Here is a 55,647-nt window from a genome sequence, read left to right on the forward strand (position 1 = left end):
ACCTGATTCTCGCCTCCCCACTTGGCATGATTGTTCTCTGGGGACCCGACCTCATCCAGATCTACAACGATTGCTACGCCGAAATCACCGCCGGCAAGCATCCCCGCGCCCTCGGCCAACCCACCCGCGAGTGTTGGCCCGAGGTTTGGGACTTCAACGGGCCGATCTACGAGGCCGTGCTCCGCGGTGAATCCCGCGGGTTCGACGACCAGAAACTGATCCTTGAGCGCAACGGAGCCCCGGAGGAAACCTGGTTCGACCTCACCTACAGTCCGGTCCGCAACGATGCCGGAACCATCGCGGGCGTCCTGGTGACGGTGCATGAGGTGACCAGCCGCAAGCGGACCGAACTCGCCTTGCGCGACAGCGAGAGCCGCTTCCGCGCCCTGGTGGAGGCCTCCTCCTACGCCATCTACCGCATGAACGTCGACTGGACGGAACTGCGGCAGCTCGACGGGCATGGCTTCCTCACCGACACGACGGACGGCAACAAGGCGTGGCTCGAGGAGTACATCCATCCGGACGATCAACCCCAGCTTCTTGACGCCGTACGGGAAGCCATCCGGACCAAGAGCGCCTTCGATCTGGAGCATCGGGTCCGGCAGGCCGACGGATCACTGGGATGGACGCATTCGCGAGCGGTGCCGATCCTGGATGCGGATGGTGAGGTCTGCGAGTGGTTTGGCACCGCCAGCAACATCACCTCCCGCCGGAGAACCGACGAGGCCCTGCGCGAGAGCGAGGCGCGGTTTCGGCTGATGGCGGACGCCGTGCCGCAGATCGTCTGGATCACCGACGCCGAGGGACAGGTGGAATTCTTCAACCGCCAGTGGACCGACTATACGGGTGTCGCTTACGAACCCCGGACGGCACCAACCACGGTATCGGACGTCATCGCCAACTTCACCCATCCGGACGATGCGGCGCTGACAGCGGACCGCTTTCAAGAGGCGCAGCGGGCGGGCAGCCTCTTCCTCGTCGAGCATCGTCTCCGTTCGAAGACGGGGGAGTACCGTTGGTTCCTGGTCCGGGGTCTGCCTTATCGCGACCCACACAGCGGCGCGATCACCCGCTGGTTCGGCACCTCGACCGACATCCACGACCACAAGCACGCTGAAGCCCTGCTGCAGCAGGCACGCGACACGGCCGAGGCGGCGAGCCGGGAGAAGTCGAACTTTCTCGCTTCGGTCAGCCATGATCTGCGCCAGCCGGTGCAGGCTGCCAACCTGTTTCTCGAGCTTCTGCGGCGGCAACCACTCGACGCGAAGGCGCGCGAACTCCTGAAGCCGCTGTCGGACAGCATGACCAGCCTGACGGGCATGCTGAGCGGGCTGCTGGAGGTGGCGCGGCTCGACGCCGGCCTGCTCACGGCGCAGGAGCGGGTCTTCGACCTCGACGAGTTGCTGAAGCGTCTTTACGGCGAGTTCCAGGGACCGGCGCGCGAGGCGAAACTGTGGTTGCACATCCCACCGGCGGCCGGATCGGTCCGGTCCGACCCCCTGCTGGTGGAACTGGTGCTGCGCAACCTGATTTCCAACGCCGTCAAATACACCGAACAGGGCGGCGTCACGGTGGAGACGCGGGTCGAGAAGGACCGGCTGGCGATCGACGTGACCGATACCGGGCGGGGCATCGCCCCGGAAGAGATGGATCGTATCTTCGATCCCTACTACCAGATCGGAAACGCGACCCGTGAGCATGCGCGCGGCTTCGGCATCGGCCTCGCCACCGTGCAGCGGGTCGCCGATCTGCTGGCGGCCCGGGTGTCGGTCCGCTCCCAACCCGGTAAAGGGTCCACCTTCAGCCTGACGCTTCCGTTGGCAGAGGACGAAGCGCAGATGCCCGCTGCTGGAGGGGAGGCGCTCTGCGGGACGTTGCGGGGCCGGACGGCCCTGGTGGTGGACGATGAACCAATGGTGCTGAAAGCGTTGGAGGTCACACTGGGGAGCTGGGGCGTGTCCGTGCACACCGCCCGCACGCTGGCGCAGGCCCGGACCATGCTGAATGAGTTTGAGACTCCACCGGACATCCTGATCGCCGATCACTCCCTGGGTGCGGGAGAGACCGGCGTGGTCATCATCAGCGAAGCCCGCCGACGCGGCACGCCGGTCACGGTTCTGGTGACCGGCGACACCTCGGCTGAACGGCTGGCCGAGGCCGGGCGGACCGGCATTCGCATGCTGCACAAGCCAATCGATCCCGCCAGACTGGAGGCCTTGCTCGAAGAAGGGCTACGGGGAAGATAAGTGCGCTTTTTGTGAGCGGGCCGGTTCGGTCACGTCCACACCCCGGCACCCTACTCCAAAGCGTGCGGGAATTTCCGCTCAAATGTTTCCGGAAGCGGTCTGGGCAGGGCCGACCCAGACATGAAAAGCCCCTGAAATCTGTTTGCCCTCAAGGGCTTGAATTTGGTTGCGGGGGTGGGCAACCGCCTTAACCTGCTGTGGCAGGCGATGGATATAACAAGTATGATGGAGCATGACATCTAAACAGTAACGGATCGCCCGGGGGAGCGCCGCTGTCGACCTGGGCACCGCCCGGCAACATCGGCGCACCTTTCTCCAGAAAGGCGATCTGCCGCTCCAGGGGCCGCTGTCAGCGATCCGGTGTCGAAATCGAACGCAGAATCGCACCCGCACGCAGACGGTCCGCCCGGTCCACCGGGTTGCGCGAGGTGAGTTCCTGGAGCAGCGGCCGCGCCGAAATCATGGCCACCACGCCCGATGCGACGCTCTGCAACTCCCGAATCGAGGCATCGCATACGGCTTCGGCCGTCTTGGCGTCAATCCCGAACCGCATCGCCGCTTCGGCGACGTCGTTCTGCGCAACCCGTTGCAGAACCATGAGGTAATGAAGATTGAGTTCGTAGATGTCTTGCTGGAAATCGATTGCCATCGCCGCGCTCGCAATGTCCGCCTGTCTTGGGGAGTGGCAACATCTCTTAACGTGCCATCCCAAATCTTACAAGCCAGTCGCCCGAAAGTGCCGTCCAAATTGTCGCAGATAACCCGCTTCGCAAGATCCATCCCGCAATGGACGAATGTGTGAGTTCATTTCAATATAATTTGCCATTGTAATTACGTTTACCATCTAGTAACCATGGCGGGAGGGCCATGGGTTTTTAAGATATAGCCGCCTTACGCCGCTGTTCACGATCAGGCTGTCTTTACAGGGATATCAGTCTCCAATAAGCTGCCGGCCAATCTCTGTCGGGTTTCATCTCGGGTGGTCGGTGGTTTTCATGGCCCGTTCGTTTACTCCCTCCCGATTTCTTCCGGAACCGGTGGACGGTGCAGCCGTCATGTGCAGCGACTGCGGCGCGTGGGGTATCCGCCGGATCGACAGCGACGAGTTGATGGAACGGCTTCTGGCGGACTGGCCGGTGGCCGGCTCGGTCCTCGCCGGTTTGATGCCTCTGATGCCATCCCCCGAGCTGGGTGATCTCTGCCGTCAGCGAGCGCTCGCGGCCTATGCCGCGGTGCTTGAGGAGGAGGACTGGTATCGTCTTCTGGCTTTCATCGATGCCGTCGTCGATTGCACGACGGACCAGTTGAAGCCCACCGGACAAGTCGCGGCGGTCCCAGACCTGATGGCAAGAGTCCTGCCGGTCCGGGTGCAGTCGATGCTGAACGAGACCCGCGCCCGTAAGCGGAGCCTCTCTGCCGCGAACTGACGAGAGCCACCCGGCGGACAATGCCCTACCGGTGCGTCGCGGTGCCAGGGCGCGTATGGCTCGAGACCGTTTTCCGGAAATCGCGTGTTTAGGACATGGTAGCGCGCTGGGCAGCTGCGGCATGTGAATATGTCGCACCCTGGCATCCACCGTTAACGCAATTATTCGCATAATCCGCAATTTCGGGGTAACGGGCGGTGATCCCGGCATGATCGCCTTGTCATCTCGTTTCGAGCCTTCGGCCATAGGATGAGAATCCTTTCACGGAAATTTGCGCAATTGATCTGCATCAATTGTGATGCATTTTTCATGCAGTTGCGTGGCCGATGATATTTCGGTAACCAAATGGACATCGACCGCTGTATGCGGAGATCAAGTCATCGAAGATGTCCGAAACCTATACGGGGAATAAAGGCATGCGCACTCTCTTTGCATCTTTGATCGCGAACGAAGACGGCGTGACCGCGATCGAGTATGGCGTGCTGGCTGCACTGGTGGCTTTCGCCGCGACGGCGGGGTTCACTTCGCTCGGCAGCGCCATCAACCAGAAATTCGCGGACATTGCGACCAAGCTCACCGGAACGGCGATCGTCAGTCCGTAATGAGGTGAGATCGTCTCCCCGTTCAGACGGCTGCCGGGCGCTTCCGGTGTCTGGCAGCCGCTGTGCGGAAGATTTCGGCAAGGCTCGAAACTATCGGTTCGGAGCCAGCAGCGATGAAGACGCTTCTTTCCGGCGGCGCCACCATGTTGTTCATGGCGGCGGCCATCTCCGATTTCCGGACCCGAATCATTCCGAACTGGATACCGGCCTTTCTGGGCCTGCTGTTCGCCGCGGCGGCCATCGCCGATCCATCGGCGTACCCGCCCTTGTCGTCGGTGGCCGGCGCCGTCCTCGTCTTCGTTCCCCTGTTGATCCTCTTCGCGGGGGGGAAGATGGGCGGTGGCGACGTCAAGCTTCTGACGGCGGCGGCGCTGTGGTCCGGTTGGGAGCAGCTTCCCGCGCTGCTGCTCGTCACGGTGCTGGCGGGCGGCGTTCTGGCGATTGTGGCGTTGGCGCGCGTCGCGGCACGGCGAGCCGCCGATACCCTGGCCCTCTTCTTCCCCTGTTCGGCAACGGCCAAGGCCAGGCTGTGGCTGGAAACGCTGCTGCGAACCCGCAACGTCGATGCTCTTCCGTTCGGCGAGGCCGGCCTGCCTTACGGCATCGCCATCGCGGCGGGTGGCGTGTCCGTCCTGCACCCCTTCGGCTCCACCGGGATGTGACGCATGGCTCCGCGCACCATTCTCCTTTCCCTCGCCGCCCTTGCGCTGCTCGGCAGCGGGGCGATCCTGCTGGCCCTTCCCGGCACCCAGCCACCGCCTGCCGCGGCGGTACCCGCTCCGCCGGCGCTGGCGAAGCTGCGGGTCGCCGCGCACGACCTGGCGCCCGGCACCTTCATCCAGGACTCCGACGTGCGCTGGCAGGATTGGCCGCAAAGCGCCGTGCTGGAAGAGCATGTCCTGTTCGGCAGCGACAAGGACCCGAGCATCGGCGCCATGGTCCGCCACCGCATCACCGCCGGGGAGCCGGTGATGCGCTCCCGCCTGATCGCTCCCGGCGAGCGCGGCTTCCTGGCCGCCGTCTTGTCACCGGGCATGCGCGCGATCTCCGTCGCGGTAACCGAGGTGTCGGGTGCCGCCGGCCTGATCTCTCCCGGAGACTTGGTGGACCTGATCCTGACGCAGGCCCTGCCCAACGAACAGGACAATCCGGCCCGCCGGCTGGTCGGCGAAACGGTCCTGGAGAGGGTGCGCGTCATCGCCGTCGACCAGCGGGTCGAGGAGGCCGCCAAGGACCACAACAACTCCGGGAACGTTCGCAAGGTGGCCACCACCGTGACTCTGGAGGTCGGCGCCCGGCAGGCCGAAAAGGTCGCCGTCGCCGCGGAACTCGGTCACCTCACGCTCAGCCTGCACAGCATCGCCCCGGCAAGCGAGGCGGTCGCGCCGACGGCGACCGAGCCGGTCTGGGCGTCGGACGTGTCGGCCGCGCTCACCGGCCATAGCGGCGATCGCAAGACCAACGAACGCCCCCGCCTCGCCGTCATCCGTGGCACCGAACTCGTCCGGCAATCCTTCTGACGCCAACCCGCTGCCCCAGGAAACCCACCATGCCCCTGCCAGCTCCGTGCGAGCCGGTTCGCACGGCCAAACTCCTCCTCCTCCTTTGCCTGTCCGCTCTTGTGGGCGGCTTTCTCCTCGCTCCGCAGATCGCGGCGGCCCAGGGGAACACCGCGGAACGCGCGACGCACAGCACCATGGAACTGGCGGTCGGCAGCGGCACCCTGATCCGTCTTAGCGAACCCGCCACGAGCCTCTTCATCGCCAGCCCGGATATCGCCGACATCCAGTCGCCGACGGAGCGCAGCGTTTTCGTCGTCGCTAAGAAGGCCGGACGGACGACGCTCTACGCGCTGGGAGCCGAGGACAAACTGCTGGTGCAGCGCGACATCGTGGTGGTTCACAACACTGCACAGTTCACCGACCAGCTGCGGGCAGAATTCCCCGCCTACCGCGTCTCCCTCACCTCATCACCGGGCCGGCTGGTCGTCGGCGGCGCCGTCTCCACGCCGCAGGACGCCGAGGCGATCATGGCGCTGGCCAAGGGCTATGTCGGACAGGGCGAGACGGTAGTCAACCAGCTCAAGGTCACGGTTCCCACCCAGGTCCATCTGCGCGTCCGCGTTGCGGAGATGGCGCGCAACACGGACAACCAGTTCGGCATCCACTGGGATTCCCTGCTCAATCCGGGCGCCTTCGCCTTCCGCCTGATCACCGGGCGGGACTTCATGAAGTTCGACACCAACTACGGCCGGGACGTCTTCCAGCGGTCGGCGGAGAACGCGGGCTCCCTGGTCTCCAACTATTCCAGCAACCGCGTGAACCTGACGGCCGTCATCGACGCACTGGACGCCGAGGGCATGGTGACCATCCTGGCCGAGCCGAACCTCACCGCGGCGTCCGGCCAGACGGCGAGCTTCCTCGCCGGCGGCGAGTTCCCCATTCCGGTCGCCGAGGAGAACAACCGCGTTTCCGTCGTCTTCAAGCAGTTCGGCATCGGGCTCAACTTCACGCCGACGGTGCTGTCGCCCGAACGCATCAGCCTGACCGTCCGCCCGGAAGTCAGCGAGCTGTCGGAAGCCGGTGCCGTCACCATCGGCTCCATCCAGATTCCCGGACTTTCGGTGCGCCGGGTGGAGACCACGGTGGAACTGGGCAGCGGGGAAAGCTTCGCCATCGCCGGCCTGTTGCAGAACAACATCCGCGACGCGGTTACCAAATTTCCGCTGCTCGGCGATTTGCCGGTGCTCGGCCCGCTGTTCTCCTCCACCCGATTCCGCAAGAACGAGAGCGAACTGGTGGTGATCGTCACCCCCTATCTGGTCAATCCGGCGGGGCCCGGCGCGCTGCAAACCCCGCTCGACGGTCTGCGCCCGACCAGCGAACTGGAACGCCTGTTTGCCCGCCGCCTCGCCAAGGAAACCCCCGCCCCCGGATCGGATGGTCCGGTCGGTCCCGGCGGTGCCCGGCTGAACGGTGCCGCTGGCTTCATCTATTGAGGAGACGGGCCATGAATGACCATTTCCCGCAGCGCCCGCTTCGTCAAGCTGTCCTTCTGGCGCTGACGCTGCTGGCCGGCGCCTGCACACCGGTGGAAGCGTTGTGGACGCCGGCCGACACGCCCCGCGAAGTGACGGTTGAGCGTGCCGAGAGCACCGCCCGGTTGCCGGCCACCCGCAACCGGCTGGCTCCCGCCGACACGGCGCAACTGCGCAGGCTGATCGAGGAGCTGGGGGAGCCGCCGCGGACCCGCGTGACCATCGCGCTGCCCGCCGGCGCCGAGCAGCATCAGGCGGTTCCGGTGGTCCGCGCGCTTGCCGGCTTCGGTGTCGATCCCGCGAACATTACCGTCGCCCGACAGCCGGGCGGCGACGCCGGTCCGGTCCGCGGCATCGCCGTAATGGCGGAGCTCTACGCCGCCGTTCCGCCGCGTTGCCCGGACTGGCGCCGCACCGTGATGGACGACAACAGCTTCCGGCCGTCCAGCAACTTCGGCTGTGCCAACGCCAACAACCTCGCCGTCATGCTGGCCGATCCGGGCGACCTCGCGGCGCCACGCCGGATGGGGCCGGCCGACGGGGCGGCGCAGGAAGCTGCGGTCGACCGCTACAAAGCCAACAAGGTCACGCCGCTGAAAGCCTCCAGCACGGTGCTCACCGGCGCTTCACAGCAGTAGGAGGAGGCCGATGTCGATCTTCGCCCGCGCATCCGCCGAGACTGGCGCCTCCCGGAACCCGGAACTGGTCGCCTTCGTCACCGAGCCGGACACCGAACGGACCATTCGTGATCTGGTGGACGAGGAGGTGATGACCTTCACGGTCGTCCGCCGCGGCACGGTCCAGGACGCCATCGGCCATCTGCGCACGTCACCGTCGCCCAAGCTTCTGATCGTCGACATAAGCGCCTCCGCCATGCCGATGTCCGACATCGAGGCACTGGCCGATGTCTGCGAGCCGAGCGTGACCGTCATCGTGCTGGGCGAGAGCAACGACATCGGCCTGTTCCGCGACCTCATGAACGCGGGCGTGGCCGACTATGTCGCCAAGCCGATCACCACGGAGCTGTTGCGGCGAACCATCGCCATGCGGTCCGGCCCGGCCGCGGTGAAGCCGCGCAGCCGCACCGGCAAGGTGATCGCGGTCACCGGCGCGCGGGGCGGGGTGGGGGCCTCCACCCTTCTGGTCAACCTCGCTTGGCTGCTTTCCCACCGGTCCGGCCGCAAAGTGGCGCTGGTCGACCTCGATTTGCAGGCGAGCAGCCTGTCCCTGATGCTGGGCGCGGAGCCCGGCGGAGGGCTGTCCGAAGCGTTGCAGAACATCGACCGCGTCGACGACCTGTTCCTCGACCGCATCATGCAGCAGTGCAGCGACCGGCTGTTCCTGCTCACCGGGCATGAGGAGCTGGAGGACGAACCGTCGCTCGCCCCCTCCGCGATCCAGCGGATTGCCACCTTGCTGACGCAGCGCTTCCACTACGTCATGCTGGACGTGCCGCGGCGCTACGGCCCGCTCTATCAGCATTTCCTCAGCCTCGCCCATGTCCGCATCATCATCGCCGACCCCACGCTGCCTTCGGTGCGGGAGACGGTGCGCGTCCTGCGGATGACCGGACGCGACGATATCGGCAAACGCGCGCTGGTCATCCTGAACCACCGATGTCCGCCGGCCAAGGGCATCGTCTCGCGCGATGAATTCGAGAAGGCGATCGGCCGGCGCATCGACTACGAGATCCCCTTCGACCGCAAGGCGCTTGCCGCCGAGAATGGCGGTATTCCGCTGGCTACCGAGCATGGCGCGATCACCGACATGCTGCTCGACGTCTCCAACGACCTGTCGGGCAAGCGGTCGATGATCCCGAATTCCTTCAAGCGTATGTTCTGGAGTTGAGCCCATGTTCGGACGCAAGGTCGCCGAAGCCGTGCCGGATATCCTGTCCCATCAGCTGGTAGGGCTGATTCCGCCGGGTGCCCCTCCCTGTGCACCGGCGCGCATTTCCGGAAGCCGCGTCGCGGCGGAGGACTCCCGCAGCGCCGACGTCCTTCCGCGCATCCGTGAGCGCGTGCTGGAGAAATTGCAGAACCCGGTCGCCGGCATGGCCGGACGCGACTCCCTGCGCCGCGAGTTGACCGGATTGGTCGGCGATATCTGCTCCACGGAGCGCATCCCGATCAGTGCCATCGACCAGGATCGGGTGATCGACATGCTTCTCGACGACATGCTCGGCATCGGCCCCATCGAGCCGCTGCTTGCCGACGACGGCGTGACCGACATCCTGGTCAACGGCTGCAACCAGATCTATGTCGAACGCCGAGGCAAGCTGGAACTGACCGGCCTGCGGTTCCGCGACGACGCCCACGTCATCAACGTCGCTCAGCGCATCGCCAGTTCGGTGGGGCGGCGCGTGGACGAATCGAGCCCGATGGTCGATGCCCGGCTGCAGGACGGCAGCCGCGTCAACGTCATCCTGCCGCCGCTGGCGCTTGACGGTCCCAGCATCTCCATCCGGAAATTCAACCGCCGGCGCGTCGCCATCGCCGACATGGTGTTGCAAGGGAACCTGTCGGCCCCGCTCGGCCGCATGTTGGAGGTCGCTGCCGCTTGCCGGCTGAACGTGCTGGTCTCCGGCGGCACGGGCAGCGGCAAGACGACGCTGCTCAACGCGCTGTCCCGCGTCATCGATCCCGCCGAACGAATCGTCACTATTGAGGACGCGGCGGAGCTGCAACTCCAGCAGCCGCATGTCGTCCGCCTGGAGACCCGCCCGGCCAGCATCGAGGGCACCGGCGAGATCACGCAGCGCGACCTCGTCAAGAACGCGCTGCGCATGCGCCCCGACCGCATCATCATCGGCGAGGTGCGCGGCGGCGAGGCGTTCGACCTGCTCCAGGCGATGAACACCGGCCATGACGGGTCGATGTCGACGATCCACGCGAACCGTCCGCGCGACGCGCTCAGCCGTCTGGAAAGCATGGTGATGATGGCCAACGGCAACCTGCCGCTCCAGACGATCCGGGCCCAGATCGCCAGCGCGGTAAACCTGATTGTGCAGGTGGAGCGCATGCGCGACGGCGTGCGCCGCATCCAGCAGGTGGTGGAGGTGGTCGGCATGGAAGGCGACGTCATCACCACCCAGGAACTCTTCACTTTTGTGCAAGGCGGCGGCGAGGCGGTGACCGGCCGTTTCGAGACCAGCGGCGTGCGCCCGCAATTCAGCGTGCGCGCCGCCTATTACGGTCTGGAAGACACTCTGCTCGCCGCGATGAGGTGACGCCATGACCGGGTCCTCCCCCCTCTTCGCCATCGGACTGCTGTTGCTGGGCTCGGGCATGCTCGTCACGCTTCTGTTGCTGCGTGGCCTGTCCGGCGGCGGCGCGGCGGCGCGGCGGCAGCGGCGCTTGGCGGCGGCCATCGGCGATGTGCCGCAGATGTGGCGGGAGCGCCAGGCGCTGAGCGCGGCCCGAGAGGAATTGCGGACCGAGAAGATCGCGCCATGGTGGCGACGGGCCATTCCCTGGTCGGAGCGTCTTGAGTTCCGCATGGCACCGGCCGGCGGACAGCGGCCATTGCTTGGTGCGGCTGCGGTCGCGCTGGGCGTGGCGGTTGCCGGGTTCCTGCTGCTGACGCAGGTTTTCAATATCTCCGTTTTGGTCGCGTTGGCGCTGGCGGCGGCGGCGGCTCCGGTCGCCGGGCGGATGACCGTGCACAGCCTCGTCGCCCGACGCCGCCGGGAGTTCCTGGAAGGGCTGCCCGACGCCATCGACCTGATCGTGCGTAGCGTGCGCGCCGGCATTCCGGTGACCGCAGCGATGACGCTGGTCGGGCAGGAGGTGCAGGAACCGGTGCGTGGCGAGTTCAAGCGCCTGTCCGACTCCGTCGCCATCGGCATCGACCTGAAGGAGGCGCTGGACCGCACGGCAGAGCGCGTTCGCCTGCCCGACTTCGACTTCTTCGTCATCTGCCTGATGATCCAGAGGGAGACCGGCGGTCAACTGGCCGAGACACTGCAGAACCTCAGCGACATCCTGCGCCGCCGCAAGGATCTGCGGCGCAAGCAGCGGGCGCTGACCGCGGAGGGGCGGGTTTCCGCCAAGATCGTCGCCGCCATCCCGTTCGTCGCCGGCTTCGGGCTCTTTGTCCTGAATCCGAATTACGCGCGGAAGCTGATCGACGACCCGACCGGCAACCGGATGCTCCTCGCCGCCAGCGTTGCGCTCGGCCTTGGCCTGCTCGTCATCGCCCGCATGACCCGGAGTCCGGAATGACCGCTCCATCCGCATTGCAGTGTCTGGTCCTGTCCGGCGGGCTCGTCCTAACGGCGGTCCTGCTGGCGCTCGCCGCCGTCGTCGACCGCGAACGGGATCGCTTCCGCGCCCGTCTTCTCGGCGTCGTCCGGCAGGCATCGGAACAGAGGGCAACGAGCCGGAACAGTACGGCTGCGGCGGTGAAGCCGCTGCGCTTGTCCGGCATCGCACTGCTGCGGCGGGTCATGCTGCTGTCCGCCCGCCTGCCGTTGGTCAGGAAGAAGGACCAGGAGGACATCCGCCGGCTGCTCGTCCGCGCCGGCATCCGCGGGAAGGAAAGCGTGGCGCTCTTCGTCGCGGCGAAACTGCTCGGCTTCGGGGTGGGGGCGCTGCTCGCCGGGAGCGCGCAACTGGTCCTGCAAACAGAGATCGCACCGATGATGGCGCTGGCCGCGACGGTCTTCTCCGGCTTCGTCGGCGGGCTGGTGCCGGAGGCCGCGCTCCAGCGGCGGGGCCGGACAAGGCGCACCGCCATCGAAGCGGCGCTGCCCGATGCGCTGGACCTCCTCATCATCTGCGCCAACGCCGGTTATGGCCTGGACGTTTCGATCCAGCGGGTGGGGCGCGAAATCGCCCGCTTCTTCCCCGATCTGGCCGACGAGCTCGCGGTGACGGCGAACGAGATGCAATTGCTCTCCGACCGCCGCGAAGCGCTCGACAATCTGGTGGAGCGCACGAACGTGCCGGCGATCCGCAGCCTCGTGGTCACGCTGCTCCAGGCGCAACGCTATGGAACACCGTTGACCCAGGCGTTGCGCACGCTGGCCAGGGAAGAACGCAGCGCCCGAATCCTGGCGCTGGAGGAGCGGGCTGCACGCATTCCGGCGCTGATCAGCCTGCCGCTGATGGTCCTCATCATGCCGGCCGTCCTCATCGTCGTGGCTGGGCCGGCATTCATCGACATCATGAAGGGGCTCTGACGAGCATGCGTACCGTCTCCCTGCACTTCGCCATTCTGCTCGCCCTTCCGTTGATGCTGGGCGCCTGCTCTCACCCCTCCGGCCTCGGCCAGTTGGCCGGCATGGCGTCGGCGAAGCCGTCCCTGGAACTGGCGACCGGCCTGCGCATCGCCGAGGCCACACGCAACGGCGGCGACAATCAGGCGGCGATCACTCTCTACCGCCAGATCGTCGCCGCCCACCCGACCTCGCCGCTGCCGCTGCTCGGTCTTGGCGATGCGCTCTACGAAGGGCGTGCCTTCGACGAGGCGATCGCCGCCTATCAGGCGGCGCTACGGCTCGACGCCGGCAATCCCGATGCGCAAGTCGGTATTGGCCGCGTCGACCTTGCGCGCAACCTGCCGGGGGAGTCCCTGGCCGCCTTCGACAGGGCACTCGCCGCCGCGCCGCAGCATGCCGCCGCGCTCAACGGCAAGGGCGTCGCGCTCGACCTGATGGGAAAGCCGGAGGAGGCCCGCGCCATGTACCGGCAGGTGCAGGCGCTCCAGCCCGGCAACCGCGGCGCCCGCAACAATCTGGCGCTGTCCATTCTGTTGGCCGGCGACAAGGAGCAGGCCATCCCCCTGTTCCGCGAGCTGAGCGCCGAGCGCTCGGCCGGGCAGGAGCGCATCCGGCAGAACTTGGCCCTGGCGCTCGGTATGTCCGGTCGGATGGATGCCGCGGCGGAGGTCGCGAGGATGGACCTGAGCCCCGAAGCGGTGAAGGAGAACCTCGCCTACTACGCCATGCTGCGGTCGCTCGACAGACAGGCCGACGGCCACGCCGCCATCGCCCGCGCGGTAAACGCGAGCGGTACCTGAGGAGTGGCGCCATGCTGCGCAGAAAATCCCTGGCCGAAGACGCGGCGGGAGTCACCGTGGTGGAATTCGCCATCGGCGCCCCGATCGTCCTTTTGATCGCGGTGATCGTCATCGAGGTGAGCTTCATGCTTGCGGTGCGGGTGGCGTTGGACATCGGCACGCGCGAGGCGGCACGCGCCGGGCTGACCGGCGCGCCGCCGCCGGCCGGCTCGACGCGCGACCAGCAGCTTCGAAAAATCATGGTCAGCACGACCTTCGGCTTCGTCGACCCGGCGAAGCTCACCGTCAGCCTGCTCGCCTACCAGGACGCCGGCAGCGTCGGCAAGCCGGAACCCTACAGCGACATCGACGGCAACGGACGGTGGGATCCCGGGGAGCCCTTCACCGACGTCAACGGGAATGGAATCTGGGATGCAGACCGTGGGGCCGCCGGCGCCGGGACGAGCGGCCAGACGGTCGCCTATCTGGTGCAGTACACGGGGAAGCCGTTGACCGGCCTCGCCGCCAGCCTGCTCGACGACCCGACCTACCACTACGAATCCCGCGTCGTCGTCCGTAACGAACCGTTCTAGCAAGGAGGGGCGCATGGGCCATCTGCCGGGCCGTCTCGCCCGAAACCGCAGCGGGCTCGTCACCATCGAAGTGGCGGGAATCGCTTTGGCATTCGTTCTTCTGCTCGTCGCCGCGGTGGATTTCAGCCAGCATGTTTCGGCGGTGGGCAAGATCGCGCGCGCCGCCAGCGAGACGGCGAAGATCGCCACCCAGTTCAAGCGGCTGCGCCAAGGCATGACGGTCCAGCGCGGCGACGAGGTCGGCGTGCTGTTCGAGGCGGCACGGCAGGTCGCCCAGCCGCTCGACATCGACAAGGTGGGGGCGGTGATCGTCACCTCGGTCGCCAATTCGGGAAGCGGCGGCAGCAAGGTGGCGTGGCAGCAGCGCTCGGGCAGTTCCTCCTGGACCAGCCGCATCGGTTCGGCTGTCGGCGGAGCGGCCACCCTGCCCTCCGCCTTCTCGATTCGCAGCGGGGACAGCGCCGTCTTCGTCGAGGTCTTCCACACCTATCAGCCGACCGTGCTGAGCGGCAGCCTGTTCGGCGGCGATCCCTCCGGCGTGCCGGTCTACAGCCAAGCCGTATCCCGCCCCCGTTTCGGCGACCTGACCATACTGGACCCGTGACATGAAGAAGACCGCTGTTCGCAGGCGGCGTGCCGGTGCGGCCGCCCAGCACCTGCTCTCCGCGTTGCGCGGCTGTCTGGACGACCGGCGTGGCGCCACCGCCGTGATGGTCGCCGCGATAGTCGTTCCGCTGATCGGGGCCATCGGCCTGTCGGTCGACATGGGGCGCGGCTATCTCGTGCGACAACGCTTGTCGTCGGCCATCGACGCCGGGGCACTGGCCGGGGGCAGAGTGCTCGACACGACCAACGTCCAGGCGGACGCGATCCAGTATTTTCGCGCCAACATTCCGACGACCTACCTCGACACCACGATTCCGGACCCCGAGGTCACCATCAGCGCCGACCGGCAGACCGTATCGGTGAAGTCCAGCGTGCGGGTTCCGACCACCCTGATCCGGGTTCTGGGCATCGACACCCTGCCCATCACGGTGGAAAACCGTGTGCGGCGCCAGATGTCCGGCGGGTTGGAACTGGCTCTCGTGCTCGATGTCACCGGATCGATGGCGACCGACAACCGCATCGGCAAGCTGCGTGATGCGGCGACCTCGCTGGTGAATATTCTGTTCGGCAACCAGACCGACACCCAGAAGCTGTGGATCTCCGTCGTTCCCTACTCGGCTGAGGTCAATCTTGGCACCGGCCATGGGGATTGGATGACGCTGAGCGGTCCGTCCACCGGTGCCTATTCGCCGTCCACTTGGCGCGGCTGCGTCGAGGCGCGGCCGAGCCCCTACGACGAGGATGACACCCCGCCCATGGTCGCCGGGTTCAAGCGGTTCCTTTATCCCTCGACCAAAAGCATGAACAACGGCAAGGGCGGCGGCGATAATGATTGGCCGACGATCACCGACACCGGAACCTACACCAACAGCAACGACCGGACCGGCCCGAACCTCGGCTGCGGTTTTCCGGTCCTGCCGCTGACCAACGTGAAGAAGGACCTGCTGGACAAGATCGCAACCCTGCAGCCGGTGAGCCGTGGCGGGACCATGGCGAACCTCGGCCTTCAGGCGGGGTGGTTCACCGTGTCGCCGCGCTGGCAGGGGCTGTGGGGAGGCCCGACGCCGAAGGGGATGCCGCTCGACTACGGTTCTCCGGAAATGAGCAAGGCGATTGTTCTGGTCACCGACGGCGAGAATGGCTGGTTCGACTATTCCAAGCCGCCGACGGGCGATTACACAGCCTATGGCCGCATCGATGAAGGGCGGCTCGGCACCAAGTCCTTTTCCGAATCGACTTCCGAGATCAACAAGCGCATGGCCCGCCTGTGCGAGAAGCTGAAGAACCCCGGCGTTCTCGATGCCGACGGCAAACCAAAGCCCGGCATCACCATCTACACCATCACCATCGGACAGACGAACGCCAACACCCAGGCGCTCTACCGGAATTGCGCATCACAGCCCAGCTACTATTGGGACACGCCGAGCCCCGACCAGCTCAAGAGCGTGTTCCAGAGCATCGGGTCGCAGCTCAGCAACTTGCGGCTGGAGCAGTGATCGACTGGCGTCATTCCGGTGCCTGGAGACGCACCGGAATGACGCCAGGCTTTTGTGGAGGGCGGGTCAGCAGAAGCGGTCGGGCAAGTGGCCGGCGTCGGTCGGAACCGGTGGCGTGAAGCTGTGGGCCGCGGCGTTGGCGGTGGAGAGCGGCGGCAACCCGCAAACCGGGCAATGCGCCTGGATGCGCTGCTGTTCATGCACGGCGAAGCGAATGCCGCAGGGGCAGGTCCGCAGGTCGACAACACAGGAGCGCAGGTCACGGGCGAGAATCCAGGCCATGGTCAGGTCGATGGCTGACTGGTTCAGACCCGTGCATTCCTGCCGCACGTCCATATAGAAGTCATGTGCGCGCAGCAGCGCCTCGATGTCGATCCTGCGCAACGCGTCGGCGCCGGCGCAGTTCAGATAGGCGGTCAGGATGATCGACGCCTCCAGCGCACGCTGGTGGGTCGCGAAGAGCCGGTCGGACTCCGGAAACATGCCCGACACCGAAGCGTGCCCATGAATCTCATGATAAAGCGTGCGGAGCTGTGTCGCGCTGAGATTGGTGTGCACCGCGACGATTGAGGTTCGGAGATTCCGCTTGATCAAACGTATTGCCAGCGCCAATTTCCGATGCTGCTCACACTTGTTCACCATGTACACCGCCCTTCAAACGGCAATGCTTCAGGGCAGAAAAGATTAGGTTTGGAAGTATTTTTGTTCTTTCTGCGTGCGCCACGAATCGGGGCCATTTTGTTCCTCTCCCGCTCAAACATTCCGTTGTTCCTCGCATCCCTCCCGATGTGCATAGAAAAAGAATATATAGCGGCTGCCGAGACGAAGTTTTATTTTCCCGATTTATGACTCATAATGCGTCGACTCGCAACCTGAATGCGGTGGCGACAATTCGACGCATTCGATCAATAGTTGTGATCCGGTGTCGCGGGTTGCCATGGCGGGTGCCACCGGATGCTGTTGCCGGCGGGACGGGTCAAAGGAAGGCTATGGCGTCGGGCGAAACCGATTGGCGTTGCCTGGCGTGGCGCGCCAGCTTATGGATTTCCGCCTGCTTGTCCCGAACCAGCCAGTCCGGCGCAAGGAAGTCCGCGTGCCGTCCCGCCTGCAAGGAGCCGATGACGCGGACTGGCGGGATCGGCCAACGCAAGCTGTAGCTCATCGGCGCGGCGTCGCCGAAGCGATAGGACTGGTGGACGCGGAGCCACTCGTCGGTGACCTCGACGATCGTTCCGCTCAACATCGCGAAGCCGGGCAACCCTGCAGGCGCCGCGCCGCGGGAAGAGGACGGGGCATCCGCCCCGGCCCGCCGGACTCCGACGCGGGCCGGAGGTCGCGGAAGAACGGGGCTATCGGCCGCCGCGTCGGCCTTGAGGGCGTGGCGGATCGGCGGGCGTCGTGCATCCATGGCCGGTGCCGCTCAGCAATGAAGTCCCGCGTCGGCCCGGCAGTAGAACATCCAGGTCACGACAATGCAGGACAGATAGAAGATCAGGAAAAGCTGGATTGCCATGACCGGCGATCCGGTCAGGCTGATCGACAGTCCGAAGACGCCGGGAATATAGAAGGCACCGAATGCCGCCAGCGCGGAGATGAACCCCAGCGCGGTCGCCGCTTCCAGTGTCGCTTCCTTCAGCGCACGCGCGCGGCCGAGATCGCCTTGCAGATCATAGGCATGCATACGGTCGATCAGGAAGACGATCGGCACCATCTGATAGGTCGAAGCGCAGGCGACGCCGGCCGTGGCGAACACCAGCATGGAACTCAGCAGGAACATCCAGAACACCCCGCTGTTCAGGCAGATCGTCATCGTGCTCACCGCGAGGAACAGGATTACGAAAGCCCACAGGGTGATGCGTGCACCGCCCAGCCGGTCGGCCATGCCGCCCGACAGCGACCGCGCCGCCGAACTGACGAGCGGTCCGAGGAAAGCGTAGGCAAGCGGGTCGATGCCGGGGAATTGTGCCTTCACCAGCATTGGGAAAGTGGCCGCGAAGCCGATGAAGGTGCCGAAGCTGCCGATGTAGAGCCACCCGTTGATCCAGGTGTGCATGCGACGGAAGATGACCGCCTGTTCGGCGAAGGAGGCCTGGGAATGGCCGATATCGTTCATGCCGAACCAAGCCGCCGCGGTCGCCAGCAGAATGAAAGGGATCCAGATGAAGGCCGCGTTCTGCAGCCACACGCCCTGATGGGTTTCCAACGGCGCGCCGAGCGCAGCCACGGCATGTGGGCCGCCGCCGAGCGGGCCGAGCAACGCGCCGCCGATCACGAGGGGAACGGCGAACTGCACCACCGCCACGCCAAGGTCGGCCATGCCGGCATTGACGCCCAACGCCCAGCCCTTCTGTTCCTTGGGGAAGAAGAAGGAGATGTTGGCCATGCTGGAGGCGAAGTTCCCGCCGCCGAATCCGCACAGCAGCGCCAGCACCAGCATCACGCCGTAGGGCGTTTCCGGATGCTGCACGGCGATGCCGATCCCCAGGGCCGGGATGAGCAGGGACGCCGTGCTGATCGTCGTCCACAACCTCCCGCCGAAGATCGGCACGGTGAAGGCATAGACCAGGCGCAGGACCGCTCCGGAAAGGCCCGGCGCGGCCGTCAGCCACAGAAGCTGTGTGGTTGTATATGAGAAGCCGACGATTGGAAGGTGCACGACGACGGCGCTCCACACCATCCAGACACAGGAGGCGAGAAGCAATGCGAAGGCCGAGATCGCGAGGTTGCGCATCGCGATCGGCTTGCCGCCGTCCACCCAGAAGGCCATGTCGTCGGGCCGCCAGTCGTCCAGTCGATCGCTCATGCGTGACAGAGTCTGGTCGGTCATCAATCGTCCTCACACATCGGGGATAGCCGGCCGCATCGCCCGGCACTCGCCGGCAGCGGCGATCGAGCGGAAAATAGTGGGCCGAGTGTACTCTCCGCCGCCGCAGCTCCGCGATGTCAGGAAGACACGCATTTTTTTCGTCATTCGCCGAATGGCGAAAAAAAGACGCGTCCAAGCCCCCTGTACGGTTGCCTGGGTGCGTCGCTACGGTGGCGTGCATCCGGCCCTTCCCATTCAGGGTGCACGCCTATGCTGTCTCCAGAACGGACCACTGAGGATCGGGATGCCGGGGATTGGGACGCGCCGCTCCATGATCGGGGGCATCCGCCGGAACCCGTCGCCGGCACGCTCATTTCTCTCACTGCCGCTGCCGCTCCGGCGGATACGTTGCGCCGGTTCCGTCTGTCGCAGGCGGATCTTATGCCGACGGTGCGGCGGCTCGAACTCGACTGGCCGTGCAGTGTCGCGATGATGCAGCGCTTCGCCGAGTATGTGACCGGCGTTCCTGTCTGTCATCCACGCGATCCGGAATCGCGCTCCGGTTCGCCCATTCCGGTGCTGTTTCTGTGCCTTCAGAAGGGGCTCGGCGCCTATGACGCTGCGGCCGACGAAAGCGACGACCGCCGTTTGCTTGCCTTCGTCGACGGGCTTTGCCAGGAGGCGGCGCGCCTGCTTTCCGGCATCGCGCTGTTTACGCCCGACAACGACTGCTGGATGGCGGGCAATGGGGCGGCGCTGCACGGCTGGCTGGCGACGTGCGATGCCCGTGGCGTGACGGTCCATCGTTCTCAGCGCCGCGGCGCCAGCCATCAGCGCGTTCTCTTGGCGGTCGGCCGGTATGTCGTCCTGGCGCGCGAACGCGCGATCCTGGAACGTGTCCGCCGGGCCGATGCGACGCCATAGGACGAGCTGGCGGCGGGCCGCCTCTGTCACCACCACGCCGGGGCGGAAAGCCATGACGTTTGCAACTCGTTTGTATCCGCGCGATGACGAGCCACGCAAACCTCAGACGCCAGTCCCTATTTTGCCAAGGCGGTGCTTACCGAAGGCGTATGGAATTTCCGCTCAAATGCATCCGGAAGCGGTCTGGACAGTAAGCGTCTGCCGAACGCCGCCTTGTTGGGGGTGAGGAACTAGGTGAAGAGCGGGTCTACGGAGGCTCCATTGGAGTCCAGAAGGAGGCTCGTTTGATGCAGAGGGTCGAGATCATCACTGGCAAGGAGCGGCGCCGGCGGTGGAGCGAAGCGGAGAAGACGCGGTTGGTGGCCGAGACGCTGGAACCGGGGGCGATCGTCGCCCATGTTGCCCGCCGGCATGGAGTGGTGGAAAGCTGCCTGTACACGTGGCGCCGCCATCTGGTCGGCGGGATGGCTGATCGGCTGCCGCCTGATGACGCCCCGCTGCTGATCCCTGTGAGCATCGACACGGCCCCGGCTTGTGAAGCGGGGCCGTCGTCCCCACCATCGGCGCCTGTGCCTCGCGCGCTGGTTCGGTTTGCCGACGGGACCCGAACCGGCTTTCCAAGATCCAGGGAGAGTTGGAAGGGAACGGCTTCGTCGAGTGGCCGCCGCACTATGGCTGATGTCGGGAGCGCCACGAAAGCGGCCGCCCGAGACGCCCGCGCCTGATCGGCCGGCCGGGTGTCGGGGGGTCAGGCTCCCGGGTCGGCGTCGGGTGGCTGGATGGTCAGCTGATCGGGACCGACATGAAGAAACGAACCGACCTCCACTCGACCGTCGAAGATGGCATCGTTGAGCATGATTTGAGCGTCGGCCAGCGTCAGCGGAGCGCCGTCATGGAAGGTTCTGCCATCCGCATGCCGGACCAAAGGATAGAGCGCCGTCATTGGAGGGTCCTCATGTGTCTCAATGCGCTTGGTGAGGGTCAGGCGCAGAGTGGGCGCCTCCCTCACGGCTCGTCCTCCTGTCCGTGTTCCGACCAAATACCGGTGCAAGGCTGCACGATGCTCGCCCGACCACCATAGATCAGCCGGCGGTGTCTTGTGACGTTCCATGTCAATCCTCGTCGAGCGAGGCCGACCGCTCGGGCTTTCCCACCTCAAGCTCAGCAGCCGAAGCCATGTCGAAGTGAAAAGTGCCGGGGCGGGGTGGCACGCAACGGGCACCCGCCCCAGCAGCCGACGCATTGCGCGCTTACTTCAGCGCGCCCTTGATGTCCTCGTATTGATCCTTTTGCCACTTCTCCAAACCCTGGAGCTGATTCTTCGTCATGTTCACGGCGATTTTGTCGCCGCTCATGTGAAGCTGGCTCAGAGGCAGCACCACATCCTTCCCGCTGAAGCCGCCAACACCATCGACATCAAGCACGGCAAAAGTCCGGTCGCCCTTGCGGACGACGCCCTCGATCTCGGCAATGTCCTTGCCGTCGCTGCCGTAAATGTTCTTACCCTTGAGCTGATCGGCGTTCATGCGCGCCAACGCCGGGTCGATCTGGCCATCGGTGGACGCGACCGCAGGGGGCTTCGGGGCCGTTGTGGTGCTCTGCGCGAAGGCTGGGCCTCCGGCCACCAGAACCGCGAGACCAAAAGCTGTCATCATGGACTTCATCTTGGAGCCTCCCTATCAGGGGTGTATCTGGAGGGACAAACGGCCTCGGATCCAGGTTATTCCCGGTCTACCTCCTACGCGCACCAAGCCTTGCCCATGATTTTGTTTCAGACAAAATCATATTTGCTGGTATTTATTATTCTAAATCTGTGGTTGCGTGGTGGCGGTGTTGCGTGCCAACTTACCTTCCTCCTGTCGAAGCGCCTCGCCGCGACACGCCTGTCCTTCGGTGGCCGCAACCTGCGGCAGACACTCGCGCTGTTGGAGCCGGCGTGTCTCAGCAACGCTGGCCACGAGACAGAGCCCAGGCGCGCGCCCTTGGAAACGCCTTATGACTGAACGGCAGCCGGTTCGACTGACACGTCTTATCGAGCACAGGGCGAGCCGTCACGAAACGCAGCAGGAAGCGGTGCTCCCGACGCTGATCCGTTCGGCTTGGCGTCCGGGTGCGGAAAGCGGATGGTGTGGACCACGCCGTGGTCCTCGATGGTGTAGAGGTCACCATTGATGCCATGCACCAGGGAACGCACCAGGGACATGCCCAGGCTCCCATCGCGCGGAGACAGGCCCTGCATGCCGATGCCATCGTCGCGGACCACCAGTTCGCACACATCCGGTTCACAGCGCATGGTGATGTCGATCCGACCGGTCCGTCCGTCGCGGAAGGCATATTTGAGGGCGTTGGTCAGCAATTCGTTGACGATCAAACCCATAGGCACGGCATGGCTCAACGGCATGGTGATCGGATCGGCCTGCACCCGCACCGCCACGGGCTGGACGCCGACGAGGGTACTGCGGAGGTCGTCGCACAGGCCTTCGAGGAATTCCTTCATGTCCACGGCCGCTTCGGTGTCGCGGCGGGTCAACCGCGTGTGCACACGTCCCATCACGCCGATCCGGGCGGCAGCCGTGCCCAGGGCCTCCCTGGCCTCCGGACTGCCGAGCTTGCGGCCTTGCAGGTGGAGCATGGCCGCGACGAGCTGGAGATCGTTCTTGATCCGGTGATTGACCTCGCGGAGCAGGACATCCTTTTCGGCGTCCGACGCTTGCAGCCGTTGGACCACGTTCTGAAGGTCCTGCTCGCGTCGGTTGACGGCGTCCACAGCCTTCCGCAGGTCCTCGATGCTTCGAACCATGAAAATGGCGATGGGGACGAACAGGACCAGGGCGACGCTGTTCGGCAGGTCCGGCCATGCCAATGAGAAATTCGGCGGAATGAAGAGGAACCAAGCGCAAACCGTGGCCAGGACGACCGCAAAGATCCCGGTGCCGCGTTCGAACAGCAGCGCGACCAGCATCACCGCGGGAAGCAGCACGAGGAAAGGGTACCCGGGCAGGACCCTGTCCAGAGCCGCACGAACAACCACGAACAGGGCGACGATGGCCCTTGCCGCCGTATACTGCTGAAAACGGGTGAGCGTTTTCAGGACGGCCGCGCGGGTGATGATGCGGTGCATGGAGAAGCGTGGTCTTGCTGATGTGCCGAAGTGGAAAAAGCGTGCGATCCCCCAGGGATGCGGCGCTGAACAGGTGGGGTTGCCAGGGCGCTCCAGCCAGAGGGGCGGTGTGATGAAAACGAAACATGCGCCGGTGGTTGCGGGCTGGCATCAGGCGGGCCAATGCCCGAGCGCCCCTCCGCTCCCGATGAGAGGTCGGGCTGATCCGGTTCCGACCAAGGAGCAGGCTCGGACACGGTCATGCTCCGGCATTGCGGCGAGATCCCTTCGGCAGGCGAACCACCCATCGCGCCCCCGGCTCCGCGTTGCCGGCGTGCAGTTCGGCCTGCAGTTGGCTCGCCAAGGTGCGGACGACCGTCATTCCCAGACTCCGGCCTTGACGATCGGGGACGCCGCCGTCCGGCAGGCCGACGCCGTAGTCGCGCACGGTGAGTTCCAGGTGCCCGCCCTCCGCCCACCGGAAACCGATATCGATGCGCAGATTGCCGTCCGGTGGGCGAGCGTGCTTGATCGCGTTGGTCACCAGTTCCACGACAATCAGACCAAGCGGCACGACCTGATCGGTCGGCAGTTCAATCGGTTGTGCGGTCACCCGGAGCTCGACCTCCGGCGCGGAGGCTCTGAGTTCCGCGCTGAGCGCTTGGAGATACGTAGCGACTTCAACCGCGGAGACGCTCGTGCCACGGTAGAGGCGTTCATGCACCTGGGCGATTGCACGAACCCGCGCTCCGGCCTCATCGAGTGCCCGCCGCACCGTTTCGTCCGTCGCCTTCGTTCCTTGCATGAACAGCATCGTGCCCACGATCTGAAGTGAGTTCCGGACCCGGTGGTTGACCTCCTGGATCAGCAGATCCTTCTGCTCCTCAGCCCGCCGCCGTGCCTCCACCTCCTGCTCAAGCGCGATGGTGTTGTGCGACTGCAGCGCAAAATACCCGGCGGCGATGGCCGTGAGCAGAAGCCCGACGACAAGCACGAGGTCGAGCCGGTCGGCTGGAGCCGCAACCGTCTCATCGACCGGCTCGAACAGAAGCGTCCATTCCCGACCACCCCAAGTCACGGCCCTCCGCAGAAATCCCGGATCGTTCAGCATCGTTTCCGAATGTTCGTGCGGCTCCCCCTTTGATGAGGGGGTGCCGACAGCGTGCAGGAGGCGCAAGCCGGCCGGAGCGTTCGCATCGAAGATGTTAACGTGGAAGGGGCGATGGTACTGCTCGTCGAGCGCGTCCGAAACCAGGCGGTCGAGCCGGAAAACGGTGGCGATCATTCCCTTGAGCAGGTCGCCCCGGGCTTCGTCAACGGCACCATGGGCCGACGGTCGGAACACCGGGGTGTAGAGAATGGTCGCGAGCACGTTGGGGGTCTGGACCAGGAGCAAAGGTTCGGTCGCGATGCTTTGTCCGGTGTTCCAAGCGGATTGAAGGGCCTGGGCCCGGTTGGGGAACGCAGCGGCGTCCATCCCAATCACCGCTTCATTCATCGCGAGCGGTTCAATGAAACGGACAGGGAAGATGTCGCGCCCCACCGTTTCCGGGTTGATCGTCGCATCATTGGATCCACGGAGGTGTGAGACGGCGTACCCCTCCTGGCGCAACGCCTCCAGCAGCGCGCCGGCCTGCGACGGTGGAGTGCGTGGCAACCAGGAGACCGCGACCAGGCTCGGCATCCTGGCGAACACCCGCTCCGCAAGGGCCGCGAGATCCTCGCGTTGGATATCCTGGTCGGCGTTGAACAGCCCGCCGAAGACGGTTGGAATGAGTTCGCGGCTCGACAGGATCCTCTGAAGCGTGCCTGCGACGGAGTCGGCGTGCCTGGTGAATTCCGCCCGTTGGACGTCCAGAGCTTGCTGCCGTTCCTGTCCGAAGACGAAGACCGTCAGCCCAATACCAACCAGCGCGGCAGCAAAGGAGGGAACGTAATGGCGGAGCGGCACGGATCGATGCTTCTAAGACAGGGGAAGACAAGGAGCTCCGCGATTCTCCCGCCGGCCATGGCGCAGCGACGTTGACGCTCGCAGATCAAAGGTGCCAGCACAACAAGCCAAAGGAACTATCCTGGTGGTAGGCCATCCCAAGGGCGGCTGGACCCACGTTTGCGGCCATCCGCCTGTGCCGACGGCTAGAGCAAGTTAGAACAAGCCAGAATCCGGCCGCTTGTCGGCACATGGCGAACACGGTCTTAAATCGTGTGTTGCGATCTCGCCGCGCGTCAGCGTGATCCAAACAGGCCAAGGATGACGGTCAGAACCGTTGGCAGACGTTCGGCCGATGGCCAAGGCAACCCACGCGGCGACCACCACTCCAAATTCTGCACCGGCATCATCAGCGGGCGTGGCTCGGGGCTCGTGGACACCGGCTGCTGAGACGAGACCTCCGGAGCGATTCCGGCGGAAGCAGCGGAGGAGGCGTCCCATCGCACCATCCGCAACTCAAATGGCGGGAGGACTTCCTCCGGCGTCACCAGAAGTCCGTATCGTCGGAACCAAGCTCCCACGTCCAATCGGCTGGTGATCATCGACAGTCCAACCGACACGACGAGCCCCGTCAGCACGGGCAGCAGCCACCATGCGAAATCGGGTGCCATGGCCAGGACCAGCCCGCCCCAGCCCAGACCGAGGAGCGTGTGCGCACCATGGCGCCTGACGGCTTCCGCGGCGGTCAGGCTGCGGCCGACGCGCCTCTGGGCGCTCCAGCCGACCTTGCGGCCGAGCAGCGTGGCGGCGATGAACTGGGTGTGGAACAGCATCATCGCCGGCGCCAGGAGCATCGAATGGACCAGCTCGACCGCAGCACTGGCAAGGAGGCGCCCCACACCACCGAAGCCGCGCCGCGCATCCGCGTCCGACAAGGCCAGCAGCAGGCTGTACAGGCGAGGCACCAGCAGGGCCAGAGCGGTGACCGTCAGCAGCGAGGCGACCTCGTCCGGCTTCGACACCGGCCAGTTGGGGAACAGGTTATGCCCCGGCAAGAAATACGGGTGCCCATAGGCCGCGAGGCTCAGCACATCCACGGTGGCGAGCAGCAGCAGGATCAGCCAGAGTGGCGAGGCGACGTAGCCCATCACCCCCAGTGTCAGGTGCAGTCGCGACATCGGGTGCAGTCCGCGTGCGCCCAGCAAGGCCATGTGCTGAAGGTTGCCTTGGCACCAGCGGCGGTCGCGTGTGGCGTAGTCGATGGCGTTCGGTGGCAATTCCTCCCAACTCCCTTCAAGGTCGGGAACGATCCATACCCCCCAGCCGGCGCGCCGGATCAGAGCCGCCTCGACGAAGTCATGGCTGAGGATCTCCCCGCCAAGCGGCTCCCGGCCCGGCAGTTGCGGCAACCCGCAATGCGCGGCGAAGGCCTTGGTGCGGATGATCGCGTTGTGTCCCCAGTAATTTCCGTCCCCAAGTTGCCACCAAGCCAAACCACTCGCCAGCACCGGGCCGTAGAGCCGGCTGGCGAACTGCAGCATTCGTCCGAACAGCGTTTCGGCATTGGCCGGAAGCGGCAGTGTCTGGATGATTCCGGCGTCCGGATGCGCCTGCATCAGCCGGGACAGCCGCACAATCGTCCTGCCGGCCATCACGCTGTCGGCATCGAGCACCAGCGTGTGGTCGTAGGTGCCGCCCCAGCGCGTCACGAAGTCGGCTATGTTCCCGGCCTTCCGTCCGGTGTTGTGCGCCCGCCGCCGATAGAAGATCCGCCCAGCCGCGCCGAGGCGCCCGACCAGCCGCTCGATGGCCCGCCGCTCGGCTTCCGCGCTGGTTGGATCCCTGGTGTCGGACAGGACGAACATGTCGAACATCCCGGCCTCGCCGGTGGCGGCCAGCGACCGCCAGGTTCCGGCGAGGCCGGCGCACACCCGTTCAGGCTCCTCGTTGTAGATCGGCATGACGATGGCGGTGCGGGCGACGAGGGGGATGCTGTCATCGACCGCCAGTCCGGCGGGATCGCGGCCGATCAGACGGACCAGGAATCCGGCGGTCGCCGTCCAGAAGGAGGTGGCGATCCAGGCGAAGCTGAGCGTGAACAGCGCAAGCACCGTCACCTCCAGAACATTCAGCCCGTTGGCGCGCAGCACCTCAAGCATCAGCCAACTGGCCGCGAGAGTCGATCCCAGCACAGCGGAAACGTACAATGTGCGCCGGATCCGCGCGGTCTCGGCACGCGACGTCATGGCGGCGATCTTCAGGCCGGGGTCCATAGGTAGGTCCAGGTTTCAGTGAGGGGCGCTCCCCGCAGACGCAAGCGGCAGCGCAGGTCGCTCGGCTTGCCGTCAGGGGCGAAATCGAAGAACACCCGCCAGCCGCCGGTTTCGGCGTTCTTGAGCACGACGGGGGCCAGCAATCTGCCTGTCGAGGCTGAGACGTCCGCGTCCACCGCCTCCTCGGCGTCGAGGTGCGGCAAATCCCCACCGCCGAAGTCGACAACGAAATGGCGGGCCTCGCGGGGCATCCCGGCGTTGCCCGGGGTGCGCGCCGACCCGATGCGCGTCGAGGTGACCCGGCCGAGCGGCGGCAGCCACGCCAAGTCCAGGAACGAGACCAGCCGGTAGGACAGGGTCAGCGGATTGCCTTTGCGGACCGGCGGTTCCGGTACCCAGTAAGCGACGATGTTGTCGTTGATCTCCTCCTCCGAGGGAATCTCGACCAGCTCGACACGCCCTTTCCCCCACGCGCCGATGGGTTCGACCCAAAGGCTGGGGCGTTTGTGGAAGAGGCTTTCCAGATCCTGGTAGTTCTCGAACCGGCGGTCGCGCTGACACAGTCCGAAGCCGCGGGGGTTCTCCACGGCGAACGAGCTGACCCGCAGCGCCCGCGGGTTGGCGAGCGGGCGCCAGATCCACTCTCCGGCGCCGGTGGCGACCTGAAGCCCATCGCTGTCGTGCACTTCGGGGCGGAAGTCGTCGGTGCGGCGGCTGCGTCCCTCGCCGTAGAAGAACATGCTGGTGAGCGGCGCCAGCCCCAGCTTCTCGATGTCCGCGCGCGGGTAGAGCGCGCAGTGGACCTCCGCCACCGTCTCGGTGCCCGGCCGCAAATGGAAGCGGTAGGCGCCGGTGCACCTCGGGCTGTCGAGCAGCGCGTGCACAGTGATGGCGTCGGCTTCGGCCGCGGGTTCCTCAATCCAGAATTCGCGAAAGCGGGGGAACTCTTCGCCGCGCGGCTGGGCGGTGTCGATGGCGAGCCCACGAGCTGAGAGGCCGTATTTCTGATCGCGCCCGAGCATCCGGAAATAGCTCGCTCCGAGGAAGGCGATCACCTCGTCCATCGGGCCCGGCCGGTGCAGCGGATAGTGCAATCGGAAGCCGGCGAAGCCGAGATCGGAAGGCGGGTCCCCTTCGACCCTGTTGGCGCCGAACGAGAACAGCTCCCGGCGGTAGGCGACCGGACGTGCCTCGCCACCGGACACGATGCTCACACGGACCGGGCGGTCGTAGAGAAAGCCCGGATGGAAGAGCTGCACCTCGAAGCGCCGCGCGCTGCGCCAGATTGCGCGCTCCGGAACGAAGCGTATATCCCGGTATTGATCATATCCGAGTCCCTTCAGACCGTCAGGCAGCGTCACCGTCTCATCGTTATGGGGCTGTCCAGCCAACTCCTGCGCCCGACGGCATAGGATTTCGTAGTCGAATGGCTCGCCCGCCCCGGTTTCGGCGAAGCTCCGGCGCAGCGGCAGTGCAACTGCACCGAAGGCCGCCAGCCCCGCAATGAGCAGGTTCCGGCGTCGCAATGGTTCGGCCCTGATGATCACGCCGCATCCTTTCAGCTGAACGGGCCCGCCGTGTTCGGCAGCACGGCTGCTCGGGTGTGCGCCCTCCCGGCCGGCGCGGGTGTTGTGCACCTCGCAGAGACAAAGGCGCGGGCGCATCCAGTTATTCCCAGGGCGCGCGACAAAAGAGAGTGGGGTTGCTGCTTTCGGGCGTGCGCCTTCCGATCGGTGCCGGCGGCGTCGACGGCACCGTGTCATGATGGAAGCTCCTTTGCTGGATGCTTCCACGTCGCCGTGCGTGTTGACGGAAAGAAAGTGGCCCCGGATGAAGCCAGGGCCGCTCAAGTGCTGTCTGACCCAAATGCACAGAATGGAGAAAGGAACGGAGCGTTACAGATTTCGTTCCGAGCACTTTCCCATCAGTGATGGCGCCACCGATAAAAGATAGGGCGCATGATCTCTTCCGAGAAAGCAGTACAAATCGATCAACGAGGGTAGATAATCGTATCTACACCATGGGCATTAATACGCATAGTTAATGTTTCGCTGTGCGGATTGCTCGGCATCCATTGGATGTCTGTCAGTCATGACGAACGAGTGTTCATCCATCGCTGACCCAGCCCTCGCGAGGGCTGGGTCAGCTTATGAAGCGTACGATGAACGGCGCGGTGGGTTCGACCTCCAGCAGAGGATTGCCCTACAACAGCCGCCACCCAGAGCGCGACGCCTTCCGTGCGAACGGATCGTCGTGATCGACCAATCGGAGGAACGCATCCGGCTGCCGGCCGAGGCGGGGTTCATCGGGTTGCTCGGCGACGCCACCAGCGAAGAGATACTGACCCGGGCCTGCGTGGGAAGCGCCAAGGCGGTGATCGTCAGCTCGGGCCGGGACGACACCACCATTCTGGTGATCCTGACCGTCCGCCATCTGTCCGCCGGCACCAAAATCGTGGGCAACATCAAGCAGGAGGAGAACATCAAACTGGCCAAGCTGAGCGGCGCCGACTTGGTTGGTGTCGCCGCCCAGGATCGGTGGCTATCTCATGGCCGATGCCGTGGAAACCAGCCATGCCACGCCATTCCTGTGCGACCTCATGTCGGTGGGTGGCCAAATGGTGCTGACGGAGCGCCCGGCGGCCCAGGACGAAATCGGCAAGACCATGGCAATGGCGACCGCCGGCGTGGTTGTGCAGATCCACAGCAATGGCCGCGCCATTCCCTTCACGGAGCGTCACCACCATATCATCCAGCCCGGAGACCTGCTGCTTGTGATCAGTCCGGCGCACGGTGACGAGAAGGCAGAAGGCCAATGACCGCACTTCGTTTTCGATGACGCTGCCCAGATCGGCTGTGCACGGACGCCATGGTTGCCAGGAACGCGCCAAGCACGAAAGCATTGCTCAAAGCGGCGGTTATGGTGTGCCGACGGGAAGTGAGGAACGCGCCACACGGTCCGCTTGCCGTTTCCAAGCCTTCTCGTAGAAGCGGCGCATCGATCCCGCTCCCGCATCGGAGGAGGCAAATGACCAGTAGCCGATCTGGAAGGCGAGATAGCAGGGAAGATGGAAGGCCACCAGCCGCTTTGAAGCGCCCACTGCGTCGCACAGCCGGTCGGCTTCCGCCGCCGCAAGGCTGAATTCGACGATGGCCCCCGCCACGTCCCAGGCGATGTCCTGACAACCGATCAGGTCATGCGCGTCGGCATGATCGAGCGAGTCGGTCTTCAGCAACCGGCCGTCGGTGGTGCGCAGCCACTCCCAGATGTGAAGGCGGTTGTCGGTGATGACGCGCCGGCCCCCGGCACTCAGCTCCCTCAGGATGTCCGGTGTCCAGCGATCCAAGGAGACGGTCGCGGCGGCGCCAAGCGCCTCGCCGATGTTCACACGCGCCATCGCCAGCAGGTCCGGAAGGCTGGCGCCCGTGTCACGCTCCGCCGGAAAGCGTTGGGCGCGGAACAGGAGATAATCGGCCAAGCGCTTTAAAGGCATGGTGGAGGGCGGTTGAGCGCCGTCCAACCAACGCTCCGCCAGGAAGCCATGACGGAGTGCGATGGGTTCCGTCGTGAAACCCGCCTGATGCAACACGCGGGCCCGGTCCAGCTTGGCCTCGCTCAGGCGTCCGAGGCCGGCGAACTTCAAAAGCCAGGGGCCGGAGGCGGTGCGCAACAGGAACTTGCGGCGTTCCTGCTGCGCATGGACCGGCGGACAGTCTGCCGCAACATCCGCCGCCAAATCCGCCGATACCGTCCGCCATGCACCGCCCGACAGATCGCGCAACGGTGCGACCGCAGGGCCGAGCGTGTCCTCGAACCAGCGCTCCAAGGGCGGCACCGGGCCATGCGCAGCGTGCGCCAGTTCATCGAAGCCGATCACCGGACGCACCGCCTCGGCCCAACGGCGGCGATGCCGGTCGGATGAGTGCGGACCCGGAGCGCCGCCATGGCTTGGAAGGAACACAATCCGCCGGGGCGGCACGCCCGCCTCCTCCAGCCAATCGGCGACGGCGCCGAACGAACTGCCGGACAGACCCGGCCCTTCATCGACGATCACATAGGACGCGCCCGCATCGGCCAGCAGGGCGGTCCGCAGGCGAGCCGACACGCGGACGGCGCGATGGAACGGATGACCGATCGGACGCAGAGTGACCGGAGGCGCCGCGTCCAGCGCAACCGCCGCCATCGCCGCCAGTCCGGTTCCGATGCTGCGCAGGCCAATCACGACGACCGGAGCGGGCAAGTCCGTCGGAAGCCGGGCCGCAGCCTCCAGATAGGCTTCCGGATAGAGGCTATAGAAGGCATAGCCCTCGGACCGGCGTATCCGCACGGTTTCGGGCAGGGGTTGCACCGACAACGTCTCCAGCCCAGCCGTCAGCGTGCAAGCGTTCGGCTGCGGCTCGCCGCGCCAGGACCGGGCGACGGCGCGGGCCAGTTCCATCACGACCGCCATCGCCGCGTCGCGGCATGGGGTGCAATCGTCCTCCTCCAGCGCCGCGAATTCCGCGTCTGCGAGGCCCTGCGCAAGCTCCGCCGCCTCGATGAACAGGGACACCAGCAGGCCATGACGGATAAGCCCGTCAGGCTTGGCGGCGGCCGCACGATGGGCGGCGGCGATCCGCGCCACGACGACGCGTGGGTTTTCGAGACGGTCGCGATTGCCGTAAACCAGCATGGTTCAGCCGCTCCGCGTGGCGAGGGAACTCAGGCCGCCCTCTATTCCATCGCCAGCAGGGGGGACGGCACTGCCGGAGCGGTGCTGGCGTAGCGACGGACCATGGCAGCGCAGAACTCCGCGAACTCCTCGGCCACCTGGGGCGGGCTGGTGTGGTGTGGTTCGATTCCACGATGCTCGGGCGTGAAGCAAAAGGTGATGGTGACATCGAAATCGGCCAGCGCTTCCATCTGATAGTCGAACCAAGCGAGCGCGTTCGGCCGGAAGCTGTCGGCCCAGGACAGGCCGGTGCGCAGGTGCCGGACGCCCAACCGCTTCATCCAGGACACCGCATCGTCCAGCCGGTGATCCTCGAAGTGAAACCATTGGCAAATCCCCATCTCGGCCGCATAGGGCGCATAGGCGTCGAGCGCTGGCTTGGGCGTGCCGTCCGCCCGCAGCAGCCCCATATGGAAATGACGGTAATAGGAGGAACCCTCCGCCTCCTTGTGGCGCGTCGTCGCCTCCCAGGCGCTGGGCAGGTCGTAGAGGCTGTACCAGTGGATGCGCGGAACCCGGCCGATAAGCAGTTCCGCGGTGCGGGTGACGCCCCAGGCCTGCACCTCCTCGGCGCCGAAGGACGAGACGCCAGCCTCCGTCACCCAGATGGGCTTGCCGGTGACGGCGCGGATTTCCTCGATCTTCTCCGGCCATTCCCGGATCTGCCAGAGATTCCAGTCGAGCGGAAAGCCATGCACCGCAACCACGTCCACATGGTCCAGCGCGCCGCGCTCGTCCAGGCGGCAGATGAAGGAGGGATCGATGGGCGAGATGCCGCCCAACACGCGGGTGAGCGCACTGTTCTCCGCCCGAATCGCCTGTCCGGCCAGAATCGTCATGCGGGCGAACCGATCCCATTCCGGATCGAGATTGGGATTCCAGTGGGACTTGTTGTTGGGCTCGTTCCAGATCTTGGCGGCTTCGATCATCCCTGGCTTCCCGTCCTGACGTGGTTTTCCAGTGCCTGTCCGGTGGATGGTGCGGCGGTGGATGGCCGGGCGGGATAGACGGCGCCCGCCTCCGTCGGCCGTGCAGCGCGGCGGCAGACATAGACCTCCTGCTCCGGATGCTCGACGACCCGAAAGCCGGCGCTGCGCAGCATGGCCTCGGCGCAGGCGGCGTTCGGGACCCACCAGTTCGTCCAGTCGCCGGAATACTGGTGTTCGATGAAATGCAGCTTCGGATAGCCCGGCGCGTTGAAATGGTCCTGCTGGCGGAAGTCGTAATCGATGCCCACCGGTTCGACCGTCTCGGCGCCGCGCTGCATGGATTGGAAAATCATCAGGTCGCGGGCGGCATGCTCGTGGATCAGGTCGAGAGCCAGCAGCGGGTGGCGCAGATGGTAAAGCACCCCCATGAACAAGACGACGTCGAACCGCTCACCCAGCAACGCGAGATCGTAAACCGACAGCTTGCGGAACTCGATGTCCTGGCGGGTTACTTCGGCGGCGAAACGCGCCTGTGCGAGATAACGGTCGTCGAAGTCGATCCCGACCACCCGCTCGGCGCCGCGCCGCTTCATCTCGATGGAGTAGAAGCCACCGTTGCAGCCGATGTCGAGCACCGTCAGGCCGCTCAGATCCTGCGGGACCGCATGGGCGAACCGCCGCCATTTCACGTTCGGGTAATCGTGCAGGAAGTGGTCGGGGGCAGTGCTGACGCCGTTCAGATCGATGTTGTGGAACCAATCCCCCAGCGCGGCGACCCGGGCGCGGATCTGGTCGGTCGTCAGATTCGTCATTCCACCGCCTCGTTGATGCTGTGGACCTTCAGGCCCCATTCCCCGGCGATCAGCACGCTGCGGGACGTCGGAGCGATCTCGAACCGGGCGTGGAAATCCACGGAAAGCCCCAAGGCGTGGCACAGCGCCGCCTTGATGACGTCGGCGTGGCTGATCAGCGCGACGGTCCGGCCGGTGTACCGGCGGCGCAGCCGCTCGATGCAGCGCGCCGTCCGGGCCTGAGCCTCCAGCATCGTTTCGCCCCCGGGCGGGCGGGCGTGCGACCGCGCGCTGTTCCACACATTCCAAGCCGGGTCGCCGCGCAGGTCCTCGAAGCGCATGCCGGCCCAGGCGCCAAGATCGAGTTCGTTGAGATCCTCCTCCACCTCCACGGCCAAGGCCTGTGACGCGGCGATGGCGGCCGCCGTTTCCACGGCGCGCTCCAACGGGCTGGACAGCACGGCGGCGAACCGATGACGCGCCAATGTGACGGCCAGCGCGTCGGCCTCGCGCCGGCCGGCCTCGCTGAGCGTCACGCCGGGCATGCGTCCGCACAACACGGAGCCCAGCCGGTCGTGCGACGCGTGACGCAGCAGGACCAGGATCGTTTCCACGCCGCCGCTCACGCCCGGAAGCGCCGTCCGTCCGCCGCCTCGCCGGCGATGAAGCGCAGCGTGCGCTCGCGCGCTTCATGGTCGGTGAACTGCTCGGGGGGCGATTTCATGAAGTAGCTCGACGGTCCGACCAGCGGCCCGGCCATCTTCCGGTCCAGCGCCAGTTTGGCGCAGCGCACCGCGTCGATCACGATGCCGGCGGAGTTCGGGCTGTCCCAGACCTCCAGTTTCAGTTCCACGCTGAGGGGTACCCCCCCGAAGGCGGTGCCCTCCAGCCGGATGTGCGCCCATTTCCGGTCGGCCAGCCAGGGCACATGATCGCTGGGACCAATATGGACGTCGTCCGCGTCGAGCGGCACGTCAAGTTGGCTGGTGACGGCGCGGGTCTTCGAAATCTTCTTCGATTCCAGGCGTTCGCGTTCCAGCATGTTCTTGAAGTCGGTGTTGCCGCCGAAGTTCAGCTGATAGGTGTGGTCGAGCCGGACGCCGCGCTCGCGGAACAGGTTCGCCAGCGTGCGGTGGATGATCGTGGCGCCCATCTGGCTCTTGATGTCGTCGCCGATGACCGGCAGGCCGTGCTGCTCGAACCGCTTCGCCCACCCTGGGTCGGAAGCTATGAAAACCGGGATGCAGTTGACGAAGGCGCAGCCGGCCTCCAGCGCCTGCTCGGCATAGAACTCCGTGGCCCTCTGCGAACCGACCGGCAGATAAGACACCAGAATATCGGTGCCTGACCGGCGCAGGGCCCCGGCGATGGCAATCGGCGCCTCCCCCGACTCCTCGATGTCACCGGCCAGATAGCGACCGATGCCGTCCAGTGTCGGACCGCGCTCCACCCGTACCCCCGAAGCACGCGGGGTTGCGAAGCGGCAGGTGTTGTTGGGGGGGGCAAAGATGGCATCGGACAAATCCCGCCCGACCTTGGCGGCGCTTACGTCGAAGGCGGCGGACATTTCGATGTCGCCGACCCGATAGCCACCGAGATCGAGAGTCATCAGCCCGGGCGGCGGCTCATTAACTTGAGCATCGGCATAATAGCTTACACCTTGCACGAAGGATGAAGCGCAATTTCCGACACCGGCAATCGCCACCCGCAGCTTTTTCCCAGTCACGGGATTCTCCTCATCCTGAAAATTTCCTTAATGGGCCAGAATGATATTTGTATCTTGGAAAAATAATTGCTGGAAGATCGTCCAATCTGACCACGCCTTTTGGGTAAGGTGTCGAAAATCAAACGGCGGTGTTAACATTGACGCAACCACGCTTCTTTTCACGAAGCGAACATGACGATTTCCCACGTATGTAAGTGAAAATTTGCGTTCCTTTAAAAATAAGAATCATGGGTATTCATATCAATTTTATATACAAACAACACAATCAGAAATAGCAATCGCAAACATCACCGTCCATCCGCGGAGGGGCTCGTGGGAGAATCCGTTCTTGTCACTGGTGGCGCCGGTTTCATCGGCCGCCACGTCGCCGGGGCACTCCTCGCCCGCGGCGACCGGGTTCGGGTTCTCGACAGTCTGATCGCGCAAGTCCATCCCACTCGGACGCGGCCCGACGAATTGGACCCGGACGTCGAATTGCTGATTGGGGACATACGCGACGAGGCCATGGTCGGCCGGGCGCTGGAGGGAGTGGATTCGGTGATCCACCTCGCCGCCGAGGTCGGTGTCGGCCAGAGCATGTACGCGGTGGACCGCTACACCTCGGTGAACGACCATGGGACGGCCGTGCTCTTCCAGCGGTTGATCGACCGGCCGGTCCGCCGGGTGGTGATCGCCTCCTCGATGAGCATCTACGGTGAGGGGCTGTACCGGACCGCCGATGGCACGCCGATGGAGGACGTGGTGCGCGGCGCGCGCAACCCGGACGGTTCCTGGGACCCGCTCGATTCCGACGGACGGCCGCTGATTCCCGTCCCCACACCGGAGAGCAAGCGCCCGGCCCTGAGGTCCGTCTACGCCATCGGCAAATACGTGCAGGAGCGGCTGACCCTGACGCTCACCGCCCAATACGGGATGGAAGGGGCGGCGTTGCGGCTTTGGAACGTCTACGGCCCCGGGCAGGCGCTGTCGAACCCCTACACCGGGGTGCTGGCGATCTTCGCCTCGCGCATCGCCAACGGTCAGCGGCCGATGATCTTCGAAGATGGCCGCCAGCGTCGCGACTTCGTGCATGTCGACGACGTGGCGCGCGCTGTCCTGCTGGCGCTCGACCAGCCGGCCGCCAACGGCGAGGTGTTCAACATCGGGTCCGGCGAGGACCGCACCGTGGAGGAGGTGGCGCGGCTCCAGGCCGCCTCGATGGGCCGGCCCGACCTGACGCCGGAAATCACCGGCCAAGCGCGCGCCGGCGACATCCGCCACAACATCCCTGACCTGGGCAAGGCGCGGAAGGTCCTGAACTACGAACCGCGGCAGGATTTCGCTGGAGGGCTGGCCGAACTCGCCGAATGGGTTGCCCGGCAGGAGGCGCAGGACCGCGTCGCCGAGGCCCGGGGCGAACTCGAAGCGCGGGGGCTGGTGGCATGAACCGCCGGCCCGGACCGGCCTCGGTGGAGGCGACGTGATGCGTGTGGCGTTGGTCAATCCGGCCTGGAGCTTCGCGCACAGCATCTATTTCGGCTGCCGCGAGCCGCATCTTCCCCTTGAACTGGGCTACTGCAAGGCGCTGCTGGACCAGGCCGGACACGAGGTCCTGCTGCTCGACGGGCTATTAACGGGACTGTCGAACGGCGAACTGGCGGATCAGGTGGCCAGCTTCGCGCCCGGCATGACCGTGGTGACGACCGCGCCGACCTACCTGTTCTGGCGTTGTGCCCCGCCGGAGCTGCGCATCCCCCGTGATTTTCTGCTGACGCTGGATGGACGCGGCGGCCGGACCGTCGCGGTCGGTCCGCATGGATCGACCACCCCCGGTGCAGCCCTGGACAAGCTGGGCGTGGACGTGGTCGTGCGGGGCGAATGCGAGGAGATCGTGAAACGGCTTGCCGACCGGTTGGATTCCGGCCATCCGGGGTTGGACGGCGTTCCGGCGCTGGCCTTCCGCAGCGACGGCGGAACCGTCCTCACCGGCGGCCCGCACGCCGGCCGCTTCGTCGATCTGCCGGCGCTGTCCTGGCCCGCCGAATGGCTGAACCGCCATCACCACCATCACCACCGCTACGGCACCGAACCGCTCGGGGCGGGGGCCGAGGTCGAGGCGTCGCGCGGCTGCCCCTATTCCTGTTCCTTCTGCGCCAAGATCGACTTCCGCGACCAGTACCGCCGCCGCGACACCGCCATCGTGCTGGAGGAGATCGATCGGCTGACCGCCGTCGGCGTGCGTTACGTCTATTTCATCGACGAGATCTTCCTGCCCCGCCGTGACCTGTTGGAAGCGCTGGTGGAGCGTCCGGTCGAGTTCGGCATCCAGACCCGCATCGACTTGTGGAAGCCCGATCTGCTGGATCTCCTGGGGGCCGCCGGCTGCGTGTCGATCGAGGCCGGGGTGGAAAGCCTGACCGAGGAGGGCCGCGCGGCGCTCGACAAGAACTGCCGCATGAGCACCGACGCATTGGCCGACCGCCTGATCCACGCCCGGCGCAGCGTGCCCTTCGTCCAGGCCAACCTGATCGCCATGGCCGGCGACGACGCCGGGCTCGTCGCGCGATGGCGGGAGAGGCTGCAGGGTGCCGGCGTCTGGGCCAACGATCCGGTGCCGCTCTACCCCTACCCCGCCTCGCCCGATTACCGCCGTCTGTGGGGCGAACCGGACGACCGGGCATGGGAAAGGGCACACGAGCACTATCTGCGCCAGTTCGCGCGACTGAGCGACATTCAGGAGGATGAGCCCCTGCCCTTGCATGAGTTGGAGGCCGCATGCGGTTGCCGGTGATGCCCCCGGCAGCCCCCGCGCATCCAGTCCCCGCGCATCTGTTGATGACGGCGGACAGCGTGGGTGGAGTGTGGACCTACGCGCTCGACCTCGCGCAGGAACTGGCGGCAGACGGCCTGCGCGTTACGCTGGCGGTGCTTGGGCCGTCACCGCAGGATGACCAGACCGCGGCGGCGCGCGCCATCCCCGGCCTGGAACTGATCGACACCGGCCTCCCGCTGGACTGGATGGCGGAGGACCCGGCCGCGATCCGGCACGGCGCCGAAGCGCTGGGAACGCTCGCTCGGCGGTTGGAGGTGGATCTCGTCCACCTCAACAGTCCGGCCCTGGCGGCGGACGCCGGATTCACGGTTCCGGTCGTGGGGGTCTGCCATTCTTGTCTGGCGACGTGGTGGGCCACCCTGCGCGGCGGCGCCCTGCCGAGCGACTTTCTCTGGCGGATCGAGGTTCTGGCACGGGGCTACCGGGCCTGCGATGCGCTGGCGGCGCCGAGCGCCGCCTTCGCACAAGCCACTGCCGCCGCCTACGGTTTGCCGCCACCGGTCGTGGTGCGCAACGGACGCCGTCCTCCTCCAGGCGGTGGGCCGGGCGGACGGGAGCGTTTCGTCTTCACCGCCGGACGCTTGTGGGACGATGGAAAGAACATCGCAACGCTGGACGCGGCAGCAGCGCTGCTGAAAGTGCCGGTGGTCGCCGCCGGCTCTCTGGAAGGTCCGGGCGGGAATCGCCGGACCTTGCGTCACGCCGCGGCGCTCGGGCGGTTGGACGCGGTGTCGGTCGCGGCGTGGCTGGCGCGGGCACCGGTCTTCGCTTCCGCCGCGCTCTACGAGCCGTTCGGCCTGACGGTGCTTGAAGCCGCGCAGGCTGGCTGTGCGCTGGTGCTGTCGGACATTGCGACCTTCCGCGAGCTGTGGGACGGTGCCGCACTCTTCGTGGAACCGAGGGACAGCGCAGCCCTTGCCGCCACGATCCGCCGCCTGCTGGACGATCCGGGGGAGGCCGGGCGCCTCGGCGAGGCGGCGCGGCTCAAGGCCGGGCAATACGGCATGGAATCGATGGCCTCCGGCATGCGCAGTCTCTACCGCAGCGTCCTGGCGCATCACACCTCCACCCCCTCCCGCAAGGAGGCCGTTGCGTGAAGATCGTCTATTTCACCCATTCGCTGGCGTCCTGCTGGAATCACGGCAACGCCCATTTCCTGCGCGGCATCCTGAGGGAGCTGATCATCCTCGGCCATGAGGTCCGCGTCTTCGAGCCGGAAGGCGCGTGGAGCCTGCGGAACCTGCTGGCCGATCATGGCGAAGCGGGGCTGGCGCCCTACCGGACCGCCTATCCGGAGCTGACCTCGCTGACCTTCACGGCCGACGCCGACGCGGCAGCGCTGTGCGATGGGGCCGATCTGGTCATCGTCCATGAATGGAACGACCCGGCTCTGGTCGCGGCGGTGGGGCGGGCGCGGGTGCAGGGCGGTCGCTTTTTTCTGCTGTTCCACGACACGCACCATCGCGCGGTCAGCGATCCGGAGGCCATCTCCGCCTTCGATCTCTCCGGCTACGACGGCGTCCTGGCCTTCGGCGAAACTCTCGCGGCCGTGTACCGGCGCTGGGGCTGGGAGGATCGGGTCTTCGTCTGGCACGAAGCCGCCGACGTCCGGCTGTTCCACCCGCTGCCCGGGGAGGAACGGCGCAGCGGAGCGGTGTGGATCGGCAATTGGGGTGATGACGAGCGGACGAAGGAGCTGGGGAGCTTTCTGTTCGCTCCCGCCCGCGCCGCGGGTCTGCCTCTGGACGTCTATGGCGTGCGCTACCCCGCCGAAGCCCTGGCGACGCTGAAGCTGCACGGCATCGCCTACAAGGGCTGGCTGCCCAACGTCCGCGCGCCCGCGATCTTCGGCCGCCATCGGGTCACCGTCCATGTGCCGCGCCGTTTCTACGTCGAATCCCTGCCGGGCATCCCGACCATCCGTGTGTTCGAGGCGCTGGCCTGCGGCATCCCACTGCTCAGCGCGCCATGGAGCGATTGCGAAGGCCTGTTCCGACCGGGAACGGATTTCCTGGTCGCCCGCGACGGGGCCCATATGACCGGTCACCTGCGCGCCGTGGACGGCGACGCCGACCTCCGCGCGGCGTTGGTCCGCAACGGCCTGGAAACGATCCGCGCCCGCCACACCTGCGCCCACCGCGCCGGCGAGCTGCTCGCCATCGCCGCCGCTCTGGCTGGCACGCCCACCCCCTCTTCCATGCTGGAGCCTGTCCGATGAAGATGGCCTTCTACGGTTCGAGCCTGCTTTCCTCCTACTGGAACGGCGCCGCCACCTACTATCGCGGCATGCTGAGCGAACTCGCCAAGCGGGGCTGGGATGTCACCTTCTACGAACCGGACGCCTTCGACCGCCAGAAGCACCGTGACATCGAGCCGCCCGACTGGGCCAGCGTCGTGGTGTACGAGGCCACCGCCGAGGCCTGCCGCAGCGTGATCGCCCGCGCCGCCGAGGCCGACGTGGTGGTGAAGGCGAACGGCGTCGGCGTCTTCGACGACGAGTTGCTCGACGGCGTGATGGATGCCGCCGGTCCCCACGCTCTGCGTGTCTATTGGGATGTCGACGCCCCTGCCACCCTGGCCGAACTACGGCAGGCGCCGGGCCATCCCCTGCGCCGTCGGCTGCCGCGGATCGACGCCGTGCTGACCTACGGCGGTGGCCCGCCGGTGGTCGCGGCCTACGAGGCGATGGGCGCCCGCCTGTGCCGCCCCATCTACAACGCGCTGGACCCGGCGACGCACCAGCCGGCACCGCCCCAACCGCGCTTCGCCGCCGATCTCAACTTTCTCGGCAACCGGCTGCCCGACCGCGAGGAGCGTGTGGAGCGCTTCTTCCTGGAGCCCGCCGCGCGCAACCCGCAGGGGTGTTACATCATCGGCGGCAGCGGCTGGGAGACGAAGGGGTTGCCGGCCAATGTCACCCACATCGGCCATGTCGGCACCGCCGACCACAACGCCTTCAACAGCTCGGCGCTGGCGGTTCTGAACATCGCCCGCGACAGCATGGCCGAGGTCGGCTTCTCGCCCGCCACACGGGTGTTCGAGGCTGCCGGAGCGGCGGCCTGCCTGATCACCGACGCTTGGACGGGGGTCGAACTGTTCCTCACCCCGGACGAGGAAATCCTCGTCGCCCGCGAAGGCCAGGACGTGACCGATCATCTGCGCGCCCTCACTCCGGCCCGCGCCCGCGCCATCGGCGATGCCGCGCGGCGGCGCGCCCTTGCGGAACACACCTACGCACGGCGCGGCGCGGAGGTCGACATGTTGCTGCGCGAAGCCCTGGCGGCGCTGCGGGAAAGGAGCGCGGTGTGAAGCTCGTCGTATTGGGGCTGAGCCTGTCCTCTTCCTGGGGCAACGGCCATGCCACGACCTTCCGTGCCCTTCTCAAGGCGTTCGCCGCACGCGGCCACGACATCCTGTTCCTGGAGCGCGACGTTCCCTGGTACGCGCAGAATCGCGATCTCGCCGATCCCGGCTATTGCCGGCTGGCCTTCTACGAGGACCTTGCCGACCTGCGGCAGTGGACCGGAATGGTCGAGGGGGCCGACGCGGTGCTCGTCGGTTCCTACGTGCCCGACGGCATCACCGTCGGCCGCTGGGCGCAGGAAACCGCGCAAGGGATCGTCGCCTTCTACGACATCGACACGCCCGTGACACTGGCGAAGCTGGAACGCGGCGACGAGGAGTATCTCTCCCCTGCCCTCATTCCCGGCTATGACGTGTATTTCTCCTTCACGGGCGGACCGACGCTGGAGCGGCTGGAGTCCCGCTACGGCTCTCCGGCGGCGCGCGCGCTTCATTGCTCCGTGGATGCCGACGCCTACGTGCCCCTGCCTATGCCCAAGCGCTGGGATCTGAGCTATCTCGGCACCTACAGCCCCGACCGGCAACCGACGCTGGAGCGCTTGCTGCTGGAGCCGGCCCGGCGTGCGCCGTCGCTGCGCTTCGTCGTCGCCGGTCCACAATACCCCGAGGGCATCGCCTGGCCGGGAAATGTCGAACGTCGGCATCATGTTCCTCCCGCCGAGCATCCTGCCTTCTATGCGGCCAGCCGTTTCACCTTGAACGTGACGCGCGAAGACATGATCCGCACCGGCCACAGCCCCAGCGTCCGGCTGTTCGAGGCCGCTGCCTGCGCCACTCCGATCATCTCCGACTGTTGGGACGGCCTGGACGCGCTGCTGGAGCCAAACCGCGAGATCATCCTCGCCCATACGTCGGGCGACGTTCTGCACGCCCTTCACCAATTGGATGAAAACACCCGCCAAGCAATGGGCGCAAGGGCCCGGCTGCGAATCCTGGAACACCACACCGCCGCGCATCGCGCGGACACGTTGGAACGGGAACTGAAATGCGCGATGCGACGGACCAGCCGCGGCGCCAGTACGGCCCTGCCCTTCCAGTAAGGCGGCGCAAACGGTCCATCATGGCTCCCGGTCTGCGGGCTTCTTCGAAGACTTCTTAGCCTCAATCTGGTCCAGCACCGCTTCGGGGGCGACATCCTGCTTGATGACGTCCAGATCGGAGTCGACGTCCGTCTTCACCCCCATGTGATCGGCGATGGACGACACCAGGGCTGTCAACTTGGTGATTTCGTGCTCCGCCAACAGGCTGATTTGCAGATCGAGATCGGCCCGCTTGCTGGCGACCTCGGACATCCGATTCTGGCTGATGAGCACGAAGGTGGACAGAAAGATGGCCTCCACGGACGCGATCATCGCCAGGACGACGAAAGAGGGATCCCAGCGCGGAACGCCGGGCACCCACCCCAGGTTGGCGATGATCCAGAAACCAAAGAATGCCAAATGCAGATAAACGAACGTCATGCTGCCGGTGAAGCGGGTGATCGCGTCGGCAATCCGCTCCTCCGCGGTCGCCTCGACCTCCTCCCGTTCCCTGCGCTGGTGCAGCGTCTGGATGTTTCGCTCGAGCACGGCGCTCAAGCCGGAGGATGGTGGCGGGTAGGTTGGTGGGCTTGCGGACTTCTCCGCGCGATCTCCGCCATGCTGGGACGGCTGTGCGTTCATGGCGTCTGCCTTGCTTAAGTGAACCGTCTGCGCTTCGTTCCTCTTCCAAGATTGGGATTGCGGTCGGCCTACAGGCTGCGCTCAATGGCGCTTTCGATGTCGCCCCCCGGTTGTTGGAGGTGGTGGAGGCTTTGGCCTGGGGCAGTTTCAGATCCCCCGGAAAAAGGGATTGCGCAGCGTTAGGTTGTCGGCGACCGGTACTGCCGACCGACGGACCGCGGCAATGGCTTTCAGCCCGGTCAACCAACCGGAGAACCGGAACTTGCTCACCACAACATCGGGCGGAGGCTGCCCCTTTTTCTCACGAGTGATCGTTTCAACGTCCGAATTTACGCCCCCTTTCCAGTGTCAACAGCAGGCGGAGCACTTTTCGCCACCCCGGCGGCACGATATTTTGCGCCGTCGGGCTGGCGAAAAGTGCCCCGCGTAGTTCCTTGGGAGTGAACCGCGCCGGGTTTCCTGGAGGCCCCTTTTCTTGAGAGACTGGGATCAACATGACGAAGCAAGCATCACCCAAATACGCCCCTGAAGTGTGCGAGCACGCGGTTCGGATGGTGTTCGAACACGAAGGCGAACACGCTTCGCAGTGGGCGGCGATCAGTTCGATCGCGGCGAAGATCGGCTGCACGGCGGAGACGTTGCGTGGCTGGGTCCGGCAGGCCGAACGTGACCAGGGCAAGCGGCCCGGCCCGACGACGGACGAACAGGAGCGCATCAAGGCGCTGGAACGCGAGGTGCGGGAATTGCGCTAGGCGAACGAGATCCTACGCAAGGCGTCGGCGTATTTCGCCCAGTCGGAGCTCGACCGCCCGTCTCGGAAATGATCGCCTTCATCGACGCGCACCGCGCCGTCCATGGGGTCGAGCCGATCTGCAAGGTGCTGCCGATCGCCCCATCCACCTACTACGCCCATGCCGCTCGGACGATCGATCCGGCCAAGGCGCCGGCCCGCTCGCGAAGCGACGCGGAGCTGAGTTTGGCTATCCGACGGGTCTGGAATGAAAACTTCCAGGTCTATGGGGTGAGGAAAGTATGGCGGCAGGTGCGGCGGGAGGGCATCGACGTGGCTCGCTGTACGGTGGCCCGGCTGATGCGGCAAATGGGCCTGAAGGGAGCGACGCGTGGCAAGGCGATGCGCACCACGATCAGCGACCGAGCCGCGTCCCGTCCGCTCGACCGGGTGAACCGCCAGTTGAGCCTCCTCCGAATCGGTGGACACCTTTGTTAAGCTCCCGCGGGGAGCGGAGAGGTGGACATGACGACGAAACGGCGCTTCTTCACGGACGAGTTCAAGCGGGAAGCCGTGGCCCTGTTGGAAAGCAGTGGCCGGCCCCTGGAGCATGTTGCCAAGGACTTGGGCATCCAGCCGTCGATGCTGCGCACGTGGCGGCGGCGCGTTTCCGGGCCAGGGGGACCGGCGAAGCTCCCCACCAAGCAAGCGCCGGCCCCCCTGGCCGCCGGCGATCAATCGGCGGAAATCGCGCGCCTGAAACGCGAACTGGACCGCGTCCGCATGGAACGAGACATATTAAAAAAACTGTGAGCATTTTCTCGGAGCCTCTGAAATGAGGTTCCGGATCGTTGAGGATTGCCGCGACGAATACCCGGTTCGGGTGCTCTGCGATGCGCTCGGCGTGTCGCCGTCCGGCTACTATGCTTGGCGCACGCGACCGGAGAGCCCGCGTCAGGCGGCGAACCGGCAATTGCTCGATGACATCCGGCGGCTTCACGCCGATCACCGCGAGCGCTATGGAGCGCCGCGCATCCATGCCGCCCTGTGGGCACAGGGCCGGACCGTCAGCCGGGGGCGTGTCGAACGCCTCATGCACCGTCATGGTCTTCGCGCCCAGCGTCCCCGGGCCTTCCGGGTCTGCACCACCGACAGCAATCACGCCCTGCCGATCGCCCCCAACCACATGGCGGCGATGTAGAGCAGAATGCCCACGCTCGCCGTCCAGAAATGCAGGCTGACCAGCCCCACGGAGTACAGGCGCTCCCGCCCCCAGAGCCGCGGGACGAGATGGTAGAGGGAGCCGAACACCATGAAGGCCACCCAGCCGAGCGCGCCGGAATGCACATGGCCGACCGTCCAGTCGGTGTAGTGCGACAGGGCGTTCACCGGCTTGATGGCCATCAGCGGACCCTCGAAGGTCGACATGCCGTAGAAGGCCACCGACGTCACGAGGAAGCGCAGGACCGGGTCGGTGCGCAGCTTGTCCCAGGCACCCGACAGGGTCATGATGCCGTTGATCATGCCGCCCCAGGACGGCATCCAAAGCATGATCGAAAAGGTCATGCCCAGCGTCTGCGCCCAGTCCGGCAGGGCCGTGTAGTGCAGATGATGCGGACCGGCCCAGATGTAGATGAACACCAGCGACCAGAAATGCACGATCGACAGGCGGTACGAATAGACCGGCCGCTCCGCCTGTTTCGGCACGAAATAATACATCATGCCGACGACACCGGCGGTCAGGAAGAAGCCGACGATGTTGTGCCCGAACCACCACTGCACCATCGCGTCCTGCACACCGGACAGCAACGGGTAGCTCTTCGCTCCGGTGAAGGAGACGGGCACGGCCAGATTGTTCAGCGTGTGCACCATGCCGACGACGATGACGAAGGACAGGTAGAACCACAGGGCCACATAGATGTGCCTCTCCCGCCGCTGCAGGATCGTCCGGACCAGGATCGTCGCGTAGAGCAGCCACACACCGAGCAGAAACAGGTCGGTGTACCACTCGAACTCCGCGTACTCCTTGCTCTGGGTGGCGCCCATCACGTAGCCGGACACCGCCAGGAGGACGAATATCTGATAGCACCCGAACAGCAGCTGGTGCAGTTCACGGCTTCCCCATAGGGCAGTTCGGCAGGTCCGTTGCGCCACGAAGAAGGACGAGCCGATCAGCGCGTTCCCGGTGAAGGCATAGACGATCAGAGTGGTGTGGATCGGCCGGACGCGGCCGAAGCTCGTCCATTCCAGCCCGAGGTTGAACGTCGGAGCGACCAGCAGAAGGGCAACCCACAGGCCCATTGCCAGTCCGGCCACACACCAGAACAGGGATGCCTGGATGAACATCCGCACCGCGGCGTCTCCGGCGTCGTACGAGGCCGCGTCGCCGTCCGGCCGGCCGGCCGCGGGTATGGATAGCGTGGTGCTGATCGCGAGATCGGTCATGCGCAAGACCCTGTCGACGTCGCAAGGCGGGAACGGCCGGACGGCCGACGTCATGGCGGCCCGGTCGGCGATGGCCGGTCAGGGCCGCCCAGCGCAGGGCGCGCGGACTCCCGTCCCGTTTTGGAATGGGAGGATCACAGGCGCCTTGCCCGACGGCTCGTAACACGGTTGCGCAGAGCCTAGGTCGCGCCTAAGCATAGCAAAAGCGAATTTATTCGATGGATTGCATCGGATTATCCGATACGAATTCTGGCAGGGACGTCGCATGGACATGGAAGCGGCCCGCACCTTTCTTGAAGCGGCCACGGCTGGAAGCTTCGTCGCGGCGGCGGAGCGGCTGCACGTCACGCAATCGACGGTCAGCACGCGCATCCGGCACTTGGAAGATCAGCTGGGTTGCCAGCTGTTTGTGCGCAACAAGAACGGCGCGATGCTCACTGCGGCCGGGGTCCGGTTCCAGCGTCATGCCATTGCCATGCTCCGCCTCTGGGAGCAGGCCCGGCAGGAGGCTGCGCTTCCCATCGGGCATCGCGCCCTGCTGCGCATCGGCAGCGAGGCCGGTCTGTGGAACCGGATGCTGAACCGTTGGATTCCCTGGATGCGGCGGAATGCCGAAGACATCGCCCTGCGGTGCGAGGTCGGGTTGGCGGACGATCTGCTCCAGCGCCTTCGCGACGGGACGCTCGATCTCGCGGTCCTTTATTCGCCGCGCGCCGTGCCGGGCCTCGCCGTGCGCCTGCTGCTGGAGGAGGATTTGGTCCTTGTCAGGGTTCGCCCCGCTCCGAGCGCCGGTGGCGACCACTACGTCCTCATCGACTGGAGCGACGAGTTCCAGCGCAGCATCCGTTTGCGAAATCCGGAGCTTCTGTCCACACCCTTGTCGATCGGCGTCGGCACGCTCGGGCTGGACTATGTCAGGCAATGCGGGGGAACCGGGCATTTCCCACGGAGCTTGGTCCAGCCCATGCTCGACCAGGGGGTGGGGGAAGTCGTTCCCGAAGCGCACCCGTTCAGTTTGCCCATTTACGCTGTTCACCCGGCGGAGCCTGATGTCAGCGTTCTCGAAACCGCGTTCGAAGGCCTGCGGGCCATCCTCGGCTCTGACGAGGTGACAGGGAATTCTCAACAAGGTGCCGACGCCCAATAGAATCCCGTTCCGGCCGGCGTCGGCGCGCGCGGGGCTGATGCCCGCAATTGGATGCCGCTTCACCGGCAGGATTTCACGCCGTCGCGATGATGCGGCGTGAACGGTGTTCTGGCAGGAAGGGAGGAATCACCATGAAGCCCCAGCGGTCCGCGCCCCTGCCCTCGTCACCCTTCGCACGCCCCGACGGGTCCTGCCTCGGTCGTCTTCCGGACGAGCAGGAGGACAAGCCCGTGCCCGCCGCTCCGGCGGAACCTGAGGACAACCCCACCCCGCCCACCGAGCCGATGAATCCGGCCTGATGCGGTTCGGAACACCGGCGCACGTTGGCCGCGACAGAACTGCCGCTGAATGCCCGCCCTAAACCTGCGGAGATGATGCGCGTTCATCCGTGCCGCCAAGCACCTCGTCCCCATGGCGGTAAGCCCGTGCCAGGGCAACGTCCTGCGCCGGCGTGAGGACGGCATCGACGGCGCTGAGCAGCGCGGTCTCTTCCTTTTGAATGTGCAGGACGAGGCCCTCGATCAGTTGCTGCCCGAAATGGCGGAAGACCGGCCAGCTTTCCTCATCGAACCCCTCACGCAGAGCCAGGGCACACAGCCGGGCAATGCGGCGGACGAGCGGGCGCAGGGCTTCATGATCGGTCGAGAGGTCGGCCGTCATCTCGTAAGCGCCGGCGGCGGCGATGGGCGGGAAGAGCCACTGCTCTTCCAGGATAAAATGCCGTTCGAGGTCCTGGCCCAGTTCCTTGCCGATGGTGGCGAGCAGAACGCGACCGTCCGCGTCCAGATGTGGAATGTCGTCCTCCGTGGTGCGCTCCAGGTAGGCTTCGAACGCGTTCAGAAGGTCGATGGTCCGGTGATGATCGTCGTGCAGGAGTTGGCCGGTCTGGCTGTCGGTGTGCATGTTCGACGTCTTTTGAAAGGAGGTCACGCGTCGGGTCGGTCATTCAAGGTGGCAAGCCTGACCAGCCGAGGATCGTCGGCGTGGTCCACCAGCATGCGCCGGACCCGCTCCTGCCACAGGATGCGGAACTGTGCCGCTTCGTCCGGGGATGCCGCGTGGGACAACAGGCGCTGCAGAAGGCCGGGCATCGCCGGATCGACCGGCACGACGCCGCTGTCGAGCGTCGCCTGCACGCCCGCTCCCGTGTCGGTGCGGACGAAGGCCATCGTCCCTTGAATGCCGACTCCGAAGGACAGGAGGTTCCGGCGGTCGAAGCGCCCAGCGATGCCCTTGAAGCCGGTGTTTTCCGTCGCTCCGGTCAGCAGCGTGGCGACGCTTGCCATCACGCCGGCCACACCGTGTCAGGCGACACGTCAAACTGCCCCCCTGGCGACACGAGGAATTGCCCCCCTTGAGAGAAGGGGACTTGAGAGATGCCGAGCTTGAACGAGGCTTTTCCGCGGGGCTGTGAACCGCGGAGGGACGTGATGAAGGCGCCGGATGACGTGTCGGCGATGCTGAAGCTGAAGGCGTTGGGCTGGGGCGTGAAGCGGATCTCGGCGGAACTGGGCTGCTCCAAGCACACGGTGAAGCGGTGGCTGGGTCTGGGCGCGTGGCGTCCGTGCGCGTCGCCCTCGCGTTCGAAGCGGTTGGATGATCATGGCGATTGGCTGGCCGAGCGGTTCCGGCGGCACGCCAGCAACGTCGACGTGATCCGGCAGGAGTTGGCGCGGGAGAAAGGGATCGCGGTCAGTCTGCGCACGGTGGAGCGGGCGGTGGCGCCGTTGCGCCGGGAACTGGTTGCCCAGGCGCGGGCGACGGTGCGTTTCGAGACACGGCCGACCACCTGATCGCCATGCTGAACCGGCTGAAGCTGACGGCCTTGCGCGACCAGCTCGACAGCCTGATCGACGAGGCCGGGCGGCGGGAACTGACGATCCGCGAGGCCCTGGCGCTGTTCTGCGAGCGGGAGATCGCCCGGCGCGACCAGCGCCGCATCGACATGGGCTTCGGACTGGCCCGCTTCCCCTTCGTGCGCGACTTGGCCGGCTTCGACTTCGCCGCCCAGCCGTCGCTCGACAAGGCGCAGATCCGGGAGATCGCGTCGGGGCGCTTCATCGCCAACGGCGAGGCGGTGCTGTTTCTTGGACCACCGGGGGTGGGCAAGACGCATCTGGCAGTGGCCATCGTGGCCGGCTACTCGGTGCTGTTCAGCCCGGCAACGACGCTGGTGGCCCAGCTCGCCAAGGCCCACGCCGACGGCCGGCTGGAGGAACGGTTACTGCACTACGCCAAGCCCAAGCTGCTGATCGTCGATGAGCTGGGCTACCTGCCCTTCGAGCCGGACGCCGCGCATCTGTTCTTCCAGCTCGTCAGCCGCCGCTACGAGAAGGGGGCAATGTTGGTGACCTCCAACCGGGCCGTGGGGGAATGGGGCAGCGTCTTCGGCGATCCGGTGGTGGCCACCGCGATCCTCGACCGGCTGCTCCACCACAGCCATGTCGTCACCATCCGCGGTGACAGCTATCGACTGCGCGAAAAGCGCCGCAGCGGGCTTTTGCAGAAGCCCGCTGCGGCGCCTCAACCGACCACCGCCTGAGCGGCGCAACCGGGGGGCAGCTCCTCGTGTCGCCAGGGGGGCAGTTCGGGATGTCGTTTGACACACCGTCGTCGGCGGCCTCGCGAACAGACACCGCGACGGCCCCGCGCTCGGGCACCTCATCGGGATACAGACGCTCCAGTGACCGTACGGTCATCAGGTAAGCGCCCGCGACGGTCGGGCAGGAATGGCCGGCCAGCCGCACCGCATCGGCATAGCCGTACTCAAGCAGGCCGTCCTCGGCCGCGCCGAGGAACGCGCTGAGCGGATCGAACACGACGAGCCGCGGCGCCGCATCATAGAAGGATGGAAAGGTCATGACCGGATCGTGCCACGATGATGCAAGAGCCTCTTTGTCCTCGCGCAAACGGAACGGCCAAGCACCGGCGGCAAACGGGAAATGCCCAACGGAGGAAGGCAGGGTCTCACCCCCACCCTCCCCGTGAGCATCCCACCGGAGTGGGATCAATGCTTCATCTCGCCGAGCTGCTTGCGGGAGTCGCCGCTCTTGTCGAGGATGATGCTGTCGTCCGCCTTGCCATCGACTTCCAGAATGCCGATGAGCCCCTTGGTGGCACAGCTCAGAGCGTGGTCGACCAAGGCGTACTTGCCAGGGTAGTCGACCTTGAACTCCACCATCGTCGCCCCTCCGGGCGCCACCGTGACCGTCTGCACGTTTTTCAGCGGCGGCGTGTCGAGGGCACCGAGGTTGTGGACGCGATCGAAGATCTCGCCGATGACATGGAACGACGAGGTGAAATTCGGTCCACCGACACCGAACCAGATGCGCACGGTTTCGCCCACACTGGCCTTCAATGGCTTGTCCTTCACCAAACCACCCACAGCGCCGTTGAACACCAGATAGCCAGGCTTCTCGTTCACCAAGCCGTCAAGTCGTCCTCCGCGGCCGGCAGGTTCTTCGCCTTGGTAGCGTAGATCTCCTGCTGCATGACGTAGAACTCCTTGTCGACCTTCGGCAGACCGTCTTCGGGTTCGACCACGATCAGACCGAACATGCCCTTGGCGATGTGCTGGGCGACCATCGGCGTGGCGCAATGATAGACGTACACACCCGGCGCCATCGCCTTGAACGAGAATTCCTTGGTCTGGCCCGGCTCCGCCTGGGTGATCTGTCCGCCGCCGAGGAAACCGGTGGCCGCGTGGAAATCAATGGAATGGTTCATGACCGACCCGGGCGCGTTCGTCATGGACACGTTCACCGTGTCGCCGACACGGACGCGGACCATCGGGCCGGGGACCTTGTTGTTGAACGTCCAGTAAGTGTAGGTCGTGCCGTCATCCAGCATGGCTTCGACCTCGGTCGTGGTCAACACGACGTTGTGGGTCTTGGGGGCGCGCTTGCCCGCCGCTTCCGGCGCCGGGACCGCCGCGGGGTCCTGGACAATGTCGACCGCCGGCTCCTTGACCTTCGGTTCGGCGTACAGCGTGGTGGCCGATGCGGCGCCGATCCCCAACAGGGCGATGAGGGCGGCGGCGCTGTGGGGCGAGGTCTCCGCGCCACCGGAGGGCGCCGCCTCCCCCGAAACGGATGAGGAGGGCGGCGCCGGGGCCGAAGGCGACGGCAAGCGCCGCAGGGCCAAGCGCCGCGACAACGACCAGACCCGGCGCGACGACCCGCTGATGCTGAACCGCTTCGAGAAGATTCTCGGGCTGGCGGAGATGGTCAATCTCAATCGCAAGGTCGAGGACGACAACGAGGAAGGCGCGCGCAAGGCCGCGGAGGACCTGGACGAAATCTCCGTAGGCCAGCACGAGCGCAAGGCGTCGACCAAGCTCAAGCTCGACCTCGATCTGGCCTCCGAGGAGGCCGACGTCGCGCCATTGCGGGCGGAAATCACCTATCCCGAGTGGGACTGGAAACGCCGCCTCTATCATCCCGACCATTGCCGGGTGATCGCCGAGCCGGCCGCGCTGGAGGGGGAGGAGTGGCGGCCCGACGACGACGCGCTGCGCCGCATCCGGCTGGTCCGCCGCCAGTTCGAGGCGATGCGGCCGCGCCGCCAGGTGATGACCGGACAGCCCGACGGTGATGAACTCGACCTGTCGGCTCTGGTCCGCTCGGTCGCCGACCGGCGGGCGGGGGGCATCGGCTCGGATCGGGTCTACACGGCGGTGCGCAACGTCGCCCGCGATCTGTCGGTGTGCGTGCTGGTCGACGTCTCGCTGTCCACCGACAGCTACATCGAGGAGCGGCGCGTGCCCGACGTCGAGAAGGAGGCTCTGCTGGCGTTGACGCACGGGCTGACCGCCTGCGGCGACGAGCACGCCATCCTCACCTTCACCTCGCACCGGCGCCACCGGGTGGACATGCGCACCGTGAAGGACTTCGAGGAGCGGTTGGACGCCCACATCGTGCGCCGCATCCAGGCGCTCAAGCCGGGCAGCTACACACGCATGGGAGCGGCGCTGCGCCACGCGACGGCCCTTCTCAAGGACCGCCCGCACACACACCGGCTGCTACTGGTGCTGACGGACGGCAAACCGAACGACACGGACCATTACGAGGGCCGCTACGCCATCGAGGACACGCGCGTGGCGGTGCAGGAGGCGCGCCGCGCCGGACTGCGGCTGTTCGGCGTCACGGTGGACGAGAAGGGGCGCGATTACCTGCCCTACATCTTCGGCCCCGGCGCCTACGCCATCTTCCAGCACGCCGCGCGCCTGCCGGCGGCGCTGCCCGCCATCTACCGCCAGTTGGCCGGCTGAACGCTCAAGAAACAGGAGGCATCATGCTCAGGATCATCCTTGCCGCCATCCTCGGAGCCGTCCTGGTGTCCGGCTCTCCGTGGGCGCCGGTCAACATCCGGCCGGATACCACGCCCCGCCTGCCGCCGCAGCTGGGACAGTCCCTGCCCGTCGAGGATGCGCTTTTCCTCAAGGAGGCGGCCGCGGCCAGCCAGGGGCAGGCGGAACTCGGGCGTCTCGCGGCGGAGAAGGGGGCGGACGACGCGTTCAAGAACCTGGCCAAAGGAATTGCGGAGACCCACGCCACCTTGGGTGAGTCCCTGAAGCGGCTCTCCTCGGCCCGCCCCCTGCCGCCGGCCGACCAGTTGAAGCCGCAGCGCGCCGACGCCTTCGGTGCAGCCGGGGCGGTGCCCAACCCGGCGAACGCCCAGGAGGGCATGACGCCGGACGCCGTCAAGGCGCTGTCCGGGGCGTCGGGCGATGCCTTCGCCAAGGGCTACATTGAGGCGCAGCTTCGCATTCATGACCGCATCGTCGACCTCTACCAGACCGAGGCGTCGAACACGCCGGACCGCGAGCTTGCCACCTTCGCGATCACCAGTCTGGTGCCCATCCAGAAGGACCGCGACGCCCTTCGGCAGATGGCCGGCCGCTTCGGGATCAGCGCACCGGCGACGGGCCAGCCGGTCCAGTATGGCGATCCGACCAAGGCCCGTTGAGGCCGGCGGCCGCCATGGCGAACGATGCGCCGCCGGTGACCGGGCAGTTTTCGTGCATTTGCCCCTGGGCAAAGACGGCGACAACGCTTCACGTCATGATCCCCCCCGGTCATCATTCCAAGGACAAGCGAGGCGGACATGACGGAAACGCAACCACAGCCTACAGCGCTGCTCGGAACCCAGGTTGCCGAGGTGGACGGAGCTGGAGATCTTGTGTTTGACGCTGCGATCGTGGGGCCGCTCCTCGGCCTCGAACCGGGCGCCTTCATGGAAAAACTGAAGAAGGGCATGGTCCATCAGGTTCATGAACAGGGAACGGGTGTGGACCATGGTCGGAGGCGGGTGACCTTCCGCTACCGGGCACGGCAATCGGTGCTGGTTCTGGACGCGCAGGGCCATGCACTTCATGTTGCATGAGGTCGAGGTGGATGGGAGGGCGCGAAGAGCGCGGCCATGTGAGCGGCGTGAGCCCGGACGACGGGTCCGTCGATCAAGGACCTCTGTTCAACCCCACACGGCAACCCGATCGTCGCCGGCTTCACGGCGGTCGTCCCCTGACGATGCCAGGGGTGGGTCAGTAATCCCGATCCGGGTGATCGGACCAGTCGCCCAGATTCATCACGGCGACAGCCATCGCCACACCGCCGAACGTTCCGCAAACCGAGCCGAAGAGCAGGATGAAACCGATCAGCCAGTAGTCGGAGCCAAGGAGCAGTGTACGGAGACTGGCGACATCCAGCGCGAGAAGGCCGAGGCAAACGACAACGCCGGCCACGACCCCAATCGCCAGATGGGTCAATAGGAATGACACCAGATTATGCTTCTGCAAGAAAGCGGAGCGCCGTGGATTTCGAGGCATTACAGTGACTCCCTGCAGAGCAAAGGCGCATGGTGGCAATTGGAAGGCAGCATGCGCAGCGCCCTTGACGTTCGCCCTGAACTGAATCGGCGCACGCCCTGAAACCTCATACGGCAAGCAGTTCGTCCGCTGGGCCAAAGAACTCGTAATGGATGCTGCCCAATGGCACGCCCCGGCCGGCGAGGCCGCCGACCATAGCGCGCAGGAACGGTCGAGGGCCACACAGATAGTAGGCCGCCTCCTGCGTCGGGGTGTTGGCCACGATCCAATCCATGCTGATGAAACCTCGCTCATCGTAGTCGCGCCCCTGAACGTCGGCCGGGTCAGGGGCGTTGTAATAGGTGCGCAGCGTGATGTTGCGAGCCTGAGCGGCCAGTGCCCGGGAATGATCGCGCATCGCGTGAACGCGGCCGTTTTCGGCGCCGTGGATGTACCAGGTCGGCCGGCCATCGCCGGAACCGGCAATGTTCTCCAGCATGCTCATCATCGGGGTCAACCCCACCCCACCGCTCAGCAGCACGACCGGCCCGGCGGAAGCTTCGTCGAGGAAGAATTCGCCGGCCGGGGGCGCCACCTTCAGCACCGTGCCCGGCTTGGCGTGATCGTGCAGCCAGTTGGATGCCAGCCCCGCCGGCCTGCCCAAGCCCTCCTCCCGCTTGACGCTGATGCGGTAGGACCGGGAATCCGGAGCGGAGGAGATGGAATAGTTGCGCTTCAGCACACCGGCTCCCGGCACATCCAGCGCAAAGGTCAGATACTGACCGGGGCGGTGGCGGATCACACCGCGCTCGTCTGCCGGAACCAGGATGAAGGAGCGGATGATGTCGCTCTCCGGCGTCACGCTCTCCACCGTGAAGTCGCGCCAGCCGTTCCATCCGCCCGGCGCCGCGGCGAGCCCGGCGTAGACGCTGGCCTCCCGCGCTTTGAGCACGTCCGCCAGAAACCAATAGGCCTCGCCCCAGGCGTCGAGGACCTCGTCGGTCGCGGCGTCGCCCAGCACGTCCTTGATTGCGCCCAGCAGGGCATCGGCGACATAGGGGTAATGTTCGGGCAGGATGTTCAGCCCGACATGCTTCTGCGTGATCCGCTCCACCCGCGAGGCCAGCACACCCAGGTTGTCGATGTTGCGGCCATAGGCGATGATCGCTGCCGTCAACGCCTTGGACTGCGACCCGGTCTCGCCATGATGGGATTGATTGAACAGGTCACGGATTTCCGGGGTGCGGAACAATCGCTGATACATGCGGTCGGTGACCGCGGTGCCGCCTTTCTCCAGGGCGGGAACCGTGGCCTTGACGATGTCGATGGTTCGGTTGCTGAGAGCCTCCGCCATGAATTGTCTCCGTGCTGCCATGGCGATTCAACCCTCCGCCAATTCAACCGGTTCCGGCGGTTCCCCCAGAACCGGGCCGACCTCCAAAGGTTGTGATCGCACAGGCATCGGCAGCCGATGGCGCTGTAGTTCC

55 protein-coding genes, 3 pseudogenes and 1 other annotated feature (1 of these 59 only partly in view) are annotated in these 55,647 nt (G+C 65.9%); of the genes and pseudogenes, 35 read left to right on the forward strand and 23 right to left on the reverse strand.

The genetic code is table 11. The features are described 5' to 3' along the window. On the forward strand, positions 1–2,246 hold the 3' portion of the coding sequence (locus ABAZ39_RS33430; RefSeq protein WP_051658541.1) for a PAS domain-containing protein. The gene continues 88 nt to the left of window position 1, outside the view; the window shows 2,246 of its 2,334 coding nt (coding positions 89–2,334); the start codon falls outside the window, past its left edge; the stop codon is at positions 2,244–2,246. 349 nt (positions 2,247–2,595) lie between these two features. Here ABAZ39_RS33430 and ABAZ39_RS25665 read toward each other — a convergent pair whose 3' ends face one another. Then, positions 2,596–2,895: a flagellar transcriptional regulator FlhD gene (locus tag ABAZ39_RS25665; RefSeq protein WP_040136846.1), complete on the reverse strand. Its 300-nt coding sequence runs from the start codon at positions 2,893–2,895 to the stop codon at positions 2,596–2,598. A 346-nt stretch (positions 2,896–3,241) separates the two neighbouring features. Here ABAZ39_RS25665 and ABAZ39_RS25670 point away from each other — a divergent pair, with 346 nt between their 5' ends. The 14 genes from ABAZ39_RS25670 (at position 3,242) to ABAZ39_RS25735 (ending at position 16,007) form a co-directional block, all read left to right on the forward strand. Then, positions 3,242–3,673, forward strand: a complete 432-nt coding sequence (locus tag ABAZ39_RS25670; protein WP_144243632.1) for a hypothetical protein — start codon at positions 3,242–3,244, stop codon at positions 3,671–3,673. A gap of 386 nt (positions 3,674–4,059) precedes the next feature. Further along, positions 4,060–4,275, forward strand: a complete 216-nt coding sequence (locus tag ABAZ39_RS25675) for a Flp family type IVb pilin (protein WP_200476034.1) — start codon at positions 4,060–4,062, stop codon at positions 4,273–4,275. Between the two features lie 113 nt (positions 4,276–4,388). Then, a complete protein-coding gene (locus ABAZ39_RS33435; RefSeq protein ID WP_051658542.1) occupies positions 4,389–4,937 on the forward strand; it encodes an A24 family peptidase in 549 nt (182 codons plus the stop codon). 3 nt (positions 4,938–4,940) lie between these two features. Continuing rightward, complete coding sequence (gene cpaB, locus ABAZ39_RS25685) at positions 4,941–5,795, forward strand: Flp pilus assembly protein CpaB (RefSeq protein ID WP_051658543.1); 855 nt, start codon at positions 4,941–4,943, stop codon at positions 5,793–5,795. 29 nt (positions 5,796–5,824) lie between these two features. Further along, positions 5,825–7,273, forward strand: coding sequence for a type II and III secretion system protein family protein (locus tag ABAZ39_RS25690; RefSeq protein WP_040136852.1), 1,449 nt, complete (start codon positions 5,825–5,827; stop codon positions 7,271–7,273). Between the two features lie 11 nt (positions 7,274–7,284). Continuing rightward, on the forward strand, positions 7,285–7,950 hold the full coding sequence (locus ABAZ39_RS25695) for a CpaD family pilus assembly lipoprotein (protein WP_040136854.1): 666 nt from the start codon (positions 7,285–7,287) through the stop codon (positions 7,948–7,950). Between the two features lie 10 nt (positions 7,951–7,960). Continuing rightward, positions 7,961–9,160: a CpaE/TadZ family protein gene (locus ABAZ39_RS25700; protein WP_051658545.1), complete on the forward strand. Its 1,200-nt coding sequence runs from the start codon at positions 7,961–7,963 to the stop codon at positions 9,158–9,160. A 4-nt stretch (positions 9,161–9,164) separates the two neighbouring features. After that, entirely contained in the window at positions 9,165–10,541 is a 1,377-nt protein-coding gene (locus ABAZ39_RS25705; protein WP_051658546.1) for a TadA family conjugal transfer-associated ATPase, read from the forward strand. Between the two features lie 4 nt (positions 10,542–10,545). Then, positions 10,546–11,535 (forward strand): type II secretion system F family protein, encoded by a 990-nt coding sequence (locus ABAZ39_RS25710; protein WP_051658547.1) that lies wholly within the window; start codon positions 10,546–10,548, stop codon positions 11,533–11,535. After that, on the forward strand, positions 11,532–12,494 hold the full coding sequence (locus tag ABAZ39_RS25715; RefSeq protein WP_081863326.1) for a type II secretion system F family protein: 963 nt from the start codon (positions 11,532–11,534) through the stop codon (positions 12,492–12,494). Before ABAZ39_RS25710 ends, ABAZ39_RS25715 begins: the two co-directional genes overlap by 4 nt. 5 nt (positions 12,495–12,499) lie before the next feature. Continuing rightward, a complete protein-coding gene (locus tag ABAZ39_RS25720; RefSeq protein ID WP_040136856.1) occupies positions 12,500–13,333 on the forward strand; it encodes a tetratricopeptide repeat protein in 834 nt (277 codons plus the stop codon). A gap of 11 nt (positions 13,334–13,344) precedes the next feature. Continuing rightward, the gene (locus ABAZ39_RS25725; protein ID WP_040136858.1) at positions 13,345–13,905 is read left to right on the forward strand and encodes a TadE/TadG family type IV pilus assembly protein; all 561 of its coding nucleotides are present in this window, start codon (positions 13,345–13,347) and stop codon (positions 13,903–13,905) included. 13 nt (positions 13,906–13,918) lie between these two features. Further along, a complete protein-coding gene (locus tag ABAZ39_RS33440) occupies positions 13,919–14,509 on the forward strand; it encodes a TadE/TadG family type IV pilus assembly protein (RefSeq protein ID WP_051658549.1) in 591 nt (196 codons plus the stop codon). Position 14,510: 1 nt separating this feature from the next. Next, positions 14,511–16,007, forward strand: a complete 1,497-nt coding sequence (locus tag ABAZ39_RS25735) for a TadE/TadG family type IV pilus assembly protein (RefSeq protein WP_040136859.1) — start codon at positions 14,511–14,513, stop codon at positions 16,005–16,007. A gap of 66 nt (positions 16,008–16,073) precedes the next feature. Here ABAZ39_RS25735 and ABAZ39_RS25740 read toward each other — a convergent pair whose 3' ends face one another. The 3 genes from ABAZ39_RS25740 to ABAZ39_RS25750 all read right to left on the reverse strand — a co-directional run bounded on the left by ABAZ39_RS25740 (position 16,074) and on the right by ABAZ39_RS25750 (position 18,834). Continuing rightward, positions 16,074–16,649 (reverse strand): FlhC family transcriptional regulator, encoded by a 576-nt coding sequence (locus ABAZ39_RS25740; RefSeq protein ID WP_081863327.1) that lies wholly within the window; start codon positions 16,647–16,649, stop codon positions 16,074–16,076. Between the two features lie 334 nt (positions 16,650–16,983). Further along, positions 16,984–17,415 (reverse strand): hypothetical protein, encoded by a 432-nt coding sequence (locus ABAZ39_RS25745; RefSeq protein WP_144243633.1) that lies wholly within the window; start codon positions 17,413–17,415, stop codon positions 16,984–16,986. Between the two features lie 12 nt (positions 17,416–17,427). Next, on the reverse strand, positions 17,428–18,834 hold the full coding sequence (locus ABAZ39_RS25750) for an MFS transporter (protein WP_200476029.1): 1,407 nt from the start codon (positions 18,832–18,834) through the stop codon (positions 17,428–17,430). 249 nt (positions 18,835–19,083) lie between these two features. Between ABAZ39_RS25750 and ABAZ39_RS25755 the strand changes: the two genes are divergently transcribed. Together ABAZ39_RS25755 and tnpA are read left to right on the forward strand one after the other, a co-directional pair. Continuing rightward, positions 19,084–19,737 (forward strand): hypothetical protein, encoded by a 654-nt coding sequence (locus ABAZ39_RS25755; protein WP_144243634.1) that lies wholly within the window; start codon positions 19,084–19,086, stop codon positions 19,735–19,737. A 287-nt stretch (positions 19,738–20,024) separates the two neighbouring features. Then, entirely contained in the window at positions 20,025–20,462 is a 438-nt protein-coding gene (gene tnpA / locus ABAZ39_RS34760; protein WP_081863328.1) for an IS66-like element accessory protein TnpA, read from the forward strand. A gap of 23 nt (positions 20,463–20,485) precedes the next feature. Here the strand turns inward: tnpA and ABAZ39_RS25760 are convergent, their stop codons facing one another. The 6 genes from ABAZ39_RS25760 to ABAZ39_RS25785 all read right to left on the reverse strand — a co-directional run bounded on the left by ABAZ39_RS25760 (position 20,486) and on the right by ABAZ39_RS25785 (position 28,587). Beyond that, the gene (locus ABAZ39_RS25760) at positions 20,486–20,680 is read right to left on the reverse strand and encodes a hypothetical protein (protein ID WP_040136868.1); all 195 of its coding nucleotides are present in this window, start codon (positions 20,678–20,680) and stop codon (positions 20,486–20,488) included. Positions 20,681–20,987: 307 nt separating this feature from the next. Next, complete coding sequence (locus ABAZ39_RS25765; protein ID WP_040136869.1) at positions 20,988–21,401, reverse strand: PRC-barrel domain-containing protein; 414 nt, start codon at positions 21,399–21,401, stop codon at positions 20,988–20,990. A gap of 365 nt (positions 21,402–21,766) precedes the next feature. After that, positions 21,767–22,858 carry a sensor histidine kinase gene (locus ABAZ39_RS25770; RefSeq protein WP_040136872.1) on the reverse strand — a complete coding sequence of 364 codons (1,092 nt, stop codon included), beginning with the start codon at positions 22,856–22,858 and terminating at the stop codon, positions 21,767–21,769. Between the two features lie 238 nt (positions 22,859–23,096). Continuing rightward, positions 23,097–24,788 (reverse strand): sensor histidine kinase, encoded by a 1,692-nt coding sequence (locus tag ABAZ39_RS33445; protein ID WP_051658550.1) that lies wholly within the window; start codon positions 24,786–24,788, stop codon positions 23,097–23,099. A 275-nt stretch (positions 24,789–25,063) separates the two neighbouring features. Further along, positions 25,064–27,040: a glucans biosynthesis glucosyltransferase MdoH gene (mdoH, locus tag ABAZ39_RS25780; RefSeq protein ID WP_063922723.1), complete on the reverse strand. Its 1,977-nt coding sequence runs from the start codon at positions 27,038–27,040 to the stop codon at positions 25,064–25,066. Continuing rightward, positions 27,025–28,587 carry an OpgD/OpgG family glucan biosynthesis protein gene (locus ABAZ39_RS25785; RefSeq protein ID WP_247881750.1) on the reverse strand — a complete coding sequence of 521 codons (1,563 nt, stop codon included), beginning with the start codon at positions 28,585–28,587 and terminating at the stop codon, positions 27,025–27,027. Before ABAZ39_RS25785 ends, mdoH begins: the two co-directional genes overlap by 16 nt. A 544-nt stretch (positions 28,588–29,131) precedes the next feature. On the opposite strand from ABAZ39_RS25785, the pseudogene ABAZ39_RS37140 reads away from it, so the two are divergent. After that, positions 29,132–29,497, forward strand: a pseudogene (locus ABAZ39_RS37140) (NAD(P)-binding protein); the annotation flags it as partial. A 91-nt stretch (positions 29,498–29,588) separates the two neighbouring features. Next, positions 29,589–29,858, forward strand: a complete 270-nt coding sequence (locus ABAZ39_RS37145; protein ID WP_247881770.1) for a hypothetical protein — start codon at positions 29,589–29,591, stop codon at positions 29,856–29,858. 99 nt (positions 29,859–29,957) lie between these two features. On the opposite strand, the gene ABAZ39_RS25795 is transcribed toward ABAZ39_RS37145, so the two are convergent. From ABAZ39_RS25795 to ABAZ39_RS25815, 5 genes are read right to left on the reverse strand one after another with little or no spacing between them, the layout of a single operon-like run. Further along, on the reverse strand, positions 29,958–31,712 hold the full coding sequence (locus ABAZ39_RS25795) for a hypothetical protein (protein WP_040136874.1): 1,755 nt from the start codon (positions 31,710–31,712) through the stop codon (positions 29,958–29,960). 41 nt (positions 31,713–31,753) lie between these two features. Next, positions 31,754–32,680 carry a beta-xylosidase gene (locus ABAZ39_RS25800; protein WP_040136876.1) on the reverse strand — a complete coding sequence of 309 codons (927 nt, stop codon included), beginning with the start codon at positions 32,678–32,680 and terminating at the stop codon, positions 31,754–31,756. Next, complete coding sequence (locus ABAZ39_RS25805; RefSeq protein WP_051658551.1) at positions 32,677–33,492, reverse strand: TIGR04290 family methyltransferase; 816 nt, start codon at positions 33,490–33,492, stop codon at positions 32,677–32,679. The genes ABAZ39_RS25800 and ABAZ39_RS25805 overlap by 4 nt, the downstream gene beginning before the upstream one ends. Further along, a complete protein-coding gene (locus ABAZ39_RS25810; protein ID WP_040137312.1) occupies positions 33,489–34,085 on the reverse strand; it encodes a histidine phosphatase family protein in 597 nt (198 codons plus the stop codon). The genes ABAZ39_RS25805 and ABAZ39_RS25810 overlap by 4 nt, the downstream gene beginning before the upstream one ends. A gap of 8 nt (positions 34,086–34,093) precedes the next feature. After that, a complete protein-coding gene (locus ABAZ39_RS25815) occupies positions 34,094–35,197 on the reverse strand; it encodes an inositol-3-phosphate synthase (RefSeq protein ID WP_040136878.1) in 1,104 nt (367 codons plus the stop codon). 312 nt (positions 35,198–35,509) lie between these two features. On the opposite strand from ABAZ39_RS25815, the gene ABAZ39_RS25820 reads away from it, so the two are divergent. The 6 genes from ABAZ39_RS25820 to ABAZ39_RS25845 are packed head-to-tail and all read left to right on the forward strand — an operon-like array spanning position 35,510 to position 42,412. Further along, a complete protein-coding gene (locus ABAZ39_RS25820; RefSeq protein WP_040136887.1) occupies positions 35,510–36,622 on the forward strand; it encodes an NAD-dependent epimerase/dehydratase family protein in 1,113 nt (370 codons plus the stop codon). Between the two features lie 37 nt (positions 36,623–36,659). Then, positions 36,660–37,967, forward strand: a complete 1,308-nt coding sequence (locus ABAZ39_RS25825) for a TIGR04295 family B12-binding domain-containing radical SAM protein (protein WP_040136889.1) — start codon at positions 36,660–36,662, stop codon at positions 37,965–37,967. 44 nt (positions 37,968–38,011) lie between these two features. Further along, positions 38,012–39,106, forward strand: a complete 1,095-nt coding sequence (locus ABAZ39_RS25830; protein ID WP_247881751.1) for a glycosyltransferase family 4 protein — start codon at positions 38,012–38,014, stop codon at positions 39,104–39,106. After that, positions 39,103–40,227, forward strand: coding sequence for a CgeB family protein (locus ABAZ39_RS25835; RefSeq protein ID WP_040136894.1), 1,125 nt, complete (start codon positions 39,103–39,105; stop codon positions 40,225–40,227). The genes ABAZ39_RS25830 and ABAZ39_RS25835 overlap by 4 nt, the downstream gene beginning before the upstream one ends. Beyond that, positions 40,224–41,318: a CgeB family protein gene (locus ABAZ39_RS25840; RefSeq protein ID WP_040136896.1), complete on the forward strand. Its 1,095-nt coding sequence runs from the start codon at positions 40,224–40,226 to the stop codon at positions 41,316–41,318. Before ABAZ39_RS25835 ends, ABAZ39_RS25840 begins: the two co-directional genes overlap by 4 nt. Next, positions 41,315–42,412 (forward strand): CgeB family protein, encoded by a 1,098-nt coding sequence (locus tag ABAZ39_RS25845; RefSeq protein WP_040136898.1) that lies wholly within the window; start codon positions 41,315–41,317, stop codon positions 42,410–42,412. Before ABAZ39_RS25840 ends, ABAZ39_RS25845 begins: the two co-directional genes overlap by 4 nt. Positions 42,413–42,430: 18 nt before the next feature. Here ABAZ39_RS25845 and ABAZ39_RS25850 read toward each other — a convergent pair whose 3' ends face one another. Continuing rightward, entirely contained in the window at positions 42,431–43,033 is a 603-nt protein-coding gene (locus tag ABAZ39_RS25850; protein ID WP_051658552.1) for a DUF1003 domain-containing protein, read from the reverse strand. Between the two features lie 494 nt (positions 43,034–43,527). Between ABAZ39_RS25850 and ABAZ39_RS34765 the strand changes: the two are divergent. After that, a pseudogene (locus ABAZ39_RS34765) lies at positions 43,528–44,225 on the forward strand (IS3 family transposase); the annotation flags it as partial. Continuing rightward, positions 43,812–43,928, forward strand: a sequence feature (AL1L pseudoknot). It overlaps the preceding pseudogene by 117 nt. Positions 44,226–44,288: 63 nt before the next feature. Beyond that, positions 44,289–44,946, forward strand: a pseudogene (locus tag ABAZ39_RS37150) (IS3 family transposase); the annotation flags it as partial. Here the strand turns inward: ABAZ39_RS37150 and ccoN are convergent. After that, positions 44,922–46,208, reverse strand: a complete 1,287-nt coding sequence (gene ccoN, locus ABAZ39_RS25875; RefSeq protein WP_051658553.1) for a cytochrome-c oxidase, cbb3-type subunit I — start codon at positions 46,206–46,208, stop codon at positions 44,922–44,924. The pseudogene ABAZ39_RS37150 and the gene ccoN overlap by 25 nt on opposite strands. 265 nt (positions 46,209–46,473) lie before the next feature. Here ccoN and ABAZ39_RS25880 point away from each other — a divergent pair, with 265 nt between their 5' ends. Further along, on the forward strand, positions 46,474–47,355 hold the full coding sequence (locus tag ABAZ39_RS25880; RefSeq protein ID WP_051658554.1) for a LysR family transcriptional regulator: 882 nt from the start codon (positions 46,474–46,476) through the stop codon (positions 47,353–47,355). A 131-nt stretch (positions 47,356–47,486) separates the two neighbouring features. Continuing rightward, positions 47,487–47,654, forward strand: coding sequence for a hypothetical protein (locus tag ABAZ39_RS36615; RefSeq protein WP_176025361.1), 168 nt, complete (start codon positions 47,487–47,489; stop codon positions 47,652–47,654). Between the two features lie 58 nt (positions 47,655–47,712). Here ABAZ39_RS36615 and ABAZ39_RS25885 read toward each other — a convergent pair whose 3' ends face one another. Both ABAZ39_RS25885 and ABAZ39_RS25890 read right to left on the reverse strand, forming a co-directional pair. Continuing rightward, the gene (locus ABAZ39_RS25885) at positions 47,713–48,258 is read right to left on the reverse strand and encodes a hemerythrin domain-containing protein (protein ID WP_081863359.1); all 546 of its coding nucleotides are present in this window, start codon (positions 48,256–48,258) and stop codon (positions 47,713–47,715) included. Between the two features lie 23 nt (positions 48,259–48,281). Then, positions 48,282–48,641, reverse strand: a complete 360-nt coding sequence (locus tag ABAZ39_RS25890) for a hypothetical protein (protein ID WP_200885646.1) — start codon at positions 48,639–48,641, stop codon at positions 48,282–48,284. Between the two features lie 144 nt (positions 48,642–48,785). On the opposite strand from ABAZ39_RS25890, the gene ABAZ39_RS25895 reads away from it, so the two are divergent. From ABAZ39_RS25895 to ABAZ39_RS37585, 3 genes are all read left to right on the forward strand, one after another. Continuing rightward, on the forward strand, positions 48,786–49,148 hold the full coding sequence (locus tag ABAZ39_RS25895; protein WP_247881752.1) for a helix-turn-helix domain-containing protein: 363 nt from the start codon (positions 48,786–48,788) through the stop codon (positions 49,146–49,148). A 5-nt stretch (positions 49,149–49,153) separates the two neighbouring features. Continuing rightward, a complete protein-coding gene (istB, locus tag ABAZ39_RS25900) occupies positions 49,154–49,897 on the forward strand; it encodes an IS21-like element helper ATPase IstB (RefSeq protein ID WP_040136908.1) in 744 nt (247 codons plus the stop codon). A 187-nt stretch (positions 49,898–50,084) separates the two neighbouring features. Next, the gene (locus tag ABAZ39_RS37585; protein ID WP_160174861.1) at positions 50,085–50,237 is read left to right on the forward strand and encodes a hypothetical protein; all 153 of its coding nucleotides are present in this window, start codon (positions 50,085–50,087) and stop codon (positions 50,235–50,237) included. A 125-nt stretch (positions 50,238–50,362) separates the two neighbouring features. On the opposite strand, the gene ABAZ39_RS36620 is transcribed toward ABAZ39_RS37585, so the two are convergent. Both ABAZ39_RS36620 and ABAZ39_RS36625 read right to left on the reverse strand, forming a co-directional pair. Next, a complete protein-coding gene (locus ABAZ39_RS36620; RefSeq protein WP_345772283.1) occupies positions 50,363–50,779 on the reverse strand; it encodes a multicopper oxidase domain-containing protein in 417 nt (138 codons plus the stop codon). Then, entirely contained in the window at positions 50,776–51,372 is a 597-nt protein-coding gene (locus ABAZ39_RS36625) for a multicopper oxidase domain-containing protein (protein ID WP_198129246.1), read from the reverse strand. Before ABAZ39_RS36625 ends, ABAZ39_RS36620 begins: the two co-directional genes overlap by 4 nt. Between ABAZ39_RS36625 and ABAZ39_RS25910 the strand changes: the two genes are divergently transcribed. The 3 genes from ABAZ39_RS25910 (at position 51,344) to ABAZ39_RS35820 (ending at position 53,739) form a co-directional block, all read left to right on the forward strand. After that, positions 51,344–52,624, forward strand: coding sequence for a nitric oxide reductase activation protein NorD (locus tag ABAZ39_RS25910; protein ID WP_308217018.1), 1,281 nt, complete (start codon positions 51,344–51,346; stop codon positions 52,622–52,624). The genes ABAZ39_RS36625 and ABAZ39_RS25910 overlap by 29 nt on opposite strands. A gap of 23 nt (positions 52,625–52,647) precedes the next feature. After that, on the forward strand, positions 52,648–53,322 hold the full coding sequence (locus ABAZ39_RS25915; RefSeq protein WP_040136910.1) for a DUF4142 domain-containing protein: 675 nt from the start codon (positions 52,648–52,650) through the stop codon (positions 53,320–53,322). 138 nt (positions 53,323–53,460) lie between these two features. Next, the gene (locus ABAZ39_RS35820) at positions 53,461–53,739 is read left to right on the forward strand and encodes a DUF6522 family protein (protein ID WP_144243635.1); all 279 of its coding nucleotides are present in this window, start codon (positions 53,461–53,463) and stop codon (positions 53,737–53,739) included. Positions 53,740–53,896: 157 nt separating this feature from the next. On the opposite strand, the gene ABAZ39_RS25925 is transcribed toward ABAZ39_RS35820, so the two are convergent. Together ABAZ39_RS25925 and hmpA are read right to left on the reverse strand one after the other, a co-directional pair. Continuing rightward, complete coding sequence (locus ABAZ39_RS25925; protein WP_051141060.1) at positions 53,897–54,133, reverse strand: hypothetical protein; 237 nt, start codon at positions 54,131–54,133, stop codon at positions 53,897–53,899. A 154-nt stretch (positions 54,134–54,287) separates the two neighbouring features. Then, the gene (hmpA, locus tag ABAZ39_RS25930; protein WP_040136916.1) at positions 54,288–55,514 is read right to left on the reverse strand and encodes an NO-inducible flavohemoprotein; all 1,227 of its coding nucleotides are present in this window, start codon (positions 55,512–55,514) and stop codon (positions 54,288–54,290) included. Positions 55,515–55,647 lie beyond the last annotated feature (133 nt).

Origin of the sequence: Azospirillum argentinense, assembly GCF_000632475.1 — a bacterium.
Classification (GTDB): Bacteria; Pseudomonadota; Alphaproteobacteria; order Azospirillales; family Azospirillaceae; genus Azospirillum; species Azospirillum baldaniorum.

Coding starts and splice junctions, on each gene's coding strand:
- ABAZ39_RS25665 (WP_040136846.1), bottom strand. CDS start 2,895: ATGGCAATCGATTTCCAGCAAGACATCTACGAACTCAATCTTCATTAC.
- ABAZ39_RS25670 (WP_144243632.1), top strand. CDS start 3,242: ATGGCCCGTTCGTTTACTCCCTCCCGATTTCTTCCGGAACCGGTGGAC.
- ABAZ39_RS25675 (WP_200476034.1), top strand. CDS start 4,060: ATGTCCGAAACCTATACGGGGAATAAAGGCATGCGCACTCTCTTTGCA.
- ABAZ39_RS33435 (WP_051658542.1), top strand. CDS start 4,389: ATGAAGACGCTTCTTTCCGGCGGCGCCACCATGTTGTTCATGGCGGCG.
- cpaB (WP_051658543.1), top strand. CDS start 4,941: ATGGCTCCGCGCACCATTCTCCTTTCCCTCGCCGCCCTTGCGCTGCTC.
- ABAZ39_RS25690 (WP_040136852.1), top strand. CDS start 5,825: ATGCCCCTGCCAGCTCCGTGCGAGCCGGTTCGCACGGCCAAACTCCTC.
- ABAZ39_RS25695 (WP_040136854.1), top strand. CDS start 7,285: ATGAATGACCATTTCCCGCAGCGCCCGCTTCGTCAAGCTGTCCTTCTG.
- ABAZ39_RS25700 (WP_051658545.1), top strand. CDS start 7,961: ATGTCGATCTTCGCCCGCGCATCCGCCGAGACTGGCGCCTCCCGGAAC.
- ABAZ39_RS25705 (WP_051658546.1), top strand. CDS start 9,165: ATGTTCGGACGCAAGGTCGCCGAAGCCGTGCCGGATATCCTGTCCCAT.
- ABAZ39_RS25710 (WP_051658547.1), top strand. CDS start 10,546: ATGACCGGGTCCTCCCCCCTCTTCGCCATCGGACTGCTGTTGCTGGGC.
- ABAZ39_RS25715 (WP_081863326.1), top strand. CDS start 11,532: ATGACCGCTCCATCCGCATTGCAGTGTCTGGTCCTGTCCGGCGGGCTC.
- ABAZ39_RS25720 (WP_040136856.1), top strand. CDS start 12,500: ATGCGTACCGTCTCCCTGCACTTCGCCATTCTGCTCGCCCTTCCGTTG.
- ABAZ39_RS25725 (WP_040136858.1), top strand. CDS start 13,345: ATGCTGCGCAGAAAATCCCTGGCCGAAGACGCGGCGGGAGTCACCGTG.
- ABAZ39_RS33440 (WP_051658549.1), top strand. CDS start 13,919: ATGGGCCATCTGCCGGGCCGTCTCGCCCGAAACCGCAGCGGGCTCGTC.
- ABAZ39_RS25735 (WP_040136859.1), top strand. CDS start 14,511: ATGAAGAAGACCGCTGTTCGCAGGCGGCGTGCCGGTGCGGCCGCCCAG.
- ABAZ39_RS25740 (WP_081863327.1), bottom strand. CDS start 16,649: ATGGTGAACAAGTGTGAGCAGCATCGGAAATTGGCGCTGGCAATACGT.
- ABAZ39_RS25745 (WP_144243633.1), bottom strand. CDS start 17,415: ATGGATGCACGACGCCCGCCGATCCGCCACGCCCTCAAGGCCGACGCG.
- ABAZ39_RS25750 (WP_200476029.1), bottom strand. CDS start 18,834: ATGACCGACCAGACTCTGTCACGCATGAGCGATCGACTGGACGACTGG.
- ABAZ39_RS25755 (WP_144243634.1), top strand. CDS start 19,084: ATGCTGTCTCCAGAACGGACCACTGAGGATCGGGATGCCGGGGATTGG.
- tnpA (WP_081863328.1), top strand. CDS start 20,025: ATGCAGAGGGTCGAGATCATCACTGGCAAGGAGCGGCGCCGGCGGTGG.
- ABAZ39_RS25760 (WP_040136868.1), bottom strand. CDS start 20,680: ATGACGGCGCTCTATCCTTTGGTCCGGCATGCGGATGGCAGAACCTTC.
- ABAZ39_RS25765 (WP_040136869.1), bottom strand. CDS start 21,401: ATGAAGTCCATGATGACAGCTTTTGGTCTCGCGGTTCTGGTGGCCGGA.
- ABAZ39_RS25770 (WP_040136872.1), bottom strand. CDS start 22,858: ATGCACCGCATCATCACCCGCGCGGCCGTCCTGAAAACGCTCACCCGT.
- mdoH (WP_063922723.1), bottom strand. CDS start 27,040: ATGGACCCCGGCCTGAAGATCGCCGCCATGACGTCGCGTGCCGAGACC.
- ABAZ39_RS37145 (WP_247881770.1), top strand. CDS start 29,589: ATGGCCGATGCCGTGGAAACCAGCCATGCCACGCCATTCCTGTGCGAC.
- ABAZ39_RS25795 (WP_040136874.1), bottom strand. CDS start 31,712: ATGCTGGTTTACGGCAATCGCGACCGTCTCGAAAACCCACGCGTCGTC.
- ABAZ39_RS25800 (WP_040136876.1), bottom strand. CDS start 32,680: ATGATCGAAGCCGCCAAGATCTGGAACGAGCCCAACAACAAGTCCCAC.
- ABAZ39_RS25805 (WP_051658551.1), bottom strand. CDS start 33,492: ATGACGAATCTGACGACCGACCAGATCCGCGCCCGGGTCGCCGCGCTG.
- ABAZ39_RS25825 (WP_040136889.1), top strand. CDS start 36,660: ATGCGTGTGGCGTTGGTCAATCCGGCCTGGAGCTTCGCGCACAGCATC.
- ABAZ39_RS25830 (WP_247881751.1), top strand. CDS start 38,012: ATGACGGCGGACAGCGTGGGTGGAGTGTGGACCTACGCGCTCGACCTC.
- ABAZ39_RS25840 (WP_040136896.1), top strand. CDS start 40,224: ATGAAGATGGCCTTCTACGGTTCGAGCCTGCTTTCCTCCTACTGGAAC.
- ABAZ39_RS25850 (WP_051658552.1), bottom strand. CDS start 43,033: ATGAACGCACAGCCGTCCCAGCATGGCGGAGATCGCGCGGAGAAGTCC.
- ccoN (WP_051658553.1), bottom strand. CDS start 46,208: ATGACCGATCTCGCGATCAGCACCACGCTATCCATACCCGCGGCCGGC.
- ABAZ39_RS25880 (WP_051658554.1), top strand. CDS start 46,474: ATGGACATGGAAGCGGCCCGCACCTTTCTTGAAGCGGCCACGGCTGGA.
- ABAZ39_RS36615 (WP_176025361.1), top strand. CDS start 47,487: ATGAAGCCCCAGCGGTCCGCGCCCCTGCCCTCGTCACCCTTCGCACGC.
- ABAZ39_RS25885 (WP_081863359.1), bottom strand. CDS start 48,258: ATGCACACCGACAGCCAGACCGGCCAACTCCTGCACGACGATCATCAC.
- ABAZ39_RS25890 (WP_200885646.1), bottom strand. CDS start 48,641: ATGGCAAGCGTCGCCACGCTGCTGACCGGAGCGACGGAAAACACCGGC.
- ABAZ39_RS25895 (WP_247881752.1), top strand. CDS start 48,786: ATGAAGGCGCCGGATGACGTGTCGGCGATGCTGAAGCTGAAGGCGTTG.
- istB (WP_040136908.1), top strand. CDS start 49,154: ATGCTGAACCGGCTGAAGCTGACGGCCTTGCGCGACCAGCTCGACAGC.
- ABAZ39_RS37585 (WP_160174861.1), top strand. CDS start 50,085: ATGGCCGGCCAGCCGCACCGCATCGGCATAGCCGTACTCAAGCAGGCC.
- ABAZ39_RS25915 (WP_040136910.1), top strand. CDS start 52,648: ATGCTCAGGATCATCCTTGCCGCCATCCTCGGAGCCGTCCTGGTGTCC.
- ABAZ39_RS35820 (WP_144243635.1), top strand. CDS start 53,461: ATGACGGAAACGCAACCACAGCCTACAGCGCTGCTCGGAACCCAGGTT.
- hmpA (WP_040136916.1), bottom strand. CDS start 55,514: ATGGCGGAGGCTCTCAGCAACCGAACCATCGACATCGTCAAGGCCACG.